This window comes from Bacillus cereus group sp. N11, from assembly GCF_016483605.1.
Lineage (GTDB): Bacteria > Bacillota > Bacilli > Bacillales > Bacillaceae_G > Bacillus_A > Bacillus_A toyonensis.
This window is the reverse complement of sequence record NZ_JAEHBN010000004.1, coordinates 288,357-346,027: the sequence shown is the minus strand read 5'-3', so window position 1 is coordinate 346,027 and position 57,671 is coordinate 288,357. Positions and strand designations below refer to the sequence as shown.

Here is a 57,671-nt window from a genome sequence, read left to right as displayed (position 1 = left end):
GCGGGACTCTTGATGCTGTAGCGCAAGGTATTCGAGAAGCTGCTGATTCGGGTGCAAAAGTAATTAGTTTAAGTTTAGGAGCTCCAAATGGTGGTACTGCATTACAACAAGCAGTTCAATATGCATGGAATAAAGGCTCTGTTATAGTTGCAGCTGCTGGAAATGCTGGAAATACAAAAGCTAATTACCCTGCTTATTACAGCGAAGTAATTGCAGTTGCTTCTACAGATCAATCAGATAGAAAATCTTCATTTTCTACTTATGGTAGCTGGGTAGATGTTGCAGCACCAGGTTCAAATATATATTCAACATATAAAGGGAGCACGTATCAATCATTAAGTGGTACATCTATGGCAACACCTCATGTTGCAGGAGTCGCTGCTCTTTTAGCAAATCAAGGATATAGCAATACACAAATCCGCCAAATTATTGAGTCAACTTCTGATAAAATTAGTGGTACAGGTACGTACTGGAAAAACGGTAGAGTCAATGCATATAAGGCTGTACAATACGCTAAGCAATTACAAGAAAATAAAGCTTCGTAAGAAATACAGTGAAACTTTAATTATTGGAGGCTTTGTACATCCCAAATGATTATTTTCCCACACTAATCGGTACTTTATAGGCAGTTCATGCAGGATAAAATAGAAGGAGAGACTTTTACAATTAAAGTCTCTCCTTCTTACAAACTATATTACTCCCCCTTTTTCTGAATCATATGTAAATACAGTACAAAATCCATCATTGTCGATGAATGACCAAGTTGACGGATCATTGCTGTTATATTTCCTCTATGATATGTACCATGATTTACGACGTGTTGCACTAATTCTAAAATTGAAGTATGTAGTGTCCCTGCATATGGATTCTTAATAACAAATTCAGCATGTACATCTTGTTGTGTACTTAGAAATTCTTTATACTGATTAGCTATATTTAAAAACATTTCTTCTAATTCATTTAGCGATTTTGTATCGATTTGTTTTTTTAACTTTTCACGATCTTGTATTGCTTCACTCATACTTCTGCCATGTAATATGTGTAACCACACTTGATCTGTAATATAAATATGCGCAAAAGTATCCTTAATGGATGGGAATACACTCTGTATCTGCTCATTAAAAATTGTCTCATAATTTGGTAACTCTTTTAATCGATTGAATAATCTAGTATTAGCCCAAGCATGGTAATCACACTGTTTTAATATATAATCTTTCAATTTATATTACCTCCTTATTGTATAAAACGAATGTTTTGCTCCTTCATTTCCGATTCTCTATCAGCTTTTACAATCCCTTTTTCTTCAATTTCATGTTTATTTATCGTTTTATATTTTACATACGTATAAAATTCCGTTTGAAATGGAAATGGTGTAATCCGAATTGTTTCCTCGTCCACCCATTCAGCTTGAATAAGTTTCTCCTCTTTACTATTAAACATTTCTGTTCCTTCAAAACCATCTTTAAATAAATCAACTTCATCTTTCTTTTTGACACCAGGCTTATTCATACATACGTATAAAGAAAGTTCATCACAAAACTTTAATAATCTATAATGTTTATCGAACATCGCAAACTGTTCCTGTGTTAACGTTTTCAAAATTCTTTTTTGTCGTTCTAATTCATGTTTATAAAAAGAAAGCATCTCTTCATCTTCCTCATTTAATGGGAATGATAAAAAGTGTTTACTACACAGTAATGCCCCGTATGGATTAGAATCTTCAATTTCATTCAAACCAATCGTATAAAAAACAAAACGTAATGGGCTTGGACAATCCATAAATGTATACGGAATATTTTTAGCATCATTCAAAATTGGTACTTTATCAAGTTCTATCCATCCTCTATCATGTTCATATATTGCATCAATTGTCTCTTTTAAGTATGTTGTATCTTCAAAAAAACATTCTTTTATATGCCTAGCAATCTCTCCAGCCAAAAAACCATGATCATGTTGACGAATTAATATACTCTCTTTCTCACTCTTTTCACGAAAAATCATACGTATATTCCCCCTCATCCTCATACTATTGCTTTTTGTATGCATCAATTCTTAATTAATCCCCAATTATTAGCAGGGATTCAGTCTCTTGCAACGAAATTAACATAACTATATAGTATTCTTTCCAACCATAAAACTAGCTTTATCTTTACTATCCATTATACTAAAACATTCATTCTAAAAAAATTTTTATGAGGTGAAAACATGAATAAAACAGAATTAATTAAAAATGTGGCACAAACAGCTGATATTTCTCAAAAGGATGCTTCTGCAGCTGTACAATCCGTATTTGACACAATTGCTAACGCATTACAATCTGGCGATAAAGTTCAATTAATCGGTTTTGGAACGTTTGAAGTGCGTGAAAGATCTGCTCGTACAGGGCGTAACCCACAAACTGGGGAAGAAATTCAAATTGCGGCTGGTAAAGTTCCAGCATTTAAAGCAGGTAAAGAATTAAAAGAAGCTGTTAAATAAACAAGAAACCAGCCATTTTATAGGCTGGTTTCTTGTTTATTTCTTATTTAAGCAATTCCTTTATATTTTCTGCATGATACACTTCACAAATATAAAATACACATTTGCAGTTACTTACAATTTGATATTTTCTAGTTGGATACACATTCGCTGCAACTGAACATCCATCAAACAATTCGATAATATTTCCAGATGGCTGATATCCTTTATATAATACGTTTCTTCTTACTTCCATTTTTTCTATCAGGTTTTCAACAGGAATAGTTCCACTTTCTAATTCACTTTTTATTGTATCCGGTAAAAAAGAAGTATCCGCAAAAATTAGATTTTCAGATAACACCTTACCTTTATAACTAACATTAGATACACGATAAAGAAATGTTCCGTTTTTATCAAAGAAATTTTTTGCTTCTTTCGGAATGTACTGTCTATCTATTACCTCTTGTTCTAGAACATCAAATTGAACTGTATCATTCAAAAGCTTTTCTAAAGCAAGAATAGATGATGTATCTCCAGAAAATAAAATATTTTTAATTGCTTGTACATTATAAGTGAATTCATTTGTTCTACTTTCCGCCACTAACATGTGGAACACCTCTTCTATAAAATATTTTATTAAACTTATTTATAATTTAATAGCGCTACCGCGTCTAACTGCGTAATTTCAGTTACTTCTTTACTAAATATTGCAATGGAAGCCATATAATCTAAACTAGGCCTTACATCTTCCATCCTTGTATTTTCTGGTAACTCTTGTCTATCCTTAAAAACCAACAATTTAGGAGGATCATTTGGAGCTGATACAGTAATTTCAACTGGTGGAATCAATAGTCCTTCACCTGTCGCTTTCAGCACAGCTTCTTTTCGAGTCCAATACGTTAAAAATCCTTCTAATCGCTGTTCATTAGGTAATTTCATAACTTGTGCTATTTCAATATCTGTTAATACGCCCTCTGCCATTTTCATCACATCTACATTTGGATTCATTTGTTCAACATCAACACCGACAGATGCAGATTTTGTAAATGCAACGACAACCCACTCACCCGAATGTGAAACTGATAATTGTGGCATACCTTCTGGTAATTGCGGCCTACCATGTTGTAACTTACATACTGGGCACAATCGATCAATCGGCACTTGAACTGGCGACATAGAAAGTATCTTTCCAAGAACTAACCTACTAATTACGCAACCTATTATAAAACGTGCACGATCTGCCGAATGATGATATGAATTTGCTTTCTCTTGCTCTACATCATTTAGTAAATTGTAATGCCATGATTGTAAATCTGAAATTCTTGCCCACCATATTTGACAATCATTCTCATTCAAAGTTGGTATAGAATCTACAACTTTACTTTCTATCATGTAAAATCTCCTTTTTACTACTAATATCAATTTCAATTAAAGTAGCATACATATATTGCTATTCATTGACGAGTTCTTTCTCTTTTTGTGATACGGATAACATTTTTTCTTTCTTCTTTGACATTACCTCTTTATCAGAAATACGTAAAGAAAATAGTAATGCTATAAGTAAAAATAGTGCTGATCCAATTAATGCCGCTTGATATGGCAAGAAATCTGATTGTGCGTTATTCTGTACGTTATTACTTCCAAAACCAGACAGTATACTAGCTAAAACAGCAACTCCTATTGCAGATCCTAATCGGTTTTGCACATTGAATATAGTAGTTGCTCTCCCCATAGAATGTGGTGTGATATTGTTAAAAGCAGAAAATTGAACTGCACCGACAGACTGCCCTAAGAAAATACCTATGCCAAACAATAATGCCCGTATTTGCCATGGATTCGTATCATGATTTACAAAACTTAATAATACAAATATAACCGCGGTACTTATTAGTCCAATAGAGATTACCTTTCGAGCACCTAATTTCTTATACGTCCATGGTACAATTTGCGAAGAAATCATTAATCCAATCGCCTCTGGGAATGTCGTAAGACCTGATTCCAGCGCAGAAACTCCGATTACATTTTGATACATAAGCGGAAAAACAAATAGCATTCCAAGTAAACCAGCAGATGAAAACAAGGATATAAGACTCATTTTTCTAAAAACGGGTTCTTTTAATAAGCGTAAATCTAACATCGGTTGCTTTACTTTCAATTCTACTATTATAAACAGTGAAATGAATACAATCCCAGCTATCCCAGTACTTATTATTTCTGGAGAAATCCATCCTTTTGACGGCCCTTGACTGAGTGCATAGATGAGCATCGCAAAACCTGGTGCTGAAAGAACAAAACCGAGAGAATCAAAACGACCAGCTGATTTTTCAATATGCTCTGCTAAAAATAGAAGTCCAAATAGCAACGCAATAATACCAAACGGCAAATTAATATAAAATGCCCAGCGCCAAGACATTTGATCTACAAAGAAACCACCAATAATTGGTCCAATCGCTGGTGCAACAGCAATTGGCAGTACAATAAATCGAGAAATTTTTGGTCTTTCCTCTGGTGAAAATGTTCGGAATAACATCGCCATCCCGACCGGTGTTAAAAGCCCGCCACCAGCACCTTGAATGATACGAAAAATATTTAATGAAGTAATATCATTCGCAATTCCACATAATGCAGATGCAATTGTAAAAACGAAAAGGGCAGTTAAAAATACTCTTTTCGTACCAAAACGATCGCCTAACCAACCAGAAATCGGAAGAAAAACAGCTAAGCTAACTAAATACCCAACATTTACTGTCCCCAGTGCAGATGGGGGTACTTGCAGTTCTTTGCTTATCGTTTGCAATGCTACATTCACAATTGTTGCATCCATCGCAGCCATAAACATCGCTGTTATATAAACGATGCTTACAACTACTTTTGGATTTATTTTTACTTTCATTATTGTTTTCCTACTAATATTTTTTCGCTAATTTGATTTTTTTTCGGCTCTAAATCATTCCAGTTTACTTCAACGTATTCTAAGCAAACTTGTCTGCTAGCTTCTTCATGTACGACATTCCATCCAATTGGTACATCGAGAAAGGCAGGCCAGAGAGAATACTGGCCCTCCTCATTCATTAATACTTTATATGTGTAATTATCATTTTCAAATGGATTCGTCATACTCTATTTACCCCTTTCTTATTCTGTAAATATTTCGCTAGCACTTGCCCAATTTCTGTAAGCGGCCCTGGCTGACATAAATCTTTATGTCTACAATCAATATCATGTTGCACGATATCTCCATCTAAATAATTTAGCCATGTATTTGGAGAAATAGGATCAAACCAGTCTGGTATAATAGTAGACCTAAAGAATAAAATATCCCCGTTATAAACTTTCGGTACATATTTCCCTAACAACCCTACTGAATTTACATATGTTTCTTTCAAGTTCAATATAGTCTCTTCTTCAAGACTTGCTAATGCACTTCCATCTTTACGAAGGATTTCAACTGCACTTTCCATTGTAAGTGGTTTACCATCCATGTTGTCTGGGTCATATCCGCCTAAAGCAAGTAATGCGATTAACGCTTCCTCTTCAGTAGGCGCTTCCGTATTCGGTAAGAAGTGTCCAGGATAAGAATCAAGCATAACGAGTAATTCTACTTCTTCTCCTTCATTTTGTAGTTGCGCCGCCATTGCATGCACAACATTTCCTCCAAGCGACCAACCTAATAAACGATATGGTCCATGAGGCTGTACTTCACGAACATGTTTCAAGTAATCCGCCGCCATCTCCTCTAAACTTTTTGGTAGTTCTTCATTTTCAGCGATACCACGTGCTTGTACACCATAGATTGGATAATCTGTTCCTAAAGATTTCATAAGTCCTGCATAGCACCAACTTAATCCACCTGCTGGATGTACACAAAATAGTGGTAATTGATCCCCGCTTTCTCGTAATGGAAGCAACACATCAAGTGCACTTTGACCATTCCCAATCTCAAGCCTTTCAGCAAGCCCCGCAACAGTAGGTGCTGCAAATAAAGTTCCAATATTCAGTTCAACGCCAAGTGCCTCTTTCATGCGACTCATAAGCTGCACTGCAAGAAGTGAATGACCACCAAGATCAAAGAATCCATCATCAATTCCAATTTGAGACACACTTAAAACTTCTGTAAACAAGTCACATAACATTTCTTCTTGCGGTGTTCTCGGTCCGCGGCTAGATGATGATGCAATAAACTCTGGAGCTGGCAATGCCTTTCTATCTAATTTACCGTTTGGAGTTAAAGGTAACTCGTTTACTACTACAAAAGCGTATGGAACCATATAATCTGGTAAACTACCACTAGCATGCTGACGCATTTCATTCGTATCAATCGTTTCATTATTTGATGCGACAATATAAGCAACTAATCGTTTATCCCCTGGTTGATCCTCCCGGACAATAACGGCCACTTGTTCAACTTTATCGTGTTTCATTATGACCGCTTCTATTTCCCCTAATTCAATTCGGAATCCACGAATTTTAATTTGATGATCTGCACGTCCTATATAATCTAACGTCCCATCTTGACGCCAGCGCGCTAAGTCTCCTGTGCGATACATTCTTGTACCAGGTTTACCAAATGGATCTGCGATAAAACGTTCAGCCGTTAATCCTGCTCTTCCTAAATATCCACGAGCTAGTCCAGCACCTGCAACATACATTTCCCCAACTACTCCTGGTGGCACTGGTTGTAAATAGGTATCTAATACGTATACTTTAAGATCTGGTATACTGCACCCGATTAAACTATTTGCTCGTAAAGAAACGATACTCTCATCTAACTCAATATAACTAACATGTACCGTCGTCTCCGTTATACCGTACATATTAATAAGTTTCGGTGCGTTATGAGGATGACGACTATACCAATCTTCTAATCGACTTAGTTCAAGTGCTTCTCCACCAAAAACAACATATCGTAAAGATAGTTTTTGACCAACCTCTTCATTTTCACGATCTGCTTGCATCAATTGATAGAACGCTGATGGAGTTTGGTTTAAAACAGTAACCTTTTCCTTAACAAGAAGCTGTAAAAATTCTTTCGGCGAGCGACTTACAGTATGTGGTACTACAACTAAACGCCCTCCATATAATAAAGGTCCCCAAATTTCCCAAACCGAGAAATCAAAAGCGTATGAATGGAACATCGTCCACACATCGTCTGCGTCAAATTGGAACCAATGATCGGTTGCTCCTAAAAGTCTTACTACATTTTGATGAGGTATCATAACTCCTTTCGGTCTACCTGTTGAGCCTGACGTATAAATAACGTAAGCAATATGTGAAGGAGATAACGGCTTCAGGCGCTCCATTTCATCAATATTGTCCTCACTATATTTTTCAATTTCTTCTATTACGTTCACATCATCAACTAAAATCTTTAGTGCCTCATCACATTCAATTTCTACACTTGCATTTGTTAATACACATGATGGTTTCGCATCGTGTAGCATAAATGAAATACGATCTGACGGATAATCCGGATCTAACGGAAGGTATCCGGCACCTGCTTTAAGAACAGCAAGTAAGCTTACAACCATATTTAAAGATCTCGGCATCGCTAAAGCAACGAGTTGATCCGGCCCGATTCCTTTTGCTATTAACGAACGAGCTATTTTATTCGCTTTTCTATTTAACTCTTCATACGTTAGCTTTTCATCTTCAAAGACAACAGCAATAGAATTTGGATTTACATGAGCCTGCTTTTCAAATAATTGTGGCAATGTCATTTCAGGCACAATTTGAAAACCACCATTCCACTTTTCTAAAACTGTATTTCGCTCTGCTAAAGTTAATATTTCTAATCTACCAATTGATTGATCCGGATGTTTCGCTGCATCATCTAATAATAGAATGAATCGTTCTATTAGTTTTTGAACCGTTTCACGTTTATATAAATCGATACTAAACTCTAACAATCCGTGTAAGCCGTTTGGAGTACCATTCACTCCATTACTCTCGCTAATTTCAAATGTTAAATCAAACTTTGCAGAACCAACACTTTGAATTTCAATACTCGCCTCTAAATCCGGGACATGAAACGTCGCTTCAGGCGTATTTTGGAAAGCTAACATAACTTGAAACAGTGGATGACTATTTCGGGTACGTACTGGGTTTAACACTTCAACGAGTCGTTCAAATGGAACATCTTGATTTTCATAAGCTGCCAGATTTATCTGCTTTACTCTATTTAATAATTCTTTAAAACTTGGATCTCCTGATGTATTTGTGCGTAACACTAATGTATTTACAAATAAACCAACTATATTTGATAGCGCATCGTCATTTCTTCCGGCAATCGGGCTTCCAATTGGTATATCAGTGCCTGCACCTAATCTTGTAAATAGTGCACTAAGCCCTGCTTGCAATACCATAAACAAACTAACTCCATTTTTACGTGCAAGCTCTACTAACCTACTATGCATACCTTCATCTATATGAAAATGAATTGTTTCCCCGCGGTAACTCGTCTCAATTGGACGCTGGAAATCTGTAGGTAACTCCATTTGGTCTGGTAAACCTTTAAGTTCTTCTTTCCAAAAATCTAATTGTGTTGAAATAAGACTCTCTGGTGTCGTTTCATCACCTAGCAATTGCTGTTGCCAAAGTGCATAATCTGCGTATTGAACTGGTAGTGTCTCCAGCTGAACTCTGTCACCTTGACATCGTGCTTTATACGCCGCTGTAAAATCTCTCGTTAACGGCTGTAATGACCAGCCATCACCTACAATATGATGTAATAGAATTAATAATACATGTTCGTTTTCACTCACTGTAAAAAGTTGCAAACGAACTGCCGGCTCAAAATCGAGGTTAAAGCTATATCTTACCGCCTGTGAAAGTACACTTTCTAATTCATCTTTACATGTATTAGTTATAACCATTTCTAGATTTAAGTTTTCCATATCTAAAATTTTCTGATAGGAACTACCTAATACGTTAGGGAAAATTGTTCTAAGTGTTTCATGTTTCTCAACTACATCGTAAAAAGCACCTTGTAATGCTTCCCGATTCAATATTCCATTCATACGAATGACTAGCGGAATATTATAAGTAGGACTTGGACCTTCTAAACAATTTAAGAACCATAACCTGCGCTGTGCAAATGAAAGTGGAACTTCATTTGGCCTACTTGCTTTCTGAATAGCTGGTCTTGCACTTTTTGCATGGTTTAATTGTTTCGCCAGTTCGGCAACAGTTGGTGATTCAAATAGTTTCCCGATTCCTAATTCCACACTTAACGTTTCACGAATTCTTGCCATTAAACGAGATGCGAGAAGTGAATGTCCACCCATTTCAAAGAAATTATCATCAATGCTAATTCGAGAAACACCAAGTACTTCTGCAAATAAATCACATAATATTTCTTCTTTCGGATTTCTAGCAACTCTCTCATTGTTCATTCCATTAAAATCAGGAGCAGGTAATTTCTTTCTGTCAACCTTACCATTTGGCGTTAATGGTAATTCTTCTAGCACAACAAATGCCGATGGTATCATATAATTCGCTAAACTTTCTGAAACATAAGAACGAATTTCTGAAAGATTAATCGGTTCCTTTTCTTCTGCAACGATATACGCAATGATGCGTTTATCATTTGGACGATCTTCTCGTACCATCACTACCGCTTGTTGAATATTTTCATGTCGTAGTAATATCGTTTCAATTTCAGCTAATTCAATTCGGAAACCACGAATTTTAATTTGATGATCTGCGCGACTCATGTACTCTAGCACACCGTCGTTACGCCATTTCACAAGATCACCTGTGCGGTACATAAGCTTCCCTGGTTCTCCATATGGATTTGCAACAAATCGTTCAGCCGTTAACGCAGGTTTTCCTAAATATCCGCTTGCGATTCCTTCTCCTGCAATATATAATTCACCGATAACTCCAGGTGGAACAGGTTGTAATCCTGCATCCAATACATACACTTCTGTATTGCAAATTGGCTTTCCAATAGGTGGTATACCCTTTTCACTTTCATCAATGTTCATGAAAGTAGACCAAATCGTCGTTTCAGTTGGTCCATATAAATTAGTTATTGAGCAACCTAATTCTTTTAATTTATTTGCTAAATGCGCTGGAAGAGCTTCACCACCAACAAGTATGTTTAGCCCTTGTAGCTTTTCTGGATAATCAGTTACTAACGCCTGCCAAAGCGTCGGTGTAGCCTGCATAATGGTCACTCTTTCTTCTTGTAAAAGTGTCGTTAATGCTGATGGCTCTTGTATGTCTTCTTTTTGCGCAATTGTTAAACTTGCGCCACTAATAAGAGGTAAATAAATTTCTAGAGCAGAAATATCAAACGCAAAAGTTGTAACTGCTAATAAATGATCATTTTCATTTAATGAAAACTTTTGTTGCATAGCCATTAAAAAGTTACTTAAACCTCTCATAGGAACAATTACACCTTTTGGGTTTCCTGTTGAGCCTGAAGTATATATTGTATAGGCTGGGTTTAAAAGTGATACATCATTCTTACATGCTATATTCATACGAGAATATGTATGTAACGCTAGTTTCGTTTCTTCTTCATCTAATACAATTTTTTTCATATCATTTTCTATAACTAACTTAGATGAAACAGATGCATGTGTTATGATACAAACTAGTTTTGCATCATTTACTATGTAATTAACTCTTTCTGCTGGGTATTCTGGATCTATTGGTAAATATGCTGCACCAGCCTTTAAGACCGCTAGCATACTAACCACCATTTCTATTGATCTAGGGAATACTAAAGCTACAAACTGATTTGGTCGTATTCCTTCTTCTACTAAATAATGTGCTAGTTCATTCGCTCGTTCATTTAGCTCTTTATACGTAAGGTTTACACCGTCACAAGTAATCGCTAGTTTATTTGGATTTTTTTGCACTTGTTTTTCAAATGATATAGGTAGACTGATTAACTCATCGTCTTCCTTCGTTTCATTCCATTCCAATAAAACTTTATGATTTTCTTCAGGCAGAGTTATGTTTATTTTTCCAATCGACTCGTTTTTCTCATAATTATTTATTACTAATTCAAATAGATTCATAAATCTTTCTTTATGCAATGCTAGTTCCACACCATTATATACTTCGGGATTCGCATCAAAATGAATCATTAGCTCATTTTGATCAAAACGTTTATATACATTTATCGATAAATCATCTACAGGTCCTGCTGATAAATTATGTGTAATACCTCGATTTCCAGCAAAGTTAAGTCCGTAATCAAAAGGCATAACATTCACTAACGGCCCAAACAACCTTTGATTTTCACCTAGTAGCTTTAAGTCTCTCCTTAATTCCTCATGACGGTATTTATGATGGCGACGTACATCTCGGATTTCTTTAGAAACTTGTTGCAATAATTCCGCAAGAGTTATATTTGGAGTTACTGTAATACGAAGCGGAACTAAATTCATTACCATACTAGGTGTATGAATAGATACAGAACCAAGACGCCCCATCATTGGTAAACCTAAAACAATATCATTTGCACCTGTTAATTTATGCATGTAAATACTTGTTACGGCTACAACAAATTCGGGCCAACTCGTTAACGAAATATTAATATCTTCTAGTAAAGTTTTCGTACTAGCATTTGATAAATAAGCAGTTTCCCGTAAAAATCCATTTGATGTTCTCGGTGCTCGTTCTGCCAAACTTACAACTTCTGGTTCATCCGCAAATTTTTCTAACCAAAAAGTACGATCTTCCTGAAATTGTTTAGACTCACGATACTCAATATCTTCTTGCACAACTTTTGCAAGAGAACCAAATGGCTTTTCATTCTTGTTTGTTTCTTCTATAAGTGATGTATACTCATTCGCTACCTTTTGGCTAAGAAGTGAAAATCCATAGCCATCCATCACAATGTGATGGATGCGCTGATACCAAAAGAAACGATTATTTTCAACTTGAATAAGTGCTTCAGTAAATAAAGTATCTTTTTTCAAATCGACTGGCATAAATAAATCATTTTTCATCCATACTTTAGCAGCTTCTTCAGGATGTTCTTCTTTACGAACGTCAATAAAATGCATATGAAACTGTGATTCTTCAATAACTTGCCATGGGCCAATTTCATCCTCTTCGAAGCGAACATGAAGTGCTTCTGCTTCCATTACGACTTTACGTACAGCTAATTCAAAAATGTCTTGATGAATATTCCCGTTTATTTCTACATATTCCCCAGTATTATATATCGGAGTAAGCGGATCTAATTGTTGCGCAAACCACATACCAGACTGCGCAGATGATAACGAATGACGAATCTTTTGACTGTTAGGCATTCTTTACTACCCCTTTATTATGTAGTCTATTTGTTACAGCACCTTTGCTGTTTTTGAAGATAGTAAGCTGTACCAACCTGCAACAGTTGGACGTTCTGCTAAATCTGCAAACGTGATTTCTTTCCCTTCACGACGCCACTTCTCTACTAAACTCATAATTCTGACCGAATCAAGCCCTCTATTTAATAAGTCCTCATCAATATCAATACTCTCTACTGGCTCACGAAGTAGTTGTGCAACTAGTTCATGTACTTCCTGTATAGTGGTTCCTTCACTCTCATCACCTTTTACACTTTGTAAAACTTTTAACAGTAGGTTTGTTGATGTCGTTACTGCGCATCTATTAGATGCATACTCCAATGCTTGTTTATGATGCTCTAGTGAAAAATCAGCAACTGCATCTGCTACAAAGAACGGCTCTATACCATCCATAAATGCTTCACAAGCTGTTAAAAGGCATCCAATATGCGCATAAATACCGCAAATAATGAGTTGATCTCTTCCTTGTTCATTTAAAATTTCTAATAGATTTGTCTTTTTAAATGCACTATATCTCCATTTTGTTAGGAATATATCATCTTCATCAGGAGTAAGTTCATCAACAATTTTCTTTTTATCTGGTCCAGCAGGAATACCGTCACCCCAAAAGTCTTGTAATAAACCTCTTTGTTCTAACGTTTGCCCACCAGGTTGCGCTGTATAAACAACTGGTATACCAAGTTCCTTACATTTTTCTCTTATCATTTTAATATTTGAAATGAGTTCTACTTTTGGTGATTCTTTATCGCTATATGCATCAAGAAAATATTCTTGCATGTCATGAATTAAAAGTACTGCACGTTTCGGGTCTGGTGTCCAATTCACTTTATTTTTTGGTAGTTCTGATTCAATTGGCATTTTATATACTGAAATAGATGGGATAGCCATCTAATCACTTCCTTCCGGTTTTTATTATTGTTTTACTGTAATAAGTTTTTCAGCAATGACTTTACGTAGTTCTTTTTTGCTGACTTTTCCGACTCCTGTTTGCGGGAATGATTCAATAAATTCAATTCGATCTGGAATTTTATAAGCCGCTATACCACGTTCTCTTAAGAACATTTTTAATTCACTTACAGTTGGAACTTGTCCGCGAGCTATAACAAAAGCACAGGTGCGTTCACCTAAATAATCGTCAGGCATAGATACAATTGCTACATCATGTACTGCATCATGTGCTAATAGATGATTTTCAACCTCTTCCGCAGCAACTTTCTCACCACCACGATTAATTTGATCTTTATCTCTTCCTTCTACAACGATGTAACCTTGTTCATTTACTTTTACAAGATCACCTGTGCGATAAAATCCATCCTTTGTAAATGATCGTGCATTATGCTCTTCCGCTTTATAATAACCACGAATTGTATATGGACCTCGTGTTAATAAACTACCTACTTCACCCGGTTTTACATCGTTATCATTTTCATCAACAACCCTTACTTCATCGGATGTAGACATCGGTCTACCTTGTGTATGAATAATGATTTCTTCCGGATCATTTAATCTTGTGTAATTTACTAGCCCTTCTGCCATACCAAACACTTGCTGTAACGTACATCCAAATGTAGGGCGAATACGCTTCGCAACTTCGGCACTAAATTTCGCACCACCTACTTGAATCACTTGCAAGCTCGATAAATCGTTATTACGGGAAGATGCAGCATCAAGCCAAATCATTGCTAATGGTGGAACGAGCGCTGTAATCGTCACTTTTTCTTTTTCTATAAGAGCAAATGCCTCGTCTGGACTCCCTCCAGTTGCCAACACTACCTTTCCACCCGCATAGAAAGTTCCAAATGTTCCTGGAGAACTCATTGGGTAATTGTGTGCTACTGGAAGAACTGCCATATAGACACTTTCTGCATTTAAATTACAAATTTCAGCACTAACACGTAAACTATAAATATAGTCATCATGTGTTCTAGGAATTAATTTAGAAAGTCCTGTTGTCCCTCCTGATAATTGAAGAAACGCAACATCACTTGGCTGAACTTCTGGTAATGAGACGGGATCCATATACAGATCATTTATGTTCACAAACTCTTCTTCTTCTCCCACTACAATTACATGTTGTAAAGTTGGCACTTTCTCTTTCACTTCTCTTGCTAGTTTTCGATAATCAAAACCGAGAGCCTTATCTGAAATAACGTAAGCGCTCGCCTCGCCAAACTCACAAAAATAACTAATTTCACTGCTTCGATGTGAAGGTAGCGCAAAAACAGGAAGCGCTCCAATTCGAAATAGTGCAAAACATATTTCGAAAAACTCTATAATATTAGGTAACTGGATTACAACTCGGTCTTCTTTCTTTATTCCTACATTCAGTAAACCTGAAGCTAAGCGATCTACCTTTTTATCAAGTTCACTATACGTTATATGTGTATTACCGCTTACAACTGCAATCTGATCTCCATATTTTTCAGCACGCTCTCTTAACACTCCGCCAAATGTTTCACCAAGCCAACACCCTTCTTCTCGGTAACGATCGACGAATTCTTTTGGCCATTCCGTATAACCTGTTAACATTCTTTCTTCCCCCTATTTTTCATTCAACGAATTATCTCTTAACCCTAAAGCCTTCAGCATTGTTTGGAACTTAGCTGATGTTTCTGCTAGCTCATCTTCTGGTTTTGACTCAGCAACAACTCCAGCTCCTGCATATAAACGAAGTGTATTCTCTTGCACTTCCGCACAACGAATTGTAACAATCCATTCGCCATCTCCATTTAGATCGCTCCACCCTAACATTCCTGTAAAGAATTCACGGTCAAATGGCTCAATTTTTTGAATAGCCTCTCTTGCTGCTTCCATTGGAGTTCCGCAAACTGCTGGCGTAGGATGGAGAGCAATTGCTAATTGTAAAGAAGAAGTATTTGGATTCTTAAGTTCACCTTTCACTTCGGTAGACAAATGCCACATTGCTTCACTATGAATAACTGATGGTTTTTCTGGCACATGCAATGTATGACAGTACTGACGAAGCGCAGCAGCAACCGCTTCAACTACTACCGCATGTTCATGTAAATCTTTTGGTGAAGAGAGTAATTCCTCTGCTCTTCTTTTATCTTCAGCTGGATCGTCACTTCTTGGTCTTGAACCAGCTAATGGATTAGAAACGACTTGCATACCACTACGTGAAACAAGCAATTCCGGGCTTGCTCCAATTAATGTCTTATTGTTCTCGTTTTCATCTTTCGGTAAATTCACAGCAAATGTATAACCGTGCTTATTATGCTCTGCTAATTCGCGAAGTAGTTTTTGTTTATCAATCTTCTCTGAAGATTTAACATCTAACGATCTAGATAGAACGATTTTCTTTAAATCTCCATCCTGAATTTTTTCAATCCCTTGCTTCACACCATTCATATAAACTTCAGGGTCTGGCACTGGCTTCATTTCAAATGTTACGTTCTCATTTATTTCAAGCTGATTTGTTGTATCTAATTGTAAACGCTCAGAAATTCTGCTATATTCTGGTACGATAAGTTGGACTTCTTTTCTACGATCAAATGGCAAAGCACCCACAACGATAGGATTTGGATTTCCAGCTTGTTTCGCATTACTTAATGTCGCTTGCACAAGCTCTGGGAAACTTTCAATTTCACGATGCTTTACTGTAGTAAACTCTCCTTCTGCTAATATCGTTCGAGTTGGTGAAGCGAAAAAGAATGAAGATTCAGTTTTATAATCTTCTAATAATTTTTCTGACAGTTCCTTTACGGCTGTAAGTTCATTCATAGTATGAAAACCTCCTGAATTTTTTATTAAACTCCTAATGTAGCACCGCCATCGACACATAAATTGTGCATTGTAATATGACTCGCTTTATCAGAAGCTAAAAACAATACTGCTTCAGCAATTTCTGAAGGTTGTGCAATTTTTTGTAATGGTATACCGAGTCTATATGTATTTTGAGAACCAGCAATTATATTTTTAGCTCCATTTTCATCAGCCCATAGTAACCTTTGCATTTCAGTTTCAGTAGAACCAGGAGAAACTAAGTTGCAGCGAATATTGTATGATGCAAGCTCTAATCCTAAACATTTCATGAACATTGTCGTTGCAGCTTTTGATGCAGCATACGCAGCCATTTCCATTCTCGGAGTATTTGCTGCATTTGAGCCAACTGTAACAATTGCCCCTGATTTTCTTACCATCATACGATTACTTACCGATCGAGATATATAGAAAACTCCTGTAGTATTTACAGAGAATGTTTTATGCCAATCTTCATCACTTAAAGAGTGAATCGCTCCCATTCGTAAAACTCCTGCGACATTTACTAATATATCTATAGGCGCTATGTCATTTTCAATTCGGTTTACTACCTCTTCAACAGCATTGCTATCACTTACATCTAAATGAAATGTCTTCATACGTGTTTCATATGATGCATCATGATTTAATAACACATTTAGCCCTTCTTCATTTTGATCAACCGCAATAACTGTAGCTCCTCTTTCTAAAAACATTTTTGCTACAACACTACCTATACCTTGCGCTGCACCTGTTACGAAAACGGTTTTCCCATCAAATTCCCCTACGTTCATTTCCTCTATCCTTTCATATAAAAATTAATCTAATGAAACAAATTAAATGATAACGATTTTCATTATCATTGGTAATGTAAAAAATAATACACTTACTAAACTAATTGGTCAAGTGTACTTTTCATCGAAATGAAATTAATTGATAATATTTTTCATTTACTGTTCTTACATCGAAATGATAATGTTTCTCAATAATATTGTCAATCTTTTTTTATTTTTCAGACAAAATTTTTTTATGTTTCTATGCAAGACTACATCTATAAGCATTAAAAAGTACTTTAAATAAAGTGCAACTTTATTCATTGGGGGTTTTACGGGCTGTAATAAAGGATACAAAATAGATCCATAATTCCTTATCATCTTTTTGAAATTCAAAAAGATAACTTGTAGATTTTTTCGCCTACAATGCTTTACCAAAAATTCATTTTTTTCTCAACATTTTTCTGAAAATATTTTATTTTACATCTTTCATTTCTCAATAAATATCCTATGTATAATCTAAGATTAATTTAGATTTTCCTATATTATGCATCCTTTAATGAAATTTCAATATAATCCAAATCGATATTTTACTCGCACTTTTATTCGTATCATTACGTCGATTACAAGGACTTGGCAGAGAAAAATAATTTAAAGAAGTTCATAAAGAAAAAAGCACCCTATTTCATAGAGTGCTTTTTTCTTATCGTAGTGCCATAGAAGGTTTAAATCGTTACGCTACACTGCGATATTCTTCTTCTTTTTCTTTTTTCTTATTAGGTGCTTGAATTAAAATTGCGATAATAAATGACACGACACACAATACTCCGATCACCATGAAAGTTGGTTTAAATCCACCTAGAATTGCACCGATAAAGGAACCTGCAAGCGCTCCAAACCCGAATCCTTGATACACAATTCCGTAGTTTTTACTATGATTTTTCATGCCGAAGAAATCACCAACAATAGCTGGGAAAATAGTGATATTTCCGCCAAAGCAAAACGCTACACTTGCTACACAGACGAAGTAGATACCATAATTTAAATCTACGAAACTTAGGACCAAGACTGAAGTCGCCATAGCAACAAAAGTACCAGTAACGATTTTTAAACGGCCGATTTTATCTGATAACGGTCCTAGAATAATACGACCTAATGTATTGAAGATTGCAACCATAGCCACTGCATTAGCTGCTGTTGTTGCGCTAAGCCCTACAAGTTGAACACCGATGTCTTTTACCATGCCAATTAAGTATAAGCCACTCATACATGATGTAAATAACATAATAAATAATAAGTATACTTGTTTTGTACCTAGCATTTCTTTCGTTGTATATTCCTGCGTTTTTGTTTCATAAACTGCCCCTTGATCAGCAGCTTGATGGATTAAACAAGCGCCAATCACAATCATAGCTGTAACAATTAAACCCCAGTATATAAACGCTTGTGATACACCAACTGATTCAATCAGCTGTGCGTTTATGTATTTAAAGATTAGGCTACCTGAACCATATGCAGAGACAGAAATACCAGCAATTAAACCTTTACGCTCTGGAAACCACTTAATTAAATTCGATAGTGAAGTGATATATGCTGTACCATCTGCATACCCTACGACAACTCCTGCTAATACATAAAGCAATATTAATGAGGAAGCTTGTGAACTAAGTATTAATCCTAGTCCTAATGCTAGTCCAGCTATCATAATGAGTTTACGAAGTCCCCATTTTTCTTGCAATTTACTCGCAAACAAAGTTGAAAACGCTAAAGAAAGGCTTGTAATCGAGAAAGTTATAGCAACAGCGTTCAGACTCCAACCAAATTTACTAACTAAAGGCTGATTGAACAAGCTCCAAGTATATATCGTTCCAAGCCCCATTTGTACTATGACTGTACCAAGGACAACAAGCCATGGATTAACAGTTGATTTTTTCATATTATCCCGCCTCCTCCTTCTATTTCAATGCTATTCGCTACATTTGATTTTTTTATGTTCATTTTGTCCACCTCTTTGATTTGACAACTTCATTGTATAAGATGTCTCCGCTTATGTAAGCACTTACAATACAAAGCGTCAAAAATATGAAATCAGTTACAGAAAACAAAGGGTGAAATACAACAAACTGCTTATTAAATACGTAGCAGCTGTTCGTATTGTGTTATATAAGTACGGCTTACAAGTGTTTTTGAAATCTTTTTCATTTAGTGAAACTTTAATCTGTAGGATTTTATTCACCTCTCATTGATTATTAGGCCACACCAATCAGATGTTTACGAGCAGCCCGACTCCCACCTAATTTCTTTGCTCCAGTCAAATTTTGATTACCTTATGCAAACAAAAGGTTTCCTACTTAATTGGATACGAATATATATAACTTCTTTTCGAAGTTTCTGGTTGTTTGCATGAAAAAAACCATTACATTAAAAGTGTAATGGTCACAATTCTATAGTGTCCTCTTTAATCTCAGAATGACTTCTCATCTTTACCTATCTTATTAAAAACTTTACTTTCAAAAATTCGGCCTATATGAATATCTGTTTGACAACCATCTTTGAATTGAAATTTAAATAGTAGAACACAAATGAAATCATTGTCAGCCTTTGTTAATACACGTACTATTTGAATTGAGTTGTTGTATTTTCGTAAATTAAACTGGGCTGTAATAAAACCTTCTCTTTACTATTTAGTAAAGAGAAGGTTTTATTAGGTCAATTCATAAGGCTGATTTTCTTTATACGTTTATAATTGTTTCTTCAAATGTAACGATTGGCTCTACAAATTCCATCATAACGAAAGCGTTTTTAATACGTCTTGTTAAAACTTCTTTTAATTCTGCACACTTTTCTTCTGTAAGTGATTTTACAAATACAAAATTGTGATAATAGACCACACTCTTCTCTTTACTTAAAGGATTTAAAAACATCCCCTCTTTTGTAACGAAAGCGTTAGAATGCCCCGATAGAGTTGAAAGAAACGTCTCTAAAATTTTTATTTCTCTATTTGAAAACTGTTCCTCACAAACTACTTTAATATTCATTTCTGTTATCATTTATATATTCCCCCAACCAATTTTTTCACAAGGGGATAACTATAATACTATTAAAATTTCACGAGACTCCCCTTGCCGTTCAAAAAATTCACCAGAAAACTAGTTTGCTTAACTTTCTTTTTCCCTTTACTCATATGAATCTCTCCTTTCATATATATTACTTCTCCATTTTTAATTGAATACCTTTTTATATTTGAGTTTTTCTATATTTTTAGTCAGATTTATACAGATCATAACTCCATTTCTTTTCATTTCTTATACTATATTCACCTAAATACTATTACTTTTGAGAAACGCTTATTTATACTTATTGAAGAAATTACTTCCTGTACTCCGAAAAACAATGCTGCCTTCCCTATAAAACTTTGCTGATCTACTTTACGTTTAGAGCTACATATTATCTCTCTTTTGATTAATTTGTTTAGCTACATAATTTACATAGAAATATTGGTTCGCCAATTCTGAAAAATTTTACTTTGCATATAATAACCTTAAACAAAATATAACTTTTACCATAGGAGCACTCTATACTTTTCTATTAAATAAAAAAATTTTCATTGATAAACAAAACTAAATATTCACTAATATAACTATCCGTGGTTTAATATATGTAATAAACAAATATTTCTGTCTTTTATAAGGAGGTACTATGAAAGCAAACGTAGGGGATACTATACTTTTTCAACGAAATAATTTAAAGATTACTGGGTCTGTACTAAAACTATATACTGAATCGGTCTTAGTTGAAATTACAGATGTAAGCGGTGGTACTTTTGAATTTGATCGAACGATAGTAAATCATAAAAACTATAAAATTTTAAATGCAAATACATAAAGTAAAACTTTAATCAACCCTCACCAATCGGGCATTTACGGGCAGTTTATCTCCCATCCTAATTTCTTTGCTCAAGCTAAATTTTGAGGTGGAAGTTTCATTGCCCGTTAATGCGTGATAAAACAACACAAAATAGCCTCTGCTCACCAGCAGAGGCTATTTTATATCATAATACTTCATTAGTTTATATATCCTAAAACATTAACAATCTTACTCGCTTTTAAATTATTAATGTGATAATAAATTTCTAAACCCTTTCGCTCAGCTCGTAACACTTTACCTTTCATTTTTGATAAATGTTGCGAAACAGTCGATTGTGGAATATTCAGCAATTCTGTTAATTGTGTTACATTACAAGTTTTTCTAGTACTTAATTCATTTACAATTTGTAATCGGATTGGATGCGCCATAATTTTTAAAATATCTACATCCTCTTCTGAAACTACACTTTTTTTCATTTCACTCGTATATGTTGTCATAAGACATTCCCCTTTTATATGAATTCCTTTTTATTAAGATCCATTTCTACAAAATTCAATACTCCCGCTCAAGACCTTCATATAGAAATAATAGGATCTCAAATTTTCAAAAATAGAACTTACAATTATTCACTTTTTTTATTTATTCATTTATTTATTTGGTACATATACATAATACAATGTTAATATGTGCTCTATGTGAAGTTAGCATAAATTTATGATGAAGATTTATTTAATGACTTGCATCCTACTACGTGCTGGATAGTTTTATGCATTTTGTATCTTCCGCATAAAACTATCCAGTAATCTTAACACATTTTAGGCGTTTGTATATACTATTTACAAAACAATTTGGCAAAGGAGGATTTCATATGCCTACAATGTTACAAGAAGAAATTGAAGAAGCACGTGAGACATATGTCAGTCGTATCATTTTAGTTGGTGGATCAACTCTATTTTTAGTAGGTGGTGTTATATCGGCAATCGTAGCTTTTAAAGCTTATAATCGTTTGGAAAATACACCGCCTTCTTCTGATAATTCATAGGTGAGTTATCAAATTTTGAATAACAAACATACAAAGGCCGCCTCTAAAAAAGAGACGGCCTTTGATTTTTCATAAGTTCTACATTTAATAACGATTAGAACCAGCTTACATACTTTTATTTAAATTCAAATGTAAATAAAACATTTTAAAATATAAACCCTTACTTACATAATAAAATTATGTAACAATTCGAGAAAAGCGTGATTAAATCTTTTAGTATGAACTAAAATTGAACTTACTTCACCACAAACCGAGTCTGACTACAACCATCCTTCTGCTTCGTTACTTCTAATACAGCCGGCATTGCGTTTTTGAGCTCTTGGACGTGTGAAATGACACCGATAAATCGGCCTGATTTTTGTAAGTCAATTAAAGCGTCTACTGCTTTCGTTAATGATTCCTCATCTAATGAACCGAAACCTTCATCGATAAACATCGTTTCAATGGAAATACCACCTTCATACGCTTGAATGACGTCTGCCATTCCAAGCGCCAAGCAAAGCGATGCGTTAAACTTCTCACCGCCAGATAATGTTTTCACATCACGTGTTTGGCCGGTGTATGCATCGTACACATCTAAACCTAATCCACTTTGACGGTTTCTTTTTTCAACTCGCTCACTTCTTTTTAAATAAAATTGCCCATTTGATAATTTTCGTAATCGTTCGTTTGCAATTTGAACAATTTGTTCTAAATACTCAATTAAGATGTAACGCTCGAATGATATGCGACTTTCGTTATCGCCTTTCATTACTTCATATAAATCAACTAGTTCTTGGAAAGCTTTTTCTTCCTCATGAATTTGTTCATCAATACGTCTAATACTTTCATGTAAATCAGAAATATATGTTACAGCGTTTTGCGCACGTTGTCGTTTTTCTTTACTTATATCGAGATTGATTTCTAATTCTTTTATATGCTCACCTAACGATGTAATATCCATAAACTCTTTATCTTTTAATTCAGCATGTAACTCTTCAATTTGTTTTGCAAGTACTTCAAGAGATGAATAGTAACTTTGAATTTCTTTTTGTAACATCTCCATCTCAGCATCATTTAACTTAGCTTCTTTATACGTTAGCTGATCTATAAATCCCCTCTGCTCTAGTTCTTTCATAAAGCGCGAGAGAGTCTCTTCTTTCTTCAATTTTGCACTTTCAAATTGATTAGATGCACCTTCATGTTCTGCTTGAATACGTATATTTTCATTTTGCCAATGTTGATATGCTTCTTGCACTTTCTTCCATTCGTCTTCCATTAACCTAAGTTGTTGCATTGCTTGGTCAAACTGTGCTTTCCAAGCTTGTACTGTTTGTAAGTTATCTGGAATATTTTGCTTATCATGTTCATATGACGTACGAAGTTGCATGCACTCCATTTCTGTACGGTGCTGCAATGTTTCTGCTTCACGCTTTTGTTTCTGAAGTTCATCTACTTTTTCTTCTACACTTTTTATATTCACAGCAATTTGCTTACGCGTTTCTTCGCTTTCTTTTAACGTATTAACTTCTGCCGCTAATTGTTTTCCTTTTTGAACGAGTGCACTGTACGTTTCAACTAATTCATCTGAGTGATACCCTCGTTTCATGACTTCTTCGATCACCTGTTCATATTGTAGTCGATAGAAATTCCATTTCTCCTCTACTTGAACATGTAATTTTTCAGCAACATTTTTCTTGTCTCTTAAATCGTTTAACTCTTTTTCATCGATCGCATTACTTTGCTCTGTCGCTTTTTTCGGATGATTCGTACTACCACAAACTGGACAAGATTCACCATCATGTAAATGAAGTGCTAATATGCCTGCTTGTTCGCTTAGCCAGCGGCGTTCCATATTTTCATATGCACGAACTACCTCTTGCATCTTAGTATATGCTGCTTCTTTTTCTTGCTCGAATTTTTGTTTCTCTTGCCAAACGTCATATGCCTGCTTTAAAACTTTTGCATCTTCTCGCATGTTCGTTAGTTCTTCTACTTTCGCTACATACTGCTCAAGTGCTTGTTCTAATTGCTGTAATTCACCAGACATTCTCTGTTTTTGATTTGTATGCTCTTCTAGTAGTTGATCGAGCTTTTGCATACTTTCTTTTAATCTTCCTAGTTGAATTTCAGCATTTTGTAAATTCAACTTTTTTTCAGCTAATGATGCAATAATTGATTGTAATTCTTCTAATCTTTGAACAAGTTTTTTAGCATCTTCTCGTTCAAGTTCTTTATTTTTTTCTACTTCGTATTTCTGCTGTGCAAGTGTAAAACTGGTTATTATATTCTCTTTTTTTACGATAATCTGCTTTAATAAACTTTCAGCCTTCTGTTCATTTTGCATTGCTTCCTCGTGCCATTGCTCAAATGGTAATAAATGCTTTGCTTGTTCCGCACGTCTAAAAGATGTTTCTTTCCTTTCAATGACTGCACGGTTTTCTTGTAAAGTGTTGTATCTTTCATTCTTTTGTTGTAAATCTGTAAATTTCTCATTTACAGATTTTGCTGCATGAAAACGTGTTTCAGCTTCTTTTAATTGCTTTGTTCGAGCATCTTGTTCTAGTTGTAATTGCGCAACCTCTGTCTTATATGCCGTTGTTTCTTGCTCTAACGCCTCTACTACTTGATGCGTATTTACATGTTCTTGTTCCACTAATGTCTCTAATAATGCTCCATCTCGAATTGGTAGTTTAAATACATTGCGGAAATGTAACTCTCGCTCTTTTTGTTTTTCTTGCAGAACGTCTTTCCATTGTTTTCGTTTTTGATCAAGTAATTCACGCATTAATTTATAACGATCTGTTTTAAAAATACGACGTAAAATCTCTTCTTTGTTTTCTGTCTCAGATGTTAATAGTTTTCGGAATTCTCCTTGTGGTAACATAACAATTTGACTAAATTGATGTTTACTTAACCCAATTAAATCTTCCACTTTTTTGTTTACATCTGTTACATGAAAACGATCAACAGCTGGAATTTTTTCTCCATCCATAACGTCATATAATTCTACTGCATGTCCTGTAATCGTCTTATTTCCTTGTTTTTTATGGCCAAGTTGCCGTTTTATTTCATAGCGCTTCCCTTTTAACTGAAAAGTTAGTTCTACACTTGTATAAACATCATCAGCAGCAAACTGACTTCGAAGCATGCTCGTATCACTGCGTTCTTCCCCACTAGCTTCACCATATAATACGTAACAAATCGCATCAAAAATCGTTGTTTTTCCAGCTCCCGTATTTCCAGAAATGGCGAAGATGCGATGCTCTCCAAGATCATCAAAATTGATTACTTCTGTCTGTTTATATGGCCCAAATGCTGTCATAATTAGCTGAATCGGTCTCATCCTCGTTCACCTTCCCGTTCTTGCACTGTTTGTAATACTTCTACAAATAGACGTTCTTTCTCTTCTGATAAATCTAAGCCTTTCATTTCTTTATAAAAAGCTTTTAAAAGAGATACATCATCCGTTTTATGTCTTGAAACAGTTACTTCATTTGACTCTGTGAACTCTCGCCTTTGAATAGACCTTTCAACATGCATTGCATTTGGATATACAGAGCGTATTTTTTCCATTGGCTGCAAAACAGGATTTTCATCTAATAGTTTTACAAACACGTAATCTTCACTTACCGGATGTTGTAATAATTCATCTATTTTCGCTTCTACTGTTCGCATTTTACGACGTGGTGTAAGTAATCTTTTTTCAATTGTTGTTTCACCCTTTTCGTCCAGTTCCACGATATAATATCCTTTTTTATGTTTTTCTTCAGAAATAGAATATGCAAGTGGCGAACCTGAATATCGAATTGTCTCATTACGTACGAAATGCGCTTGATGTAAATGTCCAAGCGCTGTGTAATGAAATTTATCAAAATAATGACTATTTACGTATTCAGCACCACCAATTGAAAGCGGACGTTCTGCATCACTTGTATTCTCCTCCGCTTCTCCCGCAGAAGTTACAAATGCATGACCTACAAATACATGTCTTGCTTCTTTATCCATCGTTTCAGAAAGTTCATTCATAAAAATACGCATCGCATCATCATGAGATCGGACGTCTTCGTTTTTCAATACATGTCTAACTATGCTTGGATCCGCATAGGGAACTAGATGGAAGTGAACCTCGCCATATTCATCATTTAATACAATGGGTTCATATGGAAATTGAAATTGTCCCACAATAAATAATCCTTGTTTCTTCATTAAACTACTACCGAAATGTATACGATCTGGACTATCATGGTTTCCTGCAACTGCGATAACTGGTGTTTGTAAATCAATCACTATTTTTTGTAATACATCATTTAATAAGTCTACTGCTTCCGTAGGTGGAATTGCTCGGTCATATAAGTCCCCTGCAATAATTACGGCATCTGGTTTTTCTTCTTCAATAGCTTGTACAAACTGATCTAATACAATCTTTTGATCTTCAGTCATATACACGCCATGAACAAGCTTGCCTAAATGCCAATCCGCTGTATGAAATAACTTCATAATTTCCTTCTCCTTTTAATTTACTGAGTTTAGTGATACGAGTTGATAGTTTACTGTAGTTTTTCCGTTCTCCCACTCTAACTTTTGTATAATCGCACTACCAATTCTTTCTTCATTTGATTTATATAAAGGTAATATTTCTTGAACTGCAAATAAATGATAACCATTCAAGTTTAATTGAAATATGTTTTCTTCCATATGTAATCTTACTTCTTTTTCATTTGAAACTATTTTTGTGTGCATCTCAAATTTCATAATAGATACAACCCCTTCTTATAATCTCTACATTTTAATAGTATAGTGGCTATGCAAGATTGACAAGTACATACACGGTAAAGTACACACTTTTCTGTTGCTATATGTTTTATGTTTTCATTAAAATTACGGTATGTGAAATTTAATGTTATGCAAAAATAAAAATGTCTATTTAGACATTTTTATTTTTGCATATAATCTTTCATTACATAATATAAAATCGTTATTAAAACGCTCGCTACGAAAAATGAAAAAACCACCACAATATACCCATCTTTATTTAATAGAAAACATAAGGAAATAGATACGATAAAAATCGGAAATACGAGACGAACTTTATCCTTTACTTCTTCTGTCGTATCTGTATGATGAAAAAACTGAGTAATCCCTATCATTAATGATGACAAGATAATAACCGACAATAATAAAGGTCCTGGCATTCCGATTTCTCCTTTCTCTATTTCTAATTCCATGTAAACATTCATTATCATTTAAACCATTCTGTTTTCAAGAAATTTTTTACATTTTACACATTTATAATAGCGCTTTTGCCATAATAATTTCAAATAATATCACTTACATTAATAATGTATTATTCATCTTCAACATTCAAAATCCTGCAAAGATAACTCGGCAAAATATGCGTTGAATAAAGTGAAGCATGAATTAATAGGTATGAACAAAACTCCCACTGCCTATCGCTCGTACCTATCAAACTTTTAACAGCCATTCTCTTCTACCTAACTTTCTCGTATTCGTCGAATTTCAAGGTGTGGGCCTTCTTATCCACAAATAGCGGAATAAAATAACACTTACCGTCAACTTTAGACAAAATTTATACAGGACATTTCAATACGTATCAAGAATTAAGAATAAGAAGATATATAAGGGAGGATGAATCATGACTGAAAACGTTTTATTTTCTGTTAGTGAAAACGGCGTTGCATCAATTACTTTAAACCGCCCAAAAGCACTTAACTCTTTATCTTATGATATGTTACAACCAATTGGGCAAAAACTTAAAGAATGGGAGAACGATGAGCGCATTGCAATTATCGTATTAAAGGGAGCCGGAACGAAAGGTTTTTGCGCAGGCGGTGACATTAAAACTCTTTACGAAGCACGTTCAAACGAAGTTGCTTTACAGCATGCAGAACGTTTTTTTGAAGAAGAGTATGAAATTGATACATATATTTATCAATATAAAAAACCGATTATCGCTTGTTTAGATGGAATTGTAATGGGTGGTGGTGTCGGACTTACAAATGGTGCGAAGTATCGTATTGTGACGGAGCGCACAAAATGGGCGATGCCTGAGATGAACATCGGCTTCTTTCCAGACGTCGGCGCCGCATATTTCTTAAATAAAGCACCTGGATATACAGGAAATTACGTTGCTTTAACAGCATCTATTTTAAAAGCTTCTGACGTATTATTTATTCATGCTGCTGATTACTTTATGACGTCTGATTCATTACCAGCTTTTCTAGCCGAACTTGACAACGTAAATTGGCATACTGAAGATGTACATACTCATTTAAAAGCAGTTCTTCAAACCTTTACATCTACTCCTGACTTAGAAAGCAAACTTGCTGCTTCATTAGAGGAAATTAATACACACTTTGCCTTAGAAACGATTGAAGAAATTATCGACTCATTAGAAAAAGGAGATAGCGAATTCGCTTTACAAACGAAACAAATATTATTATCAAAATCTCCAATTTCATTAAAAGTAACTTTAAAACAACTATTAGATGGCAAAGGAAAATCTGTTGAAGAATGTTTCGCTACAGATCTTATACTTGCTAAAAATTTCATGAGACATGAAGATTTCTTCGAGGGCGTACGCTCCGTTGTCGTTGATAAAGACCAAAATCCGAATTATAAATATAAACAGGTAAGCGATGTTTCAGAAGACGACGTAAATCGTTTCTTTAACTTACTTAATGCCTAACAGTGAGGCTATATTTGTAGTGTATTCACCACTACGAATATAGCCTCTTCTTATTTAATATTTTTTAACAAAATTTAATTTTATTAAATTAAATTTTGTGCTACACTAATTTTAATCAAATATTCTAAAAATAAAGAAGGAGGACGAATATGATAGAAAATTATCTTCTTTTCATCATTATGTCTATTTGTCTAATCATTTTACCTGGACCTGATACAGCGATGGCTACGAAAAACACATTAGTTGCTGGTAAAATGGGCGGTGTTAAAACAGTATTCGGTACATGTGTTGCACTTTTGATTCATACTTTAGCTGCTGTAATTGGTCTTTCCGCACTTATTGTAAAGTCAGCTCTTTTATTTTCTATTTTCAAATATGTTGGGGCCCTTTATTTAATCTATATTGGTATTAAAGCTCTATTAGCAGTGAAAAACAAAGAAGGTGTAAATACAAATGATGTATCTATAAATAATGATAAAGAACATACTTCTTGTTTTCGCCAAGGGTTTCTTACGAATTTATTAAACCCTAAAATTGCAGTCTTCTTTTTAACTTTTTTACCACAATTTTTAAATCCAAGTCATAATACATTTATTCAGCTTCTCGTAATGGGTCTTACTTATCTCGTTTTAACAATCATTTGGTTTGCCTTTTATATATTTTTAATTGATAAAATTAGTGCTTTTATGAAGAAACCGAAGACGCAACGTTATATTCAAGGCTTAACAGGAATCGTCTTAATTGGTTTTGGTATTAAACTAGCTTTTGAAAAAAATAATTAACAAGACGAAAACCACCACTATTAATAGTGGTGGTTTTCATTTAACAACTGATTTGGCTGTTCACTCTATATTAAAACCAGCGCTCCGTTACAACCTTTTTACGTGTATAGAATTGAACACCATCTGTACCATTTGTACCTAAATCACCAAAGAAGGAAGCTTTATTTCCTGCAAATGCGAAGAATGCCATTGGTGCTGGAACGTTTACGTTTACACCGATCATACCAGCATCGATATTATCACGGAACGTTTGTGCATGTTTACCATTTGAAGTGTAAATAACCGCGCCATTTGCAAATTTAGATTGATTTGTTAATTTAATACCTTCTTCTAAATCTTTCACTCTCACAATACTTAATACTGGAGCGAAAATTTCATCTTGCCAAATTTTCATTTCTTGGTTTACGCCATCAAAGATTGTTGCTCCAACGAAGTAACCTTCTCCAACTTCTTCATTAATTTTACGACCATCTACTAATAAAGTTGCTCCATCTGCTACACCGCTATTAATATAGCCTAAAACACGCTCTTTATGCGATTCACGGATTAATGGTCCAACGTAATTATCTTCGTTGAAACCGTCACCTACTTTTAGTTTTTTCGTCTCTGCTACTAGTACGTCGATAAAGTCATCAGCAATTTCATCTACTACTGCTACTACTGAACATGCCATGCAGCGCTCTCCACTACTTGCAAACGCAGATCCAATTACACCTTGTACCGTTTTTTCAAGATTGCAATCTGGCATTACAATCGCATGATTTTTCGCACCCGCTAACGCTTGTACACGTTTTCCATGTTTCGTACCTGTTTCATATACGTAACGAGCTACCGGCTCAGAACCAACGAACGAAACAGCTTGAATATCTTTATTTTCTAAAATGCTATTTACAACATCTTTTCCGCCTTGTACTAAATTTAATACCCCTTTTGGAAAACCAGCTTCATAGAATAACTCTACAAGTCGCTCTGCTAAAAGTGGCGTTCTCTCAGATGTTTTTAATACGAACGTATTACCGCAAGCAATTGCAAGTGGGAACATCCATAATGGAATCATCATTGGGAAGTTAAACGGTGTAATACCCGCAACAACTCCAATTGGATAGCGCCAGATCGATCCATCAATTCCGCTTGCGATATTAGGAAGAGCTTGTCCCATCATTAAATTTGGAGCTGATGTTGCAAGTTCTACCGCTTCAATACCACGTTGTACTTCACCTGTTGCATCTGTTAGCGTTTTACCATTTTCTAGCGTAATGATTTTTGCAAGCTCATCTTTATTTTCTTGTAATAGCTGTAAATATTTATATAAATTTCTTGAACGATTCGGAACAGGTACTTTAGACCATGTTTCAAATGCCGCTTTTGCCGCTTCAACAGCCTTTTCAACGTCTTCTTTTGGAGAAAGTGGAACGTAAGCAATGATTTTTCCAGTCGCTGGATTCGGAACCGCTTCTACTTCTGTACCAGTAGATTCTACCCACTCGCCATTAATATGATTTTTTACTCGTTTAATTTCAGTTGTAATCATTGTATTCTCTCCTTTTTATGATTTATTTTTGATTAGAAATTAATTGTTCGCTAACTTTCTTATATAAAGCAGCCATATCGTTTTCACCATACCCTGCCTCACTCGCTTCTTCATATACATTTAATAACATTTCACTTACAGGTAAGTGAAGTTCACTTTCCTTAGCTAAATCAACTGCAAAGCCTAAATCTTTTTTTAATAGATTTACAGTAAATCCTGGCTCATAGTTTTCTGCTGCAATGAAACTTTTATAATTGCGCTCATAAATTCTACTTTGACCGTAACTTACATTTAAAATATTAAACATTTTATCTAAATCCATATTACTCTTTTTCGCTAATGTTAAAGCTTCACTCACACCAGCCGTATAGAAACCAATTAATAGATTGTTAATTAATTTAACAGTCGTACCACTATCAATTTGCTCGCTTACGTGGAAAATATTTGCTCCTAACACTTCCATGATAGATTCAGTTTTATCATATACGTCTTTTGATCCACCTACCATAAACGTTAATGTACGATTTTCTGCACCAATTACCCCACCGCTAACTGGTGCGGCTAAAAAGTCTACTTTCTTTTCTTTCGCCGACTCCTCTAACTGTTTGTTTAATTGTGGAGATACAGTACTTGTATCAATTAATACGACATTCGAGTGGCTATTTTCAAATAATCCTTCTTCCCCAAAATATACTGCTTCAACAGCACGAGGTGAAGGTAAACTTGTAAAAATCACATCGCATGTCTCTGCTAATTTTGAGATTGATAAGCCGATAATTCCTCCTTCTTTTTCAAAGGAAGCTTCAGCCTCTTTATTTAAGTCCACACCATATACTGTGTAACTTGATTTAACTAAATTTTTAGACATCGGAAGCCCCATGTTACCTAAACCGATAAAACCAATCTTTTTCATATCGCTTTCCTCCTATTTACACAATATATTTCCCACGATTTATAATAGCTTTCGCAATTTCTCTCTTTTTCGTAAATACGTTCGTGTATAAAGGCACTAATAATTGACGGATTTCAGCTAACATTACGTGTCTATCTTGTTCTTCTGTGACAGCCGCTGAAAGTATAGAAATCGCCGCTTCTTCTACTTTACGATAGCCTTCCTCACAAATAACATCCGTTATCATTTGTTTTGTACGCTCTTTTTCTTCACCATTTTTATTAATTGCTTTACTCGTACGTAAAAATGCTGATTCCATGACGTACACGTCCGTCAACATATTTGATACTACACGTGAATATTCTTGCTCTTGATCAATTTTTAATCCTGGAGTTTTAGAGAGCGTTTTCAAAGATTGTTTCAACAATTTTTTCGCTAATAAAATGTAACGATGGTTTCTTTCTACAGTTGCTATATCAATTTCTACTTCAGTATCTTCTATTTGTTCGATTTGCTTCATTAACATTTTGGCAACTGTTAATCTATTAATTTCATTTGTTCCTTCAAAAATACGACTAATTCTAGCATCACGATATAATCGTTCTACTTCGTATTCTTGCATATAACCGTAACCGCCATGAATTTGTACAGCTTCATCTACGATATAAGCAAGTGTTTCAGAAGCGTTCACTTTATTCAGTGCACATTCAATTGCAAATTGGGACATTTTTTTCATAAGGTCCTCATCACTCTCATGAATTGCGTCATCAATTACACCTGCTGTACGATAAGCTGCACTTTCTGCTCCATATGTTGTAATGATCATATTTGCAATTTTCTCTTGTATCATCGTAAAGTCTACTAATTCCGTTTGGAACTGTTTTCGCTCTTTTCCATATTGAACTGACAAACCAATTGCTTGTTTTGCTGTTCCAATATTTCCAAAAGCAAGTTTTAGTCTAGCGAAGTTAAGAATATTAAGGGCTACGTGATGCCCTTTCCCAACTTCCCCTAACACATTTTCAGCAGGGATAACTACATCTTCTAAAATAAGCGTCGCTGTTGAAGAACCTTTAATCCCCATTTTCTTTTCTTCTAATCCAATAGATACACCTTCACATGTTCTTTCGACAATAAACGCTGTCATTCCTTTATTTGTCTTCGCAAAAACAACGTATACATCTGCCATATGAGCATTTGTAATCCACTGCTTCTCACCATTCAACTTCCAAGCTGTACCCTCTTCATTCAAAATTGCGCTTGTTTTTGCACTTAATGCATCAGAACCAGCATTTGGCTCAGTTAGAGCATAAGCCCCAATCCATTCTCCCGATGCGATTTTTGGTAAATATTTTTCTTTCTGTTCTTTCGTTCCGTAATATATGTAAGGCAATGTACCGACACCAGCGTGTATATTAAATGAAACGCTAAATGCACCTGCGTAACCCATCTTCTCTGCTACAAGACCTGAGACAGCCTTTCCTAACTCGAACCCGCCATAATCTTCTGGTACCTCAATGCCTAATAATCCAAGTTCCCCAGCTTTCTCAAATAATTGACGGGAAACTTTATAGTTATGTTTTTCAATGTTTTCAATTTGTGGGACAATTTCCTGTTTAACGAATTGTTCTGTCGTTTTTGCGATTAAATCTTCATCCCCTGAAAAATCTTCTGGTGTAAAGAAAGTATTATTCACATCTTTATTGATTGAAAAAAATTCATCCCAAGGTAACTTCGTTTTCTCCATCTGAATCCCCCTATCATTTCGGCCTTCATTGCTCTTTGCATATGCTCGTCTACGATGAGTGGAATATCTTATTATTGAAAACAGAAGGCGATGAATTTTCACATCAAGCAGTTCATTTTGCCAAAGATGTATTCTCATCGCCCTAGTTGTTTTATCTATTGATCTTCTGATAATACTGTTTTTGCAATTCCAGTATCTAATTCTTCAAAGTCATGATATGAAATTGCCTCATATAGCTCGCTTCGCGTTTGCATATTTGAAAGTGCATCTTTTTGAGAACCAGTCTCTTTAATTAGCGTGAATACATTCTCATATGCTTTTGCAGCAACTCGAAGCGACGTTACTGGATAAATCACCATTTGGAAGCCCATATTCGCAAATTCCTCTGCACTATAATATGGTGTTTTCCCAAACTCAGTCATATTTGCTAGTAAAGGTGCATTCACTTTGCTAGTAAATAAACGGAATTCTTCTTCCGATTGAAGCGCTTCTGGGAAAATTGCGTCTGCACCTGCTTTAACATATGCATTCGTTCTTTCAATCGCAGCATCTAGTCCTTCTACACCGCGAGCATCTGTGCGTGCAACAATATATAAGCTTGGCGCAACTTCTTTAATCGCTTTAATTTTTTGAACTAATTCTTCTGTAGTAACAAGTTTCTTACCATTTAAATGTCCACATTTCTTTGGTAATTGTTGATCTTCAATTTGAACAGCCGCTACTTTTGCCTCTACCATTTCTACAGCTGTTCTCGCTACGTTTAGTACTCCACCAAATCCTGTATCAATATCAACAAGAACTGGTAAATCTGTAGCTCTAACTAGATCTCTTGCTCTTTCTGCTACTTCAGTAGATGTCACGATACCTAAATCTGGTAGACCTTTACTTGCAGTGTAAGCAGCTCCCGATAAATAAAGAGCTGAAAAACCTGTATTTTTTGCAACAAGAGCGGCCATTGCATCATGAGCACCTGGAATTTGCAAAATTTCATTTGCTTCTACTAAAGCTCGGAAGCCATTCGCAAGCTCCTCTTGTGTTGACTGCTTATTCACAACCCAAGCCATTCTAAATTCCCCCTATTATTAAATTATGAATAGATCTACAAATTCGTTTACATTCATATTTTCTAGTTTTTCTTCATTTAAACAAACTTCATGAATTTGTTCTTGTTGCTTACTAGAATAATGACCTGCCATATTTGCAGTGAATTTTTGAACAACTTTTGGAATCGCTTCGTCTCTACGGAAACGGTGACCAAGTGGGTATTCACATTCCACGTTTTCTGTTACAGTACCATCTTTAAAATGAACTTGAACAGCGTTGGCGATTGAGCGCTTGTTCGGGTCAAGATAATCTAAACTGTACTGTTTGTTTTCAACAACAACCATCTTATTACGTAATTCATCTACACGTGGATCATTTGCTACTACATCCTCATAATCGTCCGCTACGATATCTCCTTTTAATAAACCAATTGCCGTAATGTATTGTAAACAATGATCACGATCAGCTGGGTTATTTAATGGACCTTCTTTATCGATAATACGAATTGCTGATTCATGAGTTGTAATTGTAATACGATCAATTTCATCTAATCTTTCTTTAAGTTCCGGATGTAATTTCACTGCACATTCTGCAGCTGTTTGTGCATGGAATTCTGCTGGATATGATACTTTAAATAATACATTTTCCATTACATAAGACTCTAGTGGTCTAGCTAATTTTAATTCTTGTTTGTTAAATAATACATCTTGGAATCCCCATCCTGGCGCAGATAATGCTGTTGGATAACCCATTTCACCTTTTAGAGCAGTCATTGCAAGATGAACACCGCGACTCGTCGCATCACCTGCTGCCCATGATTTACGTGATCCAGTATTTGGAGCATGTCGATATGTACGAAGACTAGAGTTATCAATCCACGCATGTGATAATGCATTAAAGATTTCTTCACGTGTTCCGCCAAGCATTTTCGCAACTACTGCAGTTGTTGCTACTTTTACATATAATACGTGGTCAAGACCAACGCGGTTTAAGCTGTTTTCTAAAGCAAGTACACCTTGAATTTCATGTGCTTTAATCATCATTTCTAGTACTTCACGTACTTTTAATGGTTCTTTTCCTTCTGAAATACGAACACGGCTAATATAATCTGCAACTGCTAAAATTCCGCCTAAGTTATCAGATGGATGTCCCCATTCTGCTGCAAGCCAAGTATCGTTATAGTCTAACCAACGGATCATACATCCAATATTGAATGCACCTTTTACTGGATCTAGTACATAAGACGTTCCTGGTACACGTGTACCGTTTGGCACAACCGTTCCTGGTACAACTGGACCTAATAATTTCGTACACTCTGGATATTGCAATGCTAAAATTCCGCATCCAAGTGTATCTAATAATACGTAGCGAGCAGTACTAAATGCTTCTGCACTAGTAACCTCTTTATTTAATACATAATCCGTAATTTCTTCTAATAATGCATCTTTTTGTTTAATTTCATTTGTTTTAATCATGCTATTCTTCCCTTTCTGTCGAAAATTCGTTATTATTAATGATGGGTGTCTGTCAAACACCCATCTGGCGGGCGGCGCTAACAACTCCCCAGTTGTTCTTATTTACTAAGTACATGTCGCTCGCCAACATAATTTACACGTGGACGGAACAAGCGATTATTTGCATGTTGCTCAATAACGTGCGCACATAGTCCTACTGTTCTAGAGCTAAAGAAGATTGGTGTGTACAGTTGAATTGGGATACCAAGCATCCAATATACTGGTGCTGCATAATAATCAAGATTCGGATAAATGCCTTTTTCCTTCTCCATAATTTTCTCTCCAGCTTCACACATTTCATATAGTGTATAATCGCCTTTTACATCACATAGCTGTTTTAAAGCTTCCTTCATCATAAGTGCTCTTGGATCCATTTTCTTCATATAAACACGGTGTCCAAAGCCCATAATTTTTTCTTTGTTATATAGTTTTTTCTGTAATAACTCTTCAAACTTCTCAACATTGCCAGCCTCTAAAAGCATGTACATAACAGCTTCATTCGCACCGCCGTGTAAGCTTCCCTTTAAAGATGCAACCGCACCAGTTAGAGCACCGTATAAATCTGATTGTGTTGACGCAATTACACGCGCTGTAAATGTAGAGTTTGGCATTTCATGTTCACTATATAAAACAAGGGAACGATCAAAGATCTTCTCCTCAAGTTCAGTCGGTTTCTTACCAGTTAACATATAGAAGAAATTCGCACTATATGACAATTCCTGAAGAGGCTCAATTGGCTCCTCATTATTTAAAATATGATAGCTATTTGCTACAATATTTGGTACTTTACTTAAAAGCTTATAACCTCGATCTTTGTTTACTTCTAACGAGCGATTTTCAATATCATTATCATAACCAGCTAATGCAGACACACCTGTACGCAAGCCATCCATAGGATGCGTTTCTTTAGGCAACGCCTTTAGAACGTTGAATACCCCTTCTGGCACTGCATATTCTTCTTTTAATTTCTTTTCAAGTGTTTCTTTTTCATCCTCATTCGGTAGATGTTCTTCTAATAAAAGGTGCACAATGTCTAAATACTCTTTTGTTTTTGAGAGTTCGATTAAATCATACCCTTGAATTACAATTTCACCTTTTACTGTGTCAAGAAACGAGATTTTCGTCTCCGCTGCTACTACACCATCTAATCCCGGGGAAAATTTTTCTTCAGCTTTCATTATTATTTCCTCCAATCCTAATAGATCTTCGTGCACACAACTGTAAGCCTTTACAATACTTTAGAACTACATTTCTATTTCAATGTATCAGAGTTTTTAGAAGATTTCAATTTATTTTATAATGATAAGTTTCCTATACTTTTATTGATGTAACAATACAATTTTTTGAAAATAATTTTCATATTTTTCAAAGAAAGGACAGACTTCTTTACAATTCTTTTTAAAACAAAATATAAAGATAACTCATATAATCCCATCAAACATATCTTTTTTCCGAATTTTATTACAAAATAGAAAAAACGAGCTGCACACATGTACAGCTCGTTTCTATATGATATTTATTTCACTATCCTCTAAATATAATTCTTATATAAAACTTATTCATTTTTAATAAAGTTATTATTTTACATAATTAAATTAAATTTCTTCTGTTTCTTTATGATAACTTACAACTAAATCATAGTTTTGAAAGTACCAAAGATCATCAAAATCTACAAAAATAGAATACCATCTTTCTTCACTGACACTATTTCCCCATCTGGTTTCTCAGAAACAATCCCTAAAGAATATCCGGGCTGAATTGAACTGTTTCCACCATATCTTATGACAAATCGAATACATTCATTGCGATTGATTCGTAATTCTTCTTTAAACCATTTTACAGCTTCGTTTTCAACGATAATATTCAATTTTATCCCTCTCGGCTTAATTCTTTTTCACTTAACTTTTGTCTTACAAACATACCAAAAACAAGTAAAGCTATTACAGCTGAAACAGAGCTTGCTGTAAATAAAATACGATAGCCAAAAATTTGTGACACAAATCCAAGTAAAATTGCACCTAATCCGATACCTAAATCAAATGCTGTAAAAAATGAAGCGTTAGCAACTCCTCTTTTACTAGGATCAACAATTGTAAGCATCGCCGCTTGTAAAGCTGGCTGTGCTGAGCCAAATCCCATACCGTATAATGTCGCTGCAATAATGATGCCCGTCAAACCATTTGCCATCGTTAATACAACTATAGCTAAAATAGTAATACATAGTGCTGGAAGTATGATGAATACTTCTCCATATTTATCTAATAATTTACCTGAAATCGGTCTTACAATTGTTAATGCAATTGCATATACAAGAAAGAACGTCCCAGGATTCACATTAATTGAAGAAGCGAATAACGGTAAAAACGTTGTAATGCCACCGTATGCAAATGATAAAAAGAAAACAACAACCGTAATTGATAAAACGGATTTTTCAAATAGTTGAATTTTCCCTTTTTCCTTTTGTGGCGTGAATGGCATTTTCGTTATTAACGATAATATAACTGCCATGAAAGATAAAAGAGTTGCTAAAAGGAATAGACCATGAAATGAATAATATTGTACTACCCATAATCCAATCATCGGTCCGATTGCCATTGCAATTGTCATAGCCATCCCGTACCAGCCCATACCTTCTCCACGGCGTGAATCTGGAATAATATCAGTTATCGCAGTTCCAACAGCTGTTGTAGAAACGGCCCATGTCACTCCATGAATAACGCGTAAAACTGCTAAAAGGACTATAGTCGATGCTAAATTATAGGAATACATCGTTAGCCCAAAAAGGATGAGTCCGAAAATAATAAAAGACCTTCTACCATATTGATCTAGCATACCTCCAATAATCGGTCGTATTACAACAGCAGCTATTGTAAACATTCCCATCATCAATCCAACTTGTGATTCATTTCCACCAATCTCTTTAATGAATAGAGGAAGCGTTGGAACAAGTAAATAAAACCCTGTAAATAAAAATAACATCGCGAAAGACATTTGAATAAATGACTTCGTCCATAATCGTTCCATAAAAACACCTCCATAAACACTTGAAATTTACGATTAACACCCCCATTGTACATTTTCTCTGTCTCTTTTCCCTCAGCAAAAAGACGTATCTTTTCATATTAAATAGTCCACTCTCAGCATTGATTGGTCGTACGACTTTGTACGTATGCTTTAACCGAAAGTCCTATGTATTTGTACCTTTATACGTGTTAAGAGAATATACTAATTTATTATCTCAACTTAGGAGTGATTATTTTTATGTGGGTATTATCAAGAGTAACTGCCGTGGTTCCTTCAACTCCCGGAATACATGTGCCCGCCGTCCATACAGCTAGCTCTGATGTTGGCATTGAACTTCCCGCAACTTGGCAACAATATCAAGTTCCCGGTCAAGTTACTCCCTCATTTTGGCATCACGGTACACACCCAAGTAGCACTACCTTTTATAACCCCAGTTATGTTCCATTACCCCCGACTCAAGTCTTTTATCATTTTCCATCCATTTATTTTCAAAATTTCTATGGTACGTTTAACATTTAAATAGCATCATTGCATAGCTCCTATATTTACTTCCAATCCATTTTCAACATAAAAAAGTCGAATTTCTTATGTAAGAAATTCGACTTTTTTAATTGCTTTTTATTAACTTTTCTTATTGCCCATTATTCGCAGGGACTTCCCCTGTATTTCCCCCATTATTCGGTGGAGTTGTCACTGGTGGGGTTGGATTCCCTTGCCCTCCCCCGTTACTTGGGGGCGTTGTGTTCCCGCCTTCTCCGTTATTCGGCGGCGTTGTGTTCCCGCCTCCTCCGTTATTCGGCGGCGTTGTGTTCCCGCCTCCTCCGTTGTTTGGCGGCGTTGTGTTCCCGCCTCCTCCGTTATTCGGCGGCGTTGTATTTCCTTGACCATTTCCATTATTTTGTTCATTTTCTTTCTTTTGTTCTTCTTGCTTCTTAAGGTCATCTTGTTTCTTTTGTTCTTCTTGTTGCTTCTTAAGGTCATCTTGTTTCTTTTGTTCTTCTTGTTTCTTTAATTCTTCCTGTTTCTTAAGTTCTTCTTGCTTTTTCTCTTCTTCAGTTTTTTGCTGCTGATCTTGTTTCGGCTGTTCAGTTGTATTCGGTACGCTCGTATTTGGTGAAGAATCACGTTTCTCACCTTTTATACGTAACTCATTACCTTCTTTCACAACACTACTTGGCATCTTAAATTGTGATTTATCAGTAGCCATCTCGCTCATCATTTCTTTAAAGATCAACTGTGCAATTTTCGTATTTTTACTACTAATATAATCGTCTTTACTATCTTTCATATAACCGGTCCATACTGCCATCGTATACTGCGGTGTATATCCTGCAAACCAGCTATCACGAGTCGCACTGTCTGGTAATTTATATTGCGCTGCTTTTTCCGAAGAATAGTTCGTTGTTCCTGTTTTACCAGCTACATCTAAAGAACTTATATTAGCAGCTGTACCAGTACCAGATGTTACAACGGAACGAAGCATATCTGTAATCATATAAGCTGTATAATCTTCCATCACTCGTTTTGACTTTTGCTCAAAACTTTTCGATTTACCATCTGGATAAACCACTTTTTTAACAAAATGCGGCTTCGTATATTTACCGTCATTACCAAATGCAGCATACGCACCTGCCATCTCAGTTGGCGATACTTCATTTGTACCAATCGCTGTTGATTCTGTCGGTGGTGCATTAAATGTAATACCTAACTTTTCAGAGAAAGCTTTTGATTTATTTATTCCTACTTCTTTTGCAGTTTTGATAGCTGGAACATTACGTGATAATTTTAATGCTTCACGCATTGTAATTTGTCCTAAATACCCTCTATCTGAGTTTCTGACATCTTGACCACCAGTATACTTAAATGGCGAGTCATCGACTTGATGATAAGTAGCCCATTTTAAATATTCAATTGCAGGAGCATAATCAAAGATTGGTTTCATTGTTGAACCTGCTGAGCGATCTAATTCAGTTGCCATATTATGACCTTTAAATACAGCCTTATTTTCACCACGCCCACTACCTATAGCACGTACTTCACCTGTTTTCGTATCCATAAATGTGAAAGCCCCTTGGAATTTCTCATTTGGATAATCAATAATATTTGTATTTAAAATATTATCAGCCAATTTCTGTGCCTCTGTGTCTAATGTTGTATAAATTTCTAAACCGTCAGAACCAATATTAGCATCAGGTAATTCTTTTTCAACTTCTTTCACAACTGCATCCATAAATGCAGGATATGGCATCGCTTGTAATTCAGCTGCCTTTTCAACACCTTTGTCTACTGGTACTTTCGACGCTTCTTCCATTTCTGCTTTTGTAATATAACCATGTCGATTCATTAACTTTAGTACAACATTTCTTCTTTCTGTTGCCTTTTGAATATTTTGTGGTTTCGACGGGTCGTAATTATTTGGTGCTTTCGGTAAACCTGCAAGCATCGCAACTTCTGGTAATGTTAAGTCTTTTAATTCTTTTTTATAGTAGTTTTGTGCTGCTGTTGCGATTCCATATGAACGGTTTCCTAAATTAATTTTGTTTAAGTACATCTCTAATATTTCATGTTTTGAATACTGTTGTTCTAGCTTGTAAGCTAAATACACTTCTTGCGCCTTACGCTTTGGCGTTTTATCCATTGATAAGAAGTAGTTTTTAATAACTTGCTGCGTTATTGTACTTCCGCCTTGCGAACCGTAATCTCCCTTTAAACTAACTAAAACTGCACGAGCAGTACCTTTAAAATCCACACCACTATGCTCATAAAAACGAGCATCTTCCGCTGCTAAAAAAGCATTTTCTACTAATTTAGGAATTTGATCATACGTAACGTTGGTTCGCTTTTCTTTTCCGTATTCATATACCAAATTTCCATCTTTATCATAAATTTTTGAGGATAACGGATTAACAAGTTTTGCTTTTTCAAGTTTAGGTGCATCCTTTATCATTACAAAAAAGGTAGCAACCCCCGCCACTAAACCTACAATACCAAGTAATAAACAACTAATTAAAAACTTACGGAAAAATGTTGTTTTACCCTTTGGTTTTTGTTTTTTAAAAACTGGCTGATTTTTCTTTTTAACTTGTCGTCGCTCCTCTCGAGAACGATAATTTTCTGACATGTTACTTTCTCCTGCCTTTCAATTCTCCCGTTGATTTACTAAAAATATTGAGGCCACCTTCCCAAATATCTTTACATTTAGAAAGTGTGTTCATCGGAAGCATTCAATATTTTCCTAATTCACAGATTATAAATTTTAGATACTCTTAAACAAATTATTTTTTACCTCTATTCCTTCAAATAAAGCTGCCCCATTACGCATAAAATGGAAGAGATAAAATTTTAATACCTCGTATAAATAATATACCTTTTTTTCAAATGGTCAATATTTTCTTATTAATTTCATCAAAGGTGAGATAAAAATAGCATATCGATATGAACTTCGTGTGAACTTCTTTATAAATAGGTATAACAAAGATTTAATATATTGGCTATCCGTATTACTGCTGCTTTACATACTCATATTTCAACAACCTAATCCTCATTTCTAAAGTAATTTACAAATAAAATTAAGGAGTTGTATGCTTATGAAATTATCTCCTGTTATATCAAAAAATTTGATTGCTGTTGGTTATAATCCCTTTTCTATGATTTTACGAATCCAATTAAAAAATGGCATGTATGATTTCTTTAATGTACCTGAAAGCATTTACAATGGCTTATTAAATGCACAATCTAAAAGCTATTACCATAAAACTTACATTAAAAATTCTTTCCGCTACACTAAAATTTAAACTTAAGCACCAAATAAAAAGAAAGGAGGTAAATCCCCCTTTCTTTTTATACTATTTTCACAGACGAATTATCTTCTATTCCTCTTATTAATTTCATCATATGCTTGAATTTGTTTTCTCACTCGCCGATCCGCCTTTTTATCATGTACGACTAAAATCGCGTGTATGACGCCTGGAACCCAAAATATTAAAGTTAATATGAAATTAATTATTGCTTGAAATGGCTTTCCGCAAAATAATACAGCTACAGGTGGAAGTAGAATTGCCAATAAGTACATCATCTCTTGAAAACTCCTTATTTTGGATTTTTTATAAAAATTCTTTTCATATGCAAGCACACTCTTTGATTTTGAAGTTACACAAATTTCAATTAAGCAATTATAACATTTCTTCTATTATATATATTCTATCCATATGCAAAAAAACCTACTAGACCAAACTCTTCCTACCTATTTAATTACATTTTACATCCACTCTTTCAATGAGCATTTTAAAATCCTTATTATTTTCAAAACTTTTCTCTTTCTCTACTGCAGTTAATCCAATCGCAGAAATTACCGTTCCTATTGCCTGTATCCAAATACCAATCAGTGCTATTATCCTCTCATCCTTCTTATCAAGAATACGATCTTCGTTTTCTACTTCATCCTTCGATAAATTAATTATGCCTTGATACGCTTGTAGTCCGGCCCCTAAGCTTTGCATAGAATTTCCTAGTACAATGATTCGCTGTATTACTTTCATCTCAATCAAAGCTGCTTCTACTCCTAAAAAAGCACCAATCGATTGTAAACTGTTCCCGACAATGATAAGATAATCATTCTCTGTTAATTGTTCATTTTTATTAAAATATGTTCCTATTACATTTGATATATTCCCTAATGCCAATAACTCAATTCCCATTTTATCCAGTGTTTCACTTTCATTCTGCAAACATATATTTCGATTTTCTACTTCTTCATCTTCGGTATAATTACTCGCTATAATTTGTAAAATATACCCGAAGGCTTGCAATGAGCTTCCTATAATAACAAGGTCCGATTCAATTTTCTCTTCCCCAATAAATCCTCTTGTCGTTCCAATAGCAGCTGTAAGATTTCCTCCTACTTGATACCATGCTCCTGTCACTTTTAAACTGCTTGGATTCATTTTCATCACCTATTTTGATATTTTCTCGTGCTTTCGAAATAACCAAAAGTCACTCTTAATCAAATATTTTATTTTCCATATGTAATTTTGTGCATTCTATAATGTGTTACTAATACAAAAAGTACCTTAAAGGTACTTTTTTAGCCAAAGCGTATATCACTGAAATTACATTGAGTAATAGATACTTATTTTTAAACACATGCTGGGCATGTCAATGAATCTCCATTTTTATCTATTGTTATATTCAATATATATCGAATCGCATTATGTGACCACATTTCAGGTGTGGGTGATTCATTAACATACTGTGGTGCACATGAATACAGCATTGGAGTGCTAATACCACCGCCAGGATCTAAAGCAACTACAGCCACGCCATCAGGCAATTCCAGTGCCATAGATTTCGTGATACCTTCAATTGCAAACTTCGAGGCACAGTATGGTGCAAGATTTGCCTCACCTTCTCTTCCCCAACTAGAACTCATATTAATAATAATTCCTTCTTTTCTATCTACCATTGCTGGGACAAATGCTCTTATTACATTTACTACACCATTCACGTTTACATTCATTACATTTTCAAATTCCCCAGCGGTAACTTTCCAAATTGGTGCATTTTGATTCACAATTGATGCATTATTTATTAACAAGTCGGGAGTCCGATATTTAGTAAGGATATCATTTGCCCAACTACTAACTTGCTGCGAATCTGAAACATCAATTATTTGAAAATCATGTGTATTACCGTATTGTTTTTTTAGTTCTTCAATTTTATCTTTTGAACGTCCACATCCACATATGTTCCATCCCAATTCATGAAATCGATCAACCATCGCGCGTCCTAATCCTTGTGTCACTCCTGTAATAATTACGAGTTTTCTAATGTCATTTCGCTTCAATTCCTCGCCTCCCTTTACCATATTTTACTCCTTTAACCTTCATTTAACTATTTACTAAAGTATTAAAACACTTCATACTTTAGAAGTATTTTTAATATTGCACACATAAACAAAAGAATAACCATAGTGGTTACTCCCGTTTACATATTTAAAAATTCGTCGCTTATTTCATTATTACTTTTAAATTTCAACTTCTCTTTCCCACATTTTTCAAAACGATACATATAAACTGTACCTAATTTACCTGCTTTAAAAGCCTCATTATCCTGCATTTTCATAAAACTATATTTATGTTTATAGTGCGATTCATCCAAATAATTTCCAATCCACTTTTCAACATAACACAGTCCACTTTTGTGAAAGAGTCTTCAACTAGCCTGATTACATACTTTTATTTAAAAGCTCAATTTCATATTGTAATTTTTTGAATTGCTCAAAATGCATTGTTATAGATTGACTGCTACCAACTTCAGCACTTTGTTTCACCAGTAATACTCCTGTATCATGAAAAAGCGCTTCAAGTTCTTTTCTGATGGACACTTTTGCAATATGAGCTGTTTTAATTGCAGATAAAATTGCAATCTCATTAAACTTTAATTTTATTTCATTTGGACAAAATGCGTTTTCAATCAATATAACTTCATTGCTATAAATAAGCGCAACAAGATTACTTGATTTTGCATCTGATAAATCTACTTTTTTTATAACGTTATTCATAACATTTTGCCTCCTTTGTTTTCGTATATATTAATTATACAAATTATTTCTTTTTTATTATCCAACTCATATTAAGTTTAACACACTTTTATTGAAAGCCACGCTTGAAACGTTTTACTATTCCACAATTTTTGTTACATGAACCATTTGGACTTTACTCCCATATAGTAATGTTAACAATTCATTATAAAGCAGGTGAAAATTATGCCCTCAGTTGTAGGGAATTTAGTTGTACAAAATAGTAACGGATCATTTAACTTAGGTGATTTCTACAACGTTTCTCCGAAAGAAAATACGAAAGCTTACAATGGATCTGGCGCATCAAACGTTGGTTTTGTTGTTAATACTTTTAACGGTGTTAGTGCGACTAATACGTTTGATTCGGACCTTGCAGATCAAAATCAAGTGGGTACAGCCTAACCCTATTTTTCATCTTTCTGTATAGGAATTTTAGATTTGTATATACTATAGTCAGGCTGTTTCACAGCTATTATTGAATGTTGGAGTACCCTATCTTTTTCTCCCTTTCCCTGGGGCTTAGCAGTTAGCATGAAGCTAGCTGCTATTTCGCATTATTTCTTCCATCTATCAGAAATAATAGAAGCTGGATATTTAAGTTCAGCTTCTATTACATTATTTCAATTACATCTGTAAAACTCATTACGTGAGTTTTATAAAATGCGTCTGTGCACATTATAATCTGCCTTACCGGGTTTATATGAACGACTGTCATATAACTTGTAAGTATGTAGCCATCTTCAAAATATGTCACCAATATTTCTTGCTCAGACAATAATGCCGTTAGCAATTTATCAGAAATTCTTTCTTTTTCTTCATTTGTTACTATCGGCCTTTGCACTTTTAATTTCTCACCAATAACCTTTCTCATACTTAACAATTGTTCCGACATTACTGTAAATGGAACCCACTCTCTTTCTTCTTTCTGCCTCTTTACATGATTCATTTCTTTATCTCCTTGATCATTTATCCACTCTATTTCACACATACTGTTACTCCATCATTTTTAGTAATTACTAAGTTCGTATTTATTTCTAAATTGTATAAGGTCTGCATCAAAAAAGAACATTCGTTCTAATTATACACGAACCTACGTTCTTTTGAGAAGGGGCATATTTATATTTTTTTCCCTTAAAACAAACTTTTCACTCTCTACACATTTAGCGAATAAAAAACGATTTCACATAAAGTGAAATCGTTTTTTCTAATACGTTATATTTTCAAATTTATTTTTTTATCTTGACTAGCTTTCTTTCTGAATGAAAGTTTCATTTATTATTCGTCAACAAACTACAACATTATATTCGTTTAATCGAATATAAAATCCCTGCCTACACTACAAACCTTTATTTTTTTGCATGAACCATTCTTAAACGCAAACATACATTATAATGAACGAACTCACAAAATTTAAGAAATTTATAATGTAACTCAATTTATTCCTTATAGGTTTTCTGTGAAAAGAGGGCGATTTCCACACTCTCTTTTCGTACATATCATATTACAATATCAAATACTCCTTTGCTTTCATAATAGTTTGATATTGCTACCATTCATTACATATATTTAGGATGTATGGTTATATGTAACTCTCTCTCCATTTCTCCTCTTTTCGGATGACGAAAATACTCTATTTCATATTTTAACACTTCATACTCAACCATCCCAATTTTAATCCCTTTCGTTTCTTTTAATATAGCTAATAAACCACTTATATTTTCATCATTCGATTCAAAAACTTTCCCTCCGTCTTCTCTTTGAAAAATCACTTTCATATATTCTCCCCCACTTTCATTTATTCATCTAGTAAATAATACATTTAGAAATATTCATAACAAAAAGAACATCCTTTTTAATAGAATGCTCAACTTTTCACTTCCTATAATATTGCAAATGTTTATTCAAAAATATTATATGTACTATTCTTCAAATTATGTTGATCAACTATAAAAATTTATATACTTAATTTATATGTAATAAAATAATCAAAACATTACTATATCAACATTTTTTAAAACGATTATTATTTCCTACAATTTTCCATTGTAATTCTTAATATTTAAATGTAATATTATATTGTCTTACTATCTTTTTTATAACACACACACTAATTAGAAAAGGGAACTCAATATGAGTTCCCTTTTCTAATTAAAGTTACATAATACTTCTAGAGTTTTACCTTTAAAAATTTTATTTTATTTAGTTTTTTGTTTTTTACTTATCCGAATCATTCTAGTATGATTGTGTTTACCGAAGAAGTCTGCATTCTTTTTTCAAAAAAAACAAAAAACAGAAGTCTAGCAAAATGCTACATTTCTGTTTTTTCTATCCGTATTATTTCTTTTCTAGAAATTTAAATGTCTCTTTATATTCTTTATCATTCACCTTAATATCAGCATCTTTTAATAAATCATTGACCACTTGCTGTTTCCATTTACCTGTCGTATCTTGTAATCTTTGTTGTTCTAAATCTTTACGGATCTTATCCTTCACTTCTTCAAATGGTTTCAACTCTTTTTTATCGGTCACTTTAATAATATGGTAACCGTAAGATGTTTTAACTGGTTCACTTACTTGTCCTGCATTTAATTTATACGCAGCTTCCTCAAATTCTTTAACAGTTTGCCCAGGGCCAAAACCATCTATTTCCCCGCCCTGTTCCTTTGAACCAGTATCTTCTGAGTACTGCTTCGCTAAAGCGGCAAAATCTTCACCATTATTCACTTTCTCTTTTACTTCTTTAGCGGTTTTTTCATCTTTTACTAAAATATGACTTACCTTCATTTCTGGTTTATAGTTATCTTTTACATCTTTTTCTGTGACAGTCGCTTTAATCGCTTTTTCAAATGCAATTTCTGGTTTCATTTTTTCTTTTAATTCATCTTCGTTTTTTAACCCAAGTTTTTCTAAAGTCTCTTTAAAATTGTCACCCATTTTATCTTTTGCTTCTTTTACTTGTTTTGTTGCTTCCTCATCTGTAACTTTATATTTATCTAGCAGCGCCTTACTTAATACCATTTGGTATAATGTACTTTCTCCATATTTTTGTTTTAATTCTTTACTTAACTCTTTCTCTGTAACATTTCCTACTTTTGATGTTACTACGTTGTCTGAGGAACCACATGCAGATAATGCGAGTACCACGCATGAAATAATTGTTCCCAAAAATAGCTTTTTCTTTTTCAATTCAAATACCTCACTTTTATTATTATGCAACGTAACTATACACCGTTATTGTGAAAACAGTGTGTTTTCCATATGTAATTCATTTCATTTGAATCAAATATGTATCATATTTTTTATACACAAATATGAAAAATCTTCTCACTATTTATTAATGAGAAGACTCTTTACGAATGCCTCAAAAACATTTAACGACTAAGGTTACTTAATGATTAAATGTTTTTCCGGTATCCAACTACTTTGTCCGATATCTACCGCATTTTTTACTCTTCCCCACACACGGTAAGATGTTGATCCATCTATATTTCCTTTATAATTAATACATTCAGGCTCTCCATAATAATTCACTCCGTACCCGACAGGATATTTTGAAGAAGCATAATACCATCTCACATCAAAATGTTTTAAATATACCCACTGCTTATCATTCCCTAAGCAAATCATATCTTTATCGCCGCCTCCCCAATAACTGTTTAAAATTAAATACGGGATTTTCTTAGTGATTGCACCTGTATACTGGGGGTTCACAGGATTTTCATATAAATTTATGCCGTATCCATCAGCATATTTTGAAACTGCAATACCAATACCACTTGATTGCTGCAAATCCACTACATTAGATTGATTTTCTTGATTCGAATCTATAAACCAGGAAAGTGACTTATTTCCTATTAATTGATTCAAATCACATTTCCCGATCCCAGGAACATTCCCCGAATCCGTATATTGCCAAATATCACACGGATACGCCGGCTTATTCCCTCCATAACGAGGAATCCATACAAAATCAGCATCAATATTACGCGCTCCAAACGATACATACGTGTGATGCCCAACATATAAACCTACTTTTTTCGCACCTAAACGACGTAATTCATCTATAAATACTTGTGTCCCGCCTTGCATATCTACCATCGTTTGTACTTCAACATCCGCCACCCAAAACGCAGCAGACTTATCGCCACGATTCCAAAAATCTTGTGCCTCTTTCTTTGCATCTGCAATAGAAATAAAACGACAAAATGCATAATTACCAAACGGAACACTATGCTTCTTCATTGCATTCACATAGTTTTGATACATAAAATCCACCGTATTTGAACCATCTTGCACTCTAGCAATAACTAAATCTAGTTGAGGCGCTGCAATTTCCCAATTAATAGTTCCATTCCACTTTGAAATATCAACAATATAACCCATTACAATTCAACTCCTTTTTATTATCATATTCAAAGCTTGTTTTAGCGTAATCCACATATATCTATTACTATCTATCTATAATATAAATAAGAAGAAATCTTTATTTTTTGAAATATATAATCTTTAAAACTACTTCTTTCAATCTCTCCTCTAACTCATATAATTAGGCGTGAAAATATCAATTTATTTAAAATGATTTTTCTGTTGATAATAAAAAATCTTCTATATGTCCTATGTTTATTTGCCTGTACGTAGAAAACCCCTATATGTGAACTATCTTTTTATAATAGTCTAGCCTAACACTCATTGTTTATTTCATTTCTATCTGTAATCAACAATTCCATACGCTATCCAGCCTATTTAAAATTGAGTAAAACTATAATCATTTTACATTTTACCACTGATTTCCAGCCAATAAATTTTGGTACAAAATAATATTAATACATAAAAAAGACATTTCCGATTTTTGAAAATGTCTTTTTGCATCTTAATAAAACAACTTTGGTTCTAAATCTGTATTTTGTAATTGTGGATTTTCACTGCTCATAACGCAACTTGTGGAAAATAAAATTGGGATATCACAAACATCCTCCTGCATTACATCACGAAACACATTTGCAGCAACACCTGTAAACGTTTGACATAGATTTGAAATATCATCATTAAAAAATTGGATCACTTCCGCTTTAAAAACTGGAAATACAACATTCACTCCACCAGGGAACTGAGGTTGTACCACAACTTGTTCAAAATAAGGATTATTCTCTAACGCTACTTGAAATAAATACGCAATTTCAAATGCATCTAGTGGACAAGGAAATGGATTTACAATTTCATTTTCATTATTCGTTTCAATAACGGTTACACTTACATTTCCAAATTGTACAGAAGATTTTAGAAGCGTTGCTAATGCTCTCGCTTTTTCATTACTTAACGCATGCACTAAAATAATATAATTCCCGCCAACCGGAATAAGTGGCCCCACTGTAACTGTTGGATCAACACCAATTGAATTTCTTAGTTCATTAAAATATGTGATCCACAGTGGTGAAAGCTGTGGCTGAGCTTGTACATTTTCTTGCATTCTTTTATTACCTCCTCATACTATTCTTACTACCGTAATATGTATCAGGACATAAAATGCATTAGATAGTTAAATCATTTTTCATATTATATTAATTATACATTTCATAGAGTATTCTCCGCTTTTCCCCACATGTTTATGTACTTATACGACAATGAGGTTCTATATTATAATCAACTTAACAAAGATTTCATATTATATAAATACACCTTAATAATCATTTAAATCAAAAGGTGAAGCACATATAATGTGGAATATTAGGAGCTGATTTCATGAAAAAAAAACCTATCGTGTTCAAAGTTCCACCGAATTCAAAACTAAAAGTTACATTTTTCGGTCCTTGTAACGAAGTAATTACAAATGTTTCTATAATTAATCAACTACTCACCCCTAAATGCCAAACTATCACGCAATATCCAAACTTTAAGAAATATGTACCTGAAGTACGATCATTATCCCATTGTTAGTCCCCATCATGCACGATTTTCACAACTTTTTTACCTAGATTATTTCGAAAGAAAACAACTACATCCCTAAACTAAAATTACTCATTTCATGATATTCCATTGATAATTTATTGATTCTTTACACGTTTTCATTAAACACGCATATATTATCGTATGGAGATTATCCACTCATAAAACCTATCTTTCTTTTGAGCATACTTTTTATGTATGCTCTTTTTTTATATCCATCGTGTGGACTCGACAATAACCTTCTATATATTATACTCTCACTATTACCATTCATTTCTCTTCTATTAAAACATTATATCTAATTCATAAAACACTCATATAATAAACGAAATTAAATCTGATTGCTTATATATTTTAGAAAAACAATAAAAAGCCCACACTATTTAGTGAGGGTCTTAACAAACTTTCTATAAAACATCTACTTATCAACTTCATTCAATTGGAGAAGGAAACCTTGCCGCTTCAAAATGAACAGTATTCAAACCGTTAACGTTTTGTACAATAACGCCATCAATACTACTCTCTGCGAAAATTTCAACTACATCCCCTGCTTCTAATTGAAGAATAGAAGTGACTGAAACATCATTATTAAAAAATACCCCTGTCCCAAAGAAATCATTATCTATAGCTATTGCTGCATTTCCATTTACACGAATTTCTACTCTAGCTCTGTAATTCACATTAATATCATTTGGTGAGAATGTTATATTCCCTAATACACTATACACCCCTCTAGTCTTCGGCATAAAAGTGGATGTTACTGGATTATATTCATTTGCTAAATCAAATTGTTCATTTTGAAATAACACTTTAACAGACGTATTTGCCAGAATAGGTTGATTAACTGTATTCACAGCTCTAAATGCCGACGCTCTTACAAGCTCCTCTTTCTTATTACCACAACAATTTATTTTTACATACTTCCCATCACATTGACTACTTTTCCTATAACAATCATGACTCTTCTTTTTGTACTCGTTACAATACTTACAGTAATAATAAGACGTAGTAAGTCCCCCTTTAAATTTATTATTACATACTATGCAAAATTGATTAGAAAAGCTTGGATGAGCTGTTACTATTATTAATAAAAAAATGAATCCCCACCTGTTTGGTGAGGATCTATTATTAAACTTCTATTCATTTTTAAATTACCTACTTTATTTAGTAGGAGAAGGAAACCTTGCCGCTTCAAAGTGCGAACCATCTTCTAAGGGGCTTAAAACACCATCTATACTACTTTGTGCATAAATCTCAACTATATCTCCTGCATTCAATTGAATGATTGTTGAAACACTTACAACATTTCCAAAACCTATTGGACCAAAAAAGTCATTATCTATAGCTATTGCTGCATTTCCATTCACACGAATTTCTACACGAGCTCTATAATTTAAATTTGTGTCGTTTGGAAAGAAACCAATCGTTCCAATAATAGAATATACGCCTTTCGTCTTCGGCATAAAAATAGACGTTGCTGGATTATACTCATTTGCTAAATCAAATTGTTCATTTTGGAATAACACTTTCACAAAAGTATTAGCAGGAACATTTTGATTTACAGTATTTCTAGCTCTAAATGCTGATGCCCTAACAAGGTTATCCTTGTTGGCATGACACTTACTAGTGTTATTACGACAATCATGTTGCTTCTTTTTATAATCCTTACAATACTTACAGTAGTAATAACAAGACATACTCGTTCCCCTTTCAAGCTTATTACTACATATTATGCAAGATTGATTAGAGAGGTTTGGACTAGCTATTCTTATTTTTAAAAGGGTGCTTTTTACTTGCACCCTTTTGTATTCATTTTATTCCTCTATATTTATAAATTGAATACTGTTCCATATGGAATTGAAGTAAAAGCAATTCCGTATGGTGTAAAATGTTGCGTTGGGTAAAAATACTCCATAGAGGAATAATACGGTTGTATACCTTGCTGCATTTGCATTTGTTGTTGCATTTGCAATGCTTGTTGAACAGCTTGAACTGTACTTTGTGCCCCGCTATACGTTATAGCCGTACCATACGCTGGTCGTATGCCAACTTGAGAATCCACATATGAATAAAACATTAATTTCAACTCACTTCCGAATAAGTTATTACAAAGTATGTTATGTATAATTATTTTAGTGAGTGCTAAAAGCTAGTCTACTAGCCTTTAGCACGTTATTCATTTTAAACTTTTACATTATCACAATATTCAATTGAATATCGCATTTTAAATGGACACCCCATAAGAACATCTCTATTTTGTTGACATATACTTAAAAGAAAAAATATTCTTGAATATTTCACATTAAACATATACTCAAAATCACTTTAAATTTAGAAGCAAATAGTAGTTATCAAGACGTACTTAATATTTTTTTAAAAGGAGGTATTTATGAAATATAATCAAAATTCAAACTCAACAAATCCGTGCGAAAAGTTCCAGGTCCCCTGCTTTATTTCTATATCCCCTTGTGATCAAACTAATTGTTGTACACCTGTCTTTTTCTCAAATTCTCAGCAACAAGAATTATTACAATTAATTAACCAATTAAACGAAGCTATCCTTTCTTTCTTTACAACACCAAATCCAATAACTATTCAAATACTCCAATCAGCATTACAAGCATTAAATGATTTATTAATTGCAGTACAACCAAATACTCCAAATAGAAGTTTAGTCATTCGAACTATAAATCAATTAATTAATTCTCTACCTACTGCATCCCTCACTCAAATCTCAGCACTGTTCCAATTCCTATTCCAAAACTTATCTTCACTTATTAGTTGTTCGAATATTTCAGACCCATTGTTACAACAAACATTCAACTTAATTTTACAAGGAATCTTGAATAGTTCATTATTAAGTAGTACTGGACCTACTGGGCCTACTGGACCAAAAGGGATTCAAGGACCTAAAGGAGCACAGGGGCCTCAAGGTGTGCAAGGGATTCAAGGACCAGAAGGGCCAGAAGGGCCTCAGGGATCTCAAGGTGTGCAAGGAATTCAAGGACCAGAAGGACCAGAAGGATCTCAAGGACCTCAAGGCGTGGAAGGAATTCAAGGGCCTGAAGGACCAGAAGGACCAGAAGGACCTCAAGGTGTGCAAGGGATCCAAGGACCTCAGGGACCACCGGGACCGACTGGTTCTGGGACTGGAATGGGAGTTCCTGGGCCACCGGGACCGACTGGACCTCAGGGGGTGCAAGGGATTCAGGGACCAGAAGGACCGGAAGGGCCTACTGGATCTCAAGGTGTGCAAGGAATTCAAGGACTGGAAGGACCGGAAGGGCCTACTGGACCTCAAGGTGTGCAAGGGATTCAAGGACCAGAAGGGGCGGAAGGGCCTACTGGACCTCAAGGTGTGCAAGGGATTCAGGGACCAGAAGGACCACCGGGACCGACTGGAGATTGTGAATGTCCAACAGGTCCAACAGGTCCGACTGGACCAACTGGACCAACCGGACCTGCATGTAATTTCCTTGTTTATGTTACAAACGCAGGAACCATAGATGATCCTGCAGATGATACAGTATCAGTAATCAACACCGGAACTAATACAGTCGTTGCTACAATTACTGTAGATAATGCACCTCTTGAAGTAACGGTTTCACCAAATGGGACTCGCGCTTATGTTACTAATATTTTTTCTAATACCGTTTCCGTTATTGATACTGCCACTAATACAGTTGTTGCTACCATCCCAGTTGGATCTAATCCGATTGGCGTAGCTGTTTCTCCAAATAACACAACTGTTTATGTTGGAAATCATGGTAATAATACTGTTTCTGTTATTAATGCTGCTACTAACACAGTTATTGATACTATTCCTGTTGGCAACGCTCCGCAAGGAATCACTGTTTCTCCAAATGGAGCCTTTGCATATGTTGCAAACGAATTAAGTAACACAATTTCCGTTATAAATACTGCGACAAATACAGTTAGCGCTACCATCCCTGTTGGTATTCGCCCTAGGATAATCGTCTTCACACTAGATGGCACTCGTGCGTATGTCACAAATCAAAATAGCAATACCGTTTCTGTTATTAACACCGCTACCAATTCCGTTATTGATACAATTAACGTAGGTACCGAACCTGTTGGTATTGCTATTACACCAGATGGCACCCGTATTTATGTTGTAAATAAAGTTAGCGATAATGTATCAGTAATAAACGTGGCGACAAATACTGTAATTGATACAATTCCTGTTGCTCTATCCCCTGATCAAGTAACTATCATACCAGATGGCACTCGTGCCTATGTTACAAATCAAGCTAGTAATACTGTCTCTGTCATAAATACTACGACAAATACGGTTATTGATACGGTCCCAGTAGGTGTTGCTCCAACTGGTATAGCAACCGGAACTATTTGCGAATAATATAAAGAAAGAACAGCGAGACATTAAACATGTCTCGCTGTTCTTTCTTTATTGAGCTTCTTATACACGTTCACAGTCTATGCTTATTTTCCCTAACTATCCCAATTTACCCATCTCCTGATAATTAATTCCTTTACAAAATAAAAAGCAGCTTTTAGGCTACTTTAAATTGCTTTTATCCCCAAGAGAAATGATATATATATTCTCCGGTTACACTTTCATTAATCCCAGTAATCCTTACAAATCGCATTAAGTCCGCTCCTTGAAGAAAATACATCGTAAGTGTAACTGGTACCTGTGACCACATAAATTGATAAAGCTCGTTCACTCTCTGCTTTGTTGAAACAGTTACATCATATACAGGACCATTATTCCACGCAGAGGTTTGAACTGAAGTGAACGGAAGGTCTTTCCCATTTACCACTATTCTTGCTACACTTTGAGTTATGTCCACAACAATCTCCTCCGCTATTCCAAAATTAGACCTGTTTCCATACTCATATTCTTATAAATATTCGTAGCTTTAATAAATGCTTGAGGAAAACCTCTATTCAAATTAATTTATTTTATAAAATAAAAAAGCAGCCTACTCATCATACGAGTAGGCCTCTTTTTTCGCTTTACATAGGCTTATTTGTATTTACATAGTATGTTTACTTAACAGTATATGCCCAGCCTTTACGGTCAAGATAATCAGTGAATGCTTTTAATTGAGTATCGCTAGTTGGATCAGTTACAGGATAAACATAGCCATCACTTCTAAGAATTAAGTTACCTGTCATCTTAACTGAGTTTAAAGCACTTACTAATTCAGCCAAGTTTTCTTTACCTATTCCACCAACTTCGACAATATTACGTTTTTGAGGTGGTTGGCTACCTCCACCAGATTGTCCAGTTAAAGCAAAAACGATTGAATTAGCGATTTTATCAACATCCCATTTTGCCATATCGGAATCATTATCAATGAATCCTAATTCGATAAGAATAGCTGGTGCTTTAGTCCCATTCAATACTGCTAAATCTTTACGTTGTTTCGCACCACGATCACGCCATCCAATATCTTTTGCTAGTTGAGCTGAAATTTTAGACGCTAGTTCATTCTGATCATAATACAGCACTTCAACACCCTGCCCAGTCCCATCACTTGCATTAAGGTGAAAAGCAATAGCTAAATCTACAACATGTGAATTACTATTACGAATAATATTATTTAAATTTTGAGCTTGAGTGCTTCCTACTTCGTCCGTATCATCATAGACTGTGTGTCCTAAAGCTTTTAACTTGGCTGCAACCGCATCTTTAACTTGACGATCCAAAACATGCTCTTTCCGATTTCCCCAGTT

The 57,671-nt window shown here is 34.7% G+C and carries 52 protein-coding genes and 1 pseudogene (2 of these 53 cut by a window edge); 11 read left to right on the top strand and 42 right to left on the bottom strand.

The annotated features are described in order from the left end of the window. Positions 1 to 545: the 3' end of a S8 family peptidase gene (locus JDS98_RS09485; RefSeq protein ID WP_000790784.1), read on the top strand. The gene continues 649 nt to the left of window position 1, outside the view; the window shows 545 of its 1,194 coding nt (coding positions 650-1,194); its start codon lies beyond the left edge, outside the window; it ends in the stop codon at positions 543 to 545. Between the two features lie 149 nt (positions 546 to 694). Here the strand turns inward: JDS98_RS09485 and JDS98_RS09480 are convergent, their stop codons facing one another. Beyond that, positions 695 to 1,219 carry a DinB family protein gene (locus tag JDS98_RS09480; protein WP_000656264.1) on the bottom strand — a complete coding sequence of 175 codons (525 nt, stop codon included), beginning with the start codon at positions 1,217 to 1,219 and terminating at the stop codon, positions 695 to 697. Between the two features lie 14 nt (positions 1,220 to 1,233). Continuing rightward, complete coding sequence (locus JDS98_RS09475) at positions 1,234 to 2,001, bottom strand: DUF3891 family protein (protein WP_098711644.1); 768 nt, start codon at positions 1,999 to 2,001, stop codon at positions 1,234 to 1,236. Between the two features lie 204 nt (positions 2,002 to 2,205). Here JDS98_RS09475 and JDS98_RS09470 point away from each other — a divergent pair, with 204 nt between their 5' ends. Continuing rightward, complete coding sequence (locus tag JDS98_RS09470) at positions 2,206 to 2,478, top strand: HU family DNA-binding protein (RefSeq protein ID WP_001043908.1); 273 nt, start codon at positions 2,206 to 2,208, stop codon at positions 2,476 to 2,478. 43 nt (positions 2,479 to 2,521) lie between these two features. Here JDS98_RS09470 and JDS98_RS09465 read toward each other — a convergent pair whose 3' ends face one another. The 11 genes from JDS98_RS09465 to JDS98_RS09415 all read right to left on the bottom strand — a co-directional run bounded on the left by JDS98_RS09465 (position 2,522) and on the right by JDS98_RS09415 (position 20,349). Next, the gene (locus JDS98_RS09465; protein WP_199633820.1) at positions 2,522 to 3,064 is read right to left on the bottom strand and encodes a cold-shock protein; all 543 of its coding nucleotides are present in this window, start codon (positions 3,062 to 3,064) and stop codon (positions 2,522 to 2,524) included. A gap of 35 nt (positions 3,065 to 3,099) precedes the next feature. Continuing rightward, positions 3,100 to 3,849, bottom strand: a complete 750-nt coding sequence (gene sfp, locus JDS98_RS09460) for a 4'-phosphopantetheinyl transferase Sfp (RefSeq protein WP_087971240.1) — start codon at positions 3,847 to 3,849, stop codon at positions 3,100 to 3,102. 58 nt (positions 3,850 to 3,907) lie between these two features. Then, positions 3,908 to 5,350, bottom strand: coding sequence for an MDR family MFS transporter (locus JDS98_RS09455; RefSeq protein ID WP_098711645.1), 1,443 nt, complete (start codon positions 5,348 to 5,350; stop codon positions 3,908 to 3,910). Continuing rightward, positions 5,350 to 5,574 carry an MbtH family protein gene (locus JDS98_RS09450; RefSeq protein WP_000184075.1) on the bottom strand — a complete coding sequence of 75 codons (225 nt, stop codon included), beginning with the start codon at positions 5,572 to 5,574 and terminating at the stop codon, positions 5,350 to 5,352. Before JDS98_RS09450 ends, JDS98_RS09455 begins: the two co-directional genes overlap by 1 nt. Continuing rightward, positions 5,571 to 12,728, bottom strand: a complete 7,158-nt coding sequence (locus JDS98_RS09445; RefSeq protein WP_199633819.1) for an amino acid adenylation domain-containing protein — start codon at positions 12,726 to 12,728, stop codon at positions 5,571 to 5,573. The genes JDS98_RS09450 and JDS98_RS09445 overlap by 4 nt, the downstream gene beginning before the upstream one ends. A 33-nt stretch (positions 12,729 to 12,761) precedes the next feature. Then, on the bottom strand, positions 12,762 to 13,655 hold the full coding sequence (locus JDS98_RS09440) for an isochorismatase family protein (RefSeq protein WP_199633818.1): 894 nt from the start codon (positions 13,653 to 13,655) through the stop codon (positions 12,762 to 12,764). Between the two features lie 24 nt (positions 13,656 to 13,679). Further along, positions 13,680 to 15,296: a (2,3-dihydroxybenzoyl)adenylate synthase gene (locus JDS98_RS09435; RefSeq protein WP_199632331.1), complete on the bottom strand. Its 1,617-nt coding sequence runs from the start codon at positions 15,294 to 15,296 to the stop codon at positions 13,680 to 13,682. Between the two features lie 12 nt (positions 15,297 to 15,308). Further along, positions 15,309 to 16,508 carry an isochorismate synthase DhbC gene (gene dhbC, locus JDS98_RS09430; RefSeq protein ID WP_199633817.1) on the bottom strand — a complete coding sequence of 400 codons (1,200 nt, stop codon included), beginning with the start codon at positions 16,506 to 16,508 and terminating at the stop codon, positions 15,309 to 15,311. Positions 16,509 to 16,534: 26 nt separating this feature from the next. After that, positions 16,535 to 17,320, bottom strand: a complete 786-nt coding sequence (gene dhbA, locus JDS98_RS09425; protein WP_199633816.1) for a 2,3-dihydro-2,3-dihydroxybenzoate dehydrogenase — start codon at positions 17,318 to 17,320, stop codon at positions 16,535 to 16,537. Positions 17,321 to 18,032: 712 nt separating this feature from the next. Continuing rightward, positions 18,033 to 19,235, bottom strand: a complete 1,203-nt coding sequence (locus JDS98_RS09420; RefSeq protein WP_199633815.1) for an L-lactate MFS transporter — start codon at positions 19,233 to 19,235, stop codon at positions 18,033 to 18,035. Positions 19,236 to 20,031: 796 nt separating this feature from the next. After that, positions 20,032 to 20,349, bottom strand: a complete 318-nt coding sequence (locus tag JDS98_RS09415; RefSeq protein WP_000627296.1) for a hypothetical protein — start codon at positions 20,347 to 20,349, stop codon at positions 20,032 to 20,034. A 649-nt stretch (positions 20,350 to 20,998) separates the two neighbouring features. On the opposite strand from JDS98_RS09415, the gene JDS98_RS09410 reads away from it, so the two are divergent. Further along, positions 20,999 to 21,184 (top strand): YkvS family protein, encoded by a 186-nt coding sequence (locus tag JDS98_RS09410; protein ID WP_000646787.1) that lies wholly within the window; start codon positions 20,999 to 21,001, stop codon positions 21,182 to 21,184. Between the two features lie 179 nt (positions 21,185 to 21,363). Here JDS98_RS09410 and JDS98_RS09405 read toward each other — a convergent pair whose 3' ends face one another. Continuing rightward, positions 21,364 to 21,663, bottom strand: a complete 300-nt coding sequence (locus JDS98_RS09405) for an ArsR/SmtB family transcription factor (protein ID WP_000214792.1) — start codon at positions 21,661 to 21,663, stop codon at positions 21,364 to 21,366. Positions 21,664 to 22,034: 371 nt separating this feature from the next. On the opposite strand from JDS98_RS09405, the gene JDS98_RS09400 reads away from it, so the two are divergent. Then, entirely contained in the window at positions 22,035 to 22,208 is a 174-nt protein-coding gene (locus JDS98_RS09400) for a hypothetical protein (protein ID WP_001142745.1), read from the top strand. A 235-nt stretch (positions 22,209 to 22,443) separates the two neighbouring features. Here JDS98_RS09400 and JDS98_RS09395 read toward each other — a convergent pair whose 3' ends face one another. The 4 genes from JDS98_RS09395 to JDS98_RS09380 all read right to left on the bottom strand — a co-directional run bounded on the left by JDS98_RS09395 (position 22,444) and on the right by JDS98_RS09380 (position 27,382). Beyond that, on the bottom strand, positions 22,444 to 25,533 hold the full coding sequence (locus tag JDS98_RS09395; protein ID WP_199633814.1) for an SbcC/MukB-like Walker B domain-containing protein: 3,090 nt from the start codon (positions 25,531 to 25,533) through the stop codon (positions 22,444 to 22,446). Beyond that, the gene (locus JDS98_RS09390) at positions 25,530 to 26,687 is read right to left on the bottom strand and encodes an exonuclease SbcCD subunit D (RefSeq protein ID WP_000765125.1); all 1,158 of its coding nucleotides are present in this window, start codon (positions 26,685 to 26,687) and stop codon (positions 25,530 to 25,532) included. The genes JDS98_RS09395 and JDS98_RS09390 overlap by 4 nt, the downstream gene beginning before the upstream one ends. A gap of 15 nt (positions 26,688 to 26,702) precedes the next feature. Continuing rightward, a complete protein-coding gene (locus JDS98_RS09385) occupies positions 26,703 to 26,942 on the bottom strand; it encodes a DUF2584 domain-containing protein (protein ID WP_000667358.1) in 240 nt (79 codons plus the stop codon). A gap of 182 nt (positions 26,943 to 27,124) precedes the next feature. Beyond that, positions 27,125 to 27,382 carry a hypothetical protein gene (locus JDS98_RS09380; RefSeq protein WP_002093761.1) on the bottom strand — a complete coding sequence of 86 codons (258 nt, stop codon included), beginning with the start codon at positions 27,380 to 27,382 and terminating at the stop codon, positions 27,125 to 27,127. Between the two features lie 461 nt (positions 27,383 to 27,843). Here JDS98_RS09380 and JDS98_RS09375 point away from each other — a divergent pair, with 461 nt between their 5' ends. Together JDS98_RS09375 and JDS98_RS09370 are read left to right on the top strand one after the other, a co-directional pair. After that, complete coding sequence (locus JDS98_RS09375; RefSeq protein WP_097956762.1) at positions 27,844 to 28,896, top strand: enoyl-CoA hydratase/isomerase family protein; 1,053 nt, start codon at positions 27,844 to 27,846, stop codon at positions 28,894 to 28,896. 149 nt (positions 28,897 to 29,045) lie between these two features. Next, the gene (locus JDS98_RS09370) at positions 29,046 to 29,678 is read left to right on the top strand and encodes a LysE family translocator (RefSeq protein WP_000572350.1); all 633 of its coding nucleotides are present in this window, start codon (positions 29,046 to 29,048) and stop codon (positions 29,676 to 29,678) included. A 70-nt stretch (positions 29,679 to 29,748) separates the two neighbouring features. On the opposite strand, the gene JDS98_RS09365 is transcribed toward JDS98_RS09370, so the two are convergent. From JDS98_RS09365 to JDS98_RS09330, 8 genes and pseudogenes are all read right to left on the bottom strand, one after another. Beyond that, entirely contained in the window at positions 29,749 to 31,209 is a 1,461-nt protein-coding gene (locus tag JDS98_RS09365; RefSeq protein WP_016108339.1) for a CoA-acylating methylmalonate-semialdehyde dehydrogenase, read from the bottom strand. A 22-nt stretch (positions 31,210 to 31,231) separates the two neighbouring features. Further along, positions 31,232 to 32,122: an NAD(P)-dependent oxidoreductase gene (locus JDS98_RS09360; RefSeq protein ID WP_000719424.1), complete on the bottom strand. Its 891-nt coding sequence runs from the start codon at positions 32,120 to 32,122 to the stop codon at positions 31,232 to 31,234. Positions 32,123 to 32,138: 16 nt separating this feature from the next. After that, positions 32,139 to 33,848 (bottom strand): acyl-CoA dehydrogenase family protein, encoded by a 1,710-nt coding sequence (locus JDS98_RS09355; protein ID WP_000415982.1) that lies wholly within the window; start codon positions 33,846 to 33,848, stop codon positions 32,139 to 32,141. Between the two features lie 155 nt (positions 33,849 to 34,003). After that, positions 34,004 to 34,912 (bottom strand): methylisocitrate lyase, encoded by a 909-nt coding sequence (gene prpB / locus JDS98_RS09350; protein WP_199633813.1) that lies wholly within the window; start codon positions 34,910 to 34,912, stop codon positions 34,004 to 34,006. A gap of 18 nt (positions 34,913 to 34,930) precedes the next feature. Beyond that, on the bottom strand, positions 34,931 to 36,367 hold the full coding sequence (gene prpD / locus JDS98_RS09345) for a 2-methylcitrate dehydratase (protein WP_097956768.1): 1,437 nt from the start codon (positions 36,365 to 36,367) through the stop codon (positions 34,931 to 34,933). A 98-nt stretch (positions 36,368 to 36,465) separates the two neighbouring features. Continuing rightward, positions 36,466 to 37,584 carry a citrate synthase gene (gene mmgD, locus JDS98_RS09340; RefSeq protein WP_000642649.1) on the bottom strand — a complete coding sequence of 373 codons (1,119 nt, stop codon included), beginning with the start codon at positions 37,582 to 37,584 and terminating at the stop codon, positions 36,466 to 36,468. Positions 37,585 to 38,001: 417 nt separating this feature from the next. Beyond that, positions 38,002 to 38,273, bottom strand: a pseudogene (locus JDS98_RS09335) (HesB/YadR/YfhF family protein). Positions 38,274 to 38,275: 2 nt separating this feature from the next. Beyond that, on the bottom strand, positions 38,276 to 39,430 hold the full coding sequence (locus JDS98_RS09330) for an MFS transporter (RefSeq protein WP_098001043.1): 1,155 nt from the start codon (positions 39,428 to 39,430) through the stop codon (positions 38,276 to 38,278). A 237-nt stretch (positions 39,431 to 39,667) separates the two neighbouring features. Between JDS98_RS09330 and JDS98_RS09325 the strand changes: the two genes are divergently transcribed. Further along, the gene (locus JDS98_RS09325) at positions 39,668 to 39,949 is read left to right on the top strand and encodes a hypothetical protein (protein ID WP_000270098.1); all 282 of its coding nucleotides are present in this window, start codon (positions 39,668 to 39,670) and stop codon (positions 39,947 to 39,949) included. 112 nt (positions 39,950 to 40,061) lie between these two features. On the opposite strand, the gene JDS98_RS09320 is transcribed toward JDS98_RS09325, so the two are convergent. Further along, the gene (locus JDS98_RS09320; RefSeq protein ID WP_199633812.1) at positions 40,062 to 42,551 is read right to left on the bottom strand and encodes a transglycosylase domain-containing protein; all 2,490 of its coding nucleotides are present in this window, start codon (positions 42,549 to 42,551) and stop codon (positions 40,062 to 40,064) included. 466 nt (positions 42,552 to 43,017) lie between these two features. Between JDS98_RS09320 and JDS98_RS09315 the strand changes: the two genes are divergently transcribed. Beyond that, positions 43,018 to 43,224, top strand: a complete 207-nt coding sequence (locus JDS98_RS09315; protein ID WP_000777817.1) for a KTSC domain-containing protein — start codon at positions 43,018 to 43,020, stop codon at positions 43,222 to 43,224. Between the two features lie 68 nt (positions 43,225 to 43,292). Here the strand turns inward: JDS98_RS09315 and JDS98_RS09310 are convergent, their stop codons facing one another. The 5 genes from JDS98_RS09310 to JDS98_RS09295 form a co-directional block, all read right to left on the bottom strand. After that, a complete protein-coding gene (locus JDS98_RS09310) occupies positions 43,293 to 43,505 on the bottom strand; it encodes a YqaE/Pmp3 family membrane protein (protein ID WP_000990226.1) in 213 nt (70 codons plus the stop codon). A gap of 172 nt (positions 43,506 to 43,677) precedes the next feature. Continuing rightward, a complete protein-coding gene (locus JDS98_RS09305) occupies positions 43,678 to 44,373 on the bottom strand; it encodes a DUF6944 family repetitive protein (RefSeq protein ID WP_087971257.1) in 696 nt (231 codons plus the stop codon). 191 nt (positions 44,374 to 44,564) lie between these two features. Next, positions 44,565 to 45,293 (bottom strand): SDR family oxidoreductase, encoded by a 729-nt coding sequence (locus tag JDS98_RS09300; RefSeq protein ID WP_000238410.1) that lies wholly within the window; start codon positions 45,291 to 45,293, stop codon positions 44,565 to 44,567. A gap of 119 nt (positions 45,294 to 45,412) precedes the next feature. Continuing rightward, positions 45,413 to 45,619: a hypothetical protein gene (locus tag JDS98_RS30240; protein WP_097956773.1), complete on the bottom strand. Its 207-nt coding sequence runs from the start codon at positions 45,617 to 45,619 to the stop codon at positions 45,413 to 45,415. 34 nt (positions 45,620 to 45,653) lie between these two features. Further along, positions 45,654 to 45,989, bottom strand: coding sequence for a hypothetical protein (locus tag JDS98_RS09295; RefSeq protein ID WP_001066863.1), 336 nt, complete (start codon positions 45,987 to 45,989; stop codon positions 45,654 to 45,656). Between the two features lie 204 nt (positions 45,990 to 46,193). Here JDS98_RS09295 and gerPF point away from each other — a divergent pair, with 204 nt between their 5' ends. Further along, the gene (gene gerPF, locus JDS98_RS09290; protein ID WP_001141565.1) at positions 46,194 to 46,409 is read left to right on the top strand and encodes a spore germination protein GerPF; all 216 of its coding nucleotides are present in this window, start codon (positions 46,194 to 46,196) and stop codon (positions 46,407 to 46,409) included. Positions 46,410 to 46,617: 208 nt separating this feature from the next. Here gerPF and JDS98_RS09285 read toward each other — a convergent pair whose 3' ends face one another. The 5 genes from JDS98_RS09285 to JDS98_RS09265 form a co-directional block, all read right to left on the bottom strand. Next, complete coding sequence (locus JDS98_RS09285; protein ID WP_199633811.1) at positions 46,618 to 46,953, bottom strand: YolD-like family protein; 336 nt, start codon at positions 46,951 to 46,953, stop codon at positions 46,618 to 46,620. A 610-nt stretch (positions 46,954 to 47,563) separates the two neighbouring features. Beyond that, complete coding sequence (locus JDS98_RS09280; RefSeq protein WP_097956774.1) at positions 47,564 to 47,782, bottom strand: hypothetical protein; 219 nt, start codon at positions 47,780 to 47,782, stop codon at positions 47,564 to 47,566. Between the two features lie 559 nt (positions 47,783 to 48,341). Then, on the bottom strand, positions 48,342 to 49,193 hold the full coding sequence (locus JDS98_RS09275) for a peptidylprolyl isomerase PrsA (protein ID WP_087971261.1): 852 nt from the start codon (positions 49,191 to 49,193) through the stop codon (positions 48,342 to 48,344). 198 nt (positions 49,194 to 49,391) lie between these two features. Then, the gene (locus JDS98_RS09270) at positions 49,392 to 50,390 is read right to left on the bottom strand and encodes a glycoside hydrolase family 25 protein (protein ID WP_097956775.1); all 999 of its coding nucleotides are present in this window, start codon (positions 50,388 to 50,390) and stop codon (positions 49,392 to 49,394) included. A gap of 487 nt (positions 50,391 to 50,877) precedes the next feature. Next, a complete protein-coding gene (locus JDS98_RS09265) occupies positions 50,878 to 51,474 on the bottom strand; it encodes a hypothetical protein (protein WP_199633810.1) in 597 nt (198 codons plus the stop codon). A gap of 272 nt (positions 51,475 to 51,746) precedes the next feature. On the opposite strand from JDS98_RS09265, the gene JDS98_RS09260 reads away from it, so the two are divergent. Then, on the top strand, positions 51,747 to 51,941 hold the full coding sequence (locus tag JDS98_RS09260; RefSeq protein ID WP_098911658.1) for a hypothetical protein: 195 nt from the start codon (positions 51,747 to 51,749) through the stop codon (positions 51,939 to 51,941). 440 nt (positions 51,942 to 52,381) lie between these two features. Here the strand turns inward: JDS98_RS09260 and JDS98_RS09255 are convergent, their stop codons facing one another. The 3 genes from JDS98_RS09255 to JDS98_RS09245 form a co-directional block, all read right to left on the bottom strand. After that, complete coding sequence (locus tag JDS98_RS09255; RefSeq protein WP_199633828.1) at positions 52,382 to 52,993, bottom strand: hypothetical protein; 612 nt, start codon at positions 52,991 to 52,993, stop codon at positions 52,382 to 52,384. 117 nt (positions 52,994 to 53,110) lie between these two features. Continuing rightward, the gene (locus JDS98_RS09250; protein ID WP_097881184.1) at positions 53,111 to 53,647 is read right to left on the bottom strand and encodes an ABC transporter permease; all 537 of its coding nucleotides are present in this window, start codon (positions 53,645 to 53,647) and stop codon (positions 53,111 to 53,113) included. Between the two features lie 131 nt (positions 53,648 to 53,778). Continuing rightward, the gene (locus JDS98_RS09245) at positions 53,779 to 54,027 is read right to left on the bottom strand and encodes a DUF3947 family protein (RefSeq protein ID WP_000500114.1); all 249 of its coding nucleotides are present in this window, start codon (positions 54,025 to 54,027) and stop codon (positions 53,779 to 53,781) included. 312 nt (positions 54,028 to 54,339) lie between these two features. On the opposite strand from JDS98_RS09245, the gene JDS98_RS09240 reads away from it, so the two are divergent. Further along, complete coding sequence (locus JDS98_RS09240; protein WP_199633809.1) at positions 54,340 to 56,328, top strand: beta-propeller fold lactonase family protein; 1,989 nt, start codon at positions 54,340 to 54,342, stop codon at positions 56,326 to 56,328. Between the two features lie 175 nt (positions 56,329 to 56,503). On the opposite strand, the gene JDS98_RS09235 is transcribed toward JDS98_RS09240, so the two are convergent. Next, on the bottom strand, positions 56,504 to 56,782 hold the full coding sequence (locus JDS98_RS09235) for a hypothetical protein (RefSeq protein WP_033663004.1): 279 nt from the start codon (positions 56,780 to 56,782) through the stop codon (positions 56,504 to 56,506). A gap of 199 nt (positions 56,783 to 56,981) precedes the next feature. Then, a protein-coding gene (locus JDS98_RS09230; RefSeq protein ID WP_000135303.1) for an N-acetylmuramoyl-L-alanine amidase crosses the window boundary here: on the bottom strand, positions 56,982 to 57,671 show its 3' portion. The gene runs 51 nt beyond the window's last position; 690 of the gene's 741 nt are visible here — the last part of the coding sequence; its start codon lies off the right edge, out of view; it ends in the stop codon at positions 56,982 to 56,984.

Excerpts from the sequence above, each read along its gene's own strand:
- JDS98_RS09300 (WP_000238410.1), bottom strand. The coding sequence starts at position 45,293 with ATGGTAAAGGGAGGCGAGGAATTGAAGCGAAATGACATTAGAAAACTC.
- JDS98_RS09295 (WP_001066863.1), bottom strand. The coding sequence starts at position 45,989 with ATGAATAACGTTATAAAAAAAGTAGATTTATCAGATGCAAAATCAAGT.
- JDS98_RS09280 (WP_097956774.1), bottom strand. The coding sequence starts at position 47,782 with ATGAAAGTGATTTTTCAAAGAGAAGACGGAGGGAAAGTTTTTGAATCG.
- JDS98_RS09285 (WP_199633811.1), bottom strand. The coding sequence starts at position 46,953 with ATGAATCATGTAAAGAGGCAGAAAGAAGAAAGAGAGTGGGTTCCATTT.
- JDS98_RS09400 (WP_001142745.1), top strand. The coding sequence starts at position 22,035 with ATGCCTACAATGTTACAAGAAGAAATTGAAGAAGCACGTGAGACATAT.
- JDS98_RS09380 (WP_002093761.1), bottom strand. The coding sequence starts at position 27,382 with ATGCCAGGACCTTTATTATTGTCGGTTATTATCTTGTCATCATTAATG.
- JDS98_RS09265 (WP_199633810.1), bottom strand. The coding sequence starts at position 51,474 with ATGCAAGAAAATGTACAAGCTCAGCCACAGCTTTCACCACTGTGGATC.
- JDS98_RS09465 (WP_199633820.1), bottom strand. The coding sequence starts at position 3,064 with ATGTTAGTGGCGGAAAGTAGAACAAATGAATTCACTTATAATGTACAA.
- JDS98_RS09420 (WP_199633815.1), bottom strand. The coding sequence starts at position 19,235 with ATGAAAAAATCAACTGTTAATCCATGGCTTGTTGTCCTTGGTACAGTC.
- JDS98_RS09415 (WP_000627296.1), bottom strand. The coding sequence starts at position 20,349 with ATGATAACAGAAATGAATATTAAAGTAGTTTGTGAGGAACAGTTTTCA.
- JDS98_RS09360 (WP_000719424.1), bottom strand. The coding sequence starts at position 32,122 with ATGAAAAAGATTGGTTTTATCGGTTTAGGTAACATGGGGCTTCCGATG.
- JDS98_RS09310 (WP_000990226.1), bottom strand. The coding sequence starts at position 43,505 with ATGATGTACTTATTGGCAATTCTACTTCCACCTGTAGCTGTATTATTT.
- prpD (WP_097956768.1), bottom strand. The coding sequence starts at position 36,367 with ATGATTAAAACAAATGAAATTAAACAAAAAGATGCATTATTAGAAGAA.
- JDS98_RS09435 (WP_199632331.1), bottom strand. The coding sequence starts at position 15,296 with ATGTTAACAGGTTATACGGAATGGCCAAAAGAATTCGTCGATCGTTAC.
- JDS98_RS09315 (WP_000777817.1), top strand. The coding sequence starts at position 43,018 with ATGAAATTATCTCCTGTTATATCAAAAAATTTGATTGCTGTTGGTTAT.
- JDS98_RS09405 (WP_000214792.1), bottom strand. The coding sequence starts at position 21,663 with ATGACAACATATACGAGTGAAATGAAAAAAAGTGTAGTTTCAGAAGAG.
- JDS98_RS09470 (WP_001043908.1), top strand. The coding sequence starts at position 2,206 with ATGAATAAAACAGAATTAATTAAAAATGTGGCACAAACAGCTGATATT.
- JDS98_RS09385 (WP_000667358.1), bottom strand. The coding sequence starts at position 26,942 with ATGAAATTTGAGATGCACACAAAAATAGTTTCAAATGAAAAAGAAGTA.
- sfp (WP_087971240.1), bottom strand. The coding sequence starts at position 3,849 with ATGATAGAAAGTAAAGTTGTAGATTCTATACCAACTTTGAATGAGAAT.
- JDS98_RS09410 (WP_000646787.1), top strand. The coding sequence starts at position 20,999 with ATGAAAGCAAACGTAGGGGATACTATACTTTTTCAACGAAATAATTTA.
- JDS98_RS09395 (WP_199633814.1), bottom strand. The coding sequence starts at position 25,533 with ATGAGACCGATTCAGCTAATTATGACAGCATTTGGGCCATATAAACAG.
- JDS98_RS09440 (WP_199633818.1), bottom strand. The coding sequence starts at position 13,655 with ATGGCTATCCCATCTATTTCAGTATATAAAATGCCAATTGAATCAGAA.
- JDS98_RS09330 (WP_098001043.1), bottom strand. The coding sequence starts at position 39,430 with ATGGAACGATTATGGACGAAGTCATTTATTCAAATGTCTTTCGCGATG.
- JDS98_RS09390 (WP_000765125.1), bottom strand. The coding sequence starts at position 26,687 with ATGAAGTTATTTCATACAGCGGATTGGCATTTAGGCAAGCTTGTTCAT.
- JDS98_RS09320 (WP_199633812.1), bottom strand. The coding sequence starts at position 42,551 with ATGTCAGAAAATTATCGTTCTCGAGAGGAGCGACGACAAGTTAAAAAG.
- JDS98_RS09475 (WP_098711644.1), bottom strand. The coding sequence starts at position 2,001 with ATGATTTTTCGTGAAAAGAGTGAGAAAGAGAGTATATTAATTCGTCAA.
- JDS98_RS09455 (WP_098711645.1), bottom strand. The coding sequence starts at position 5,350 with ATGAAAGTAAAAATAAATCCAAAAGTAGTTGTAAGCATCGTTTATATA.
- gerPF (WP_001141565.1), top strand. The coding sequence starts at position 46,194 with ATGCCCTCAGTTGTAGGGAATTTAGTTGTACAAAATAGTAACGGATCA.
- JDS98_RS09305 (WP_087971257.1), bottom strand. The coding sequence starts at position 44,373 with ATGAATCCAAGCAGTTTAAAAGTGACAGGAGCATGGTATCAAGTAGGA.
- JDS98_RS09260 (WP_098911658.1), top strand. The coding sequence starts at position 51,747 with ATGAAAAAAAAACCTATCGTGTTCAAAGTTCCACCGAATTCAAAACTA.
- prpB (WP_199633813.1), bottom strand. The coding sequence starts at position 34,912 with ATGGCTTGGGTTGTGAATAAGCAGTCAACACAAGAGGAGCTTGCGAAT.
- mmgD (WP_000642649.1), bottom strand. The coding sequence starts at position 37,584 with ATGAAAGCTGAAGAAAAATTTTCCCCGGGATTAGATGGTGTAGTAGCA.
- JDS98_RS09325 (WP_000270098.1), top strand. The coding sequence starts at position 39,668 with ATGTGGGTATTATCAAGAGTAACTGCCGTGGTTCCTTCAACTCCCGGA.
- JDS98_RS09370 (WP_000572350.1), top strand. The coding sequence starts at position 29,046 with ATGATAGAAAATTATCTTCTTTTCATCATTATGTCTATTTGTCTAATC.
- JDS98_RS09245 (WP_000500114.1), bottom strand. The coding sequence starts at position 54,027 with ATGTTTTATTCATATGTGGATTCTCAAGTTGGCATACGACCAGCGTAT.
- JDS98_RS09250 (WP_097881184.1), bottom strand. The coding sequence starts at position 53,647 with ATGTCTTGTTATTACTACTGTAAGTATTGTAAGGATTATAAAAAGAAG.
- JDS98_RS09375 (WP_097956762.1), top strand. The coding sequence starts at position 27,844 with ATGACTGAAAACGTTTTATTTTCTGTTAGTGAAAACGGCGTTGCATCA.
- JDS98_RS09365 (WP_016108339.1), bottom strand. The coding sequence starts at position 31,209 with ATGATTACAACTGAAATTAAACGAGTAAAAAATCATATTAATGGCGAG.
- JDS98_RS09355 (WP_000415982.1), bottom strand. The coding sequence starts at position 33,848 with ATGGAGAAAACGAAGTTACCTTGGGATGAATTTTTTTCAATCAATAAA.
- dhbC (WP_199633817.1), bottom strand. The coding sequence starts at position 16,508 with ATGAATGAACTTACAGCCGTAAAGGAACTGTCAGAAAAATTATTAGAA.
- dhbA (WP_199633816.1), bottom strand. The coding sequence starts at position 17,320 with ATGAACGTAGGGGAATTTGATGGGAAAACCGTTTTCGTAACAGGTGCA.
- JDS98_RS09450 (WP_000184075.1), bottom strand. The coding sequence starts at position 5,574 with ATGACGAATCCATTTGAAAATGATAATTACACATATAAAGTATTAATG.
- JDS98_RS09240 (WP_199633809.1), top strand. The coding sequence starts at position 54,340 with ATGAAATATAATCAAAATTCAAACTCAACAAATCCGTGCGAAAAGTTC.
- JDS98_RS09445 (WP_199633819.1), bottom strand. The coding sequence starts at position 12,728 with ATGCCTAACAGTCAAAAGATTCGTCATTCGTTATCATCTGCGCAGTCT.
- JDS98_RS09270 (WP_097956775.1), bottom strand. The coding sequence starts at position 50,390 with ATGGGTTATATTGTTGATATTTCAAAGTGGAATGGAACTATTAATTGG.